The organism is Chlorogloeopsis sp. ULAP01 (genome assembly GCF_030381805.1).
In the GTDB taxonomy this organism is placed as follows: domain Bacteria; phylum Cyanobacteriota; class Cyanobacteriia; order Cyanobacteriales; family Nostocaceae; genus Chlorogloeopsis.
Genome location: NZ_JAUDRH010000016.1, coordinates 173,014 through 230,684, shown reverse-complemented (window position 1 = coordinate 230,684; position 57,671 = coordinate 173,014). Strand labels below are relative to the sequence as shown.

Sequence of the window (57,671 nt, the reverse complement as noted above, 5' to 3'; positions counted from 1 at the left end):
CCAGAAATAGCTCGTTTTCTGAAAAGCCACTGGCTTTTACTAGATCGTCTGAAATCACCAAACTCATGCTTCTCCCTCCAACTCTTAAATCTTCTGCTTAGATCGTAGCAGCCAAAGTAAAAACAGGTTAGGCTCTTGACAGTTCTGGCTCTTGTGGCGGCGCGGCATAACACTGCGTTGGTGCGGACGGAACAGAGGTTATCGGTGAGTGTTCAAGGTTATCTGCCGCCGCACAACTTCACCGTTAGGGCGCAATGTTGAGAGAAAGAAATTTTTGCTCTCAAACAGTTTTAAGGGAAATTGTAATGAGATTTTCCTATCAAAAACTTGAGAAGGAACATGCACTATCAATTCTTCGTTGGCGTTATGTTTCCCCCTATGACTACTACAACTTTGATGTCGATACTATCCAAGAAGACTTATGTTATCTAATTGACCCCCAAAATACCTTTTATGCAATCTTAAATGTGCACAAAGAACTTGAAGGCTATTGCTCTTTCGGAGCAGATGGCCAAGTACTAGGCGGAGACTACTGCACTGAAGCCCTTGACATCGGCATGGGAATGCGACCGGACTTAGTTGGTCAGGGATATGGCAAGCACTATGCTCAAGCCGTGGTGAGGTATGGGGTCAATCAATATAGAGCACAGAAGTGTCGGGTAACGATAGCGGAATTCAACAAGCGGGCGCAACGGGTTTGGGAGCAAGTAGGATTTGAGCAGATAGGGAGGTTTGTCAAAACCGGTACTGAAGAAGAATTTGTAATTATGATTTATAAAGTCTAGCTTTATCTGTTAGACGAACAGTACATCGGAGCTTGATGCTATGACTATCTCTTTAGATTTACCCTCAGAGCTAGAGAATGAGCTTTCTACTGAGGCCTCCCAGCTTAAGTTACCTCTTACAGAGTATATTCTGCGCGTTCTCTCCTCTCGCCCTTTTCTGCAAAACCCTCCCAAAACAGGTCTAGATCTTGTTGCCTACTGGGAAAGCGTTGGGGTGATCAACTCTCGACCCGATATCGCTGATAGTCAGGAGCACGCACGCAGGTTGCGCGACCAGACTGAACACCGTGAGCGAGCTTAGGTAGCGAATGTACATAGTCGATACTGATGTCATGATCGACATCCAGAGGGGTTATGAGCCAGCACTGGCTTGGTTTGCCTCTCTCCCAGAACTGCCAAGCATTCCTGGTTTTGTGGTGATGGAATTGATTCAGGCTGCTCAAAATAAGCAACAAGTGCGTAAAGTCCTACAGCTTGTAGCGCCATTGGCCATTGTTTGGCCTACTGAAACCGACTGCGCCCGTGCTCTATCTGATTTTACGGCCTATCATCTGTCTCACAAGGTTGGTCTGATTGATGCTTTGATTGCAGCCTGTGCCGTTGGGCATAACGCAACTCTGTGCACTTTCAAAGTGAAGCCTACCAAGTGATCTCAGGATTAAGCATGGAGCAACCCTATAGTCGCTAAGCCGCCTAACACTGCGTTGGTGCAGACGGTACAAACGTGATCGGTGGGTGTTCGAGGTTATCTGCCGCCCCACAACTTCACCGTTATGCGTTTAATTCTCGGTTGGGGTGCAGCCGTAAGTTTATCTGTTTGTGTTCAAGAGGTGTTCAGAGAAAGGCTGGATAGCCAAAATGCAGAGGCACCCTACCCTTTCCGGTGAAGCTATAATTTCCTTAAGGGCAAAGAGGTACAACTGGCTATGTCAAACCTTGACCAAATTGAAGCAGCAATTCTTTCATTGCCATCCAGTGAATTTGAGCAGTTAAGGCTGTGGTTCCTTGATTTAGACTACGAACGCTGGGATAAACAGATAGAGCAAGATATTGAAGACGGTAAGTTAGAGGCATTTGCTCAGGAAGCGATCGCTGAGTTTGAAGCGGGTCATTGCCGAGAAATTTGATGCACTATACAACCCGGAAGCTTTGGCAATACTACGACGCATTACCTAAAAGTGTTCAACGAACGGCAGATGAGTGTTACAAGTTGCTTAAAGTTGACCCCTCTCATCCATCCTTGCATTTCAAGAAGTTGGGCAAGAAGTATTGGTCAGTTCGGGCAGGGTTAAGTTATCGAGCTTTAGGTGTCGAAGTCGAGAATGGTATTTCCTGGTTCTGGATTGGAACACATGCAGAATATGACAAGTTGATTGGCAAGTTATAGTACGGCATAACCATTCAAATACAGCGGACAGCCCAAATGCCTTTTGCCTCGTTTTAGAGTTCTCTGCTACCGCGCATCTTTCCCGTTATGCGTCATATGAGAGGAGGCAGAAAATGATAAATTTTGAAATTAGTGATATTAGAGAAATGACAAAGATGCTTGTACCAGCAGCAGACATTGACAGTTATTTTACTTTTTATTACGACGAAACAAATAATATTAGAAAATTTTATGTAAGAAAAATCGACTTTAATTCCTCTTTTAATTCAAATTTTGTTTTAGGTGGTTTGGTTCATGAAGGAACACAACCCAATATCAAACCCTTATTTGACAGACTTAACTTACAAAATAATATTTTTTTGTTGGTTTGATAGGTAAACTTGCTAATTATATCAACACTAATTCAGGAGAAAAAATCATAGATGACCTAGATTTATTATCTGAGAAGCAACTGAATAATATTGATTCGCTTATAGACCTGTTAAACAAATCTCATGGCAAGAATATCGCTTTTTTGCATTCAATAGACAGTTATGAAGAATTAACAAAAATGAATTTAATACGTGAAATTAGAGATAAAAACCACGCATAACTACATAGAATTAAATCAGTCGATAGTCTAAAATCAAGGTGCTACAGCAGTTTAGGGTTGGCAGTGTGAGAATCGAAAAAATCATCTGGCTAGACACAATTATAGAAAAGCTTGCTGTAAAGCACCGTGTTGAGCCTGATGAAGTAGATGAGTAGAGGAGGTTCTTCGCAACAGACCCAAATTTCGATTTATGTAGAAAGGCGATCGAGAGGGGGAAGACGTGTATCTTGCTTTGGGACAAACGGATACTGGACGTTATCTCGCAGTGTTGTTTATTTATAAGCCTTTCGCTCAAGCTCTGATTTTAAGTGCAAGGGATATGGCAGATCAAGAGAGGAAACTGTATGGCAGAAAATAAGTCTAAGCAGTTACCTCAATTTAATACTAATCAGGAACTTGTAGAGTTCTTTGATGCTCACGATCTGGGTGAGTATGAGGGTGAACTGCCAGAGGCGCATTTTGATGTTGACATCAAACGGAGCCATTATTTAGTTTCGATTGACAGAGATTTGATGAGTAAGCTTTTGAAAGTTGCTAAAGAGCAGCAAATTTCGGTTGAAATGCTTGTAGATTCCTGGTTGAAAGAGAAGCTTATAAAAGCAAGTTGAAGCGGTGGCATAACAGCGCCTATGCTTAGGGATTTCCAAGAAATAAATTATCCAAAATAAACAAACCACAGAGGCACTGAGAAGACTGAAAAATAAGGAACAGAGAGGTTTATTGCGTTAGGTGGTTGAGTGTGTTTTATTTGGAAGTCCCTTAAGCCTCTTTAGTTACTCTGGGGAAATAAAAATAAGAGCCAATCTTTTAACTGTAGATAGAGCGAGCATTTGAGCGTTTATTTTCGTTCCAGAATGCCTGCAATTAAAATTTTTAGTAAAAGTCCTATGCTGTAAGGATTATAGATTATTCTCTCCCGAAAGTGATAAAAGAGGGTTAAAAAGCACCTCAGTATATTTGGAGTGTAATTGCCATCTTTCCCAGAAACTCAGGCTAACATATGTTTTGAGCTTGATGGCTACAGTTTATGGTTTACCTTAAGAACTTGGTCTTCAATATAATGTCTGTATTAGGCGTGTTGTGCGGAAAATGTCTGTATAAATACCCTATACAGGGTGGTTATATGGAAGTATTCCGTGTAACGTCTGTAATTAGGCGTGTTATACGGAAAGTGTCTGTATGAATACCTTATACAGGGTGGTTATATAGAAAGTTTCCGTATAATAAATAGTTAGCTGGCTCCGCACCAAGCTCTTACACTCGTGGATGAAGACGATCGACCATTCCGAGAAGACCATTAAGTGATCGGCTGAGGCACGTGGTTGAGGCGATCGGTTTGTCTGAGCAGTCCCAGGAGCGATCGGTGGTGGCGGTAGGTGGGGCGATCGCTGAGTGTGTGAGGTGGAGAGGTTGGGGGTGATCGCTGTTAGGATGTTAAGGTTGATTCGCCGCCGCTGACTTTTTCCGTTAACAATCAGGAGAAGCTGTGACACCAGAAGAAATCACTCAATATATATGCAATAAACTTTCGGGTGTAGTCCCGAAAGCCAGTTGGGGCGAAACGTCACTGTTTTACAATCCTGGTCGCGTGTTGCCCAATGGCGTTTATTTTTGCACAATCAAGCAAAATAATGGCGAAAACGACAAAGCATCAAATCTTGATCGAGAAGGTGTATTTAGAGTTGCTATAGGTCTTAATTCCAAAACCTACGTTCGTTTATTTGGTCAGAAACCAGCGCGCCCCGGCAAGGGCGGTATTGTTGCAACGGGTCACGACTTTACAAAGTTAAATGAGCTTATGCCGCATCCAATTTACGCTTGGATGTTCTGGGCACAAATACTTTCCCCTAGCCGAGACAAGTTTGAGAATGTTTTTCCTCTAATTGAGGAAGCGCATCACGAAGCAATCAAAAAGTTTGAGAAAAAGACAGCTAACAATTCGGTTGCAGCGGAACGACTCGGTTCTGTTAATTGAGCTGCCAAGCTTGTCTGCGTCCGCTGAACCGAGCCGTTCAATTACTGTAGAGAATACACTAACAGAAAGGACTATAATGATTGAATTGGATAGTGACAACCGAGAGTCCATACGAAAGCTGTTTGATCATTATCCATGCTTGCGTGGTTTTGTCGCAGCGGTCATCGAAGGTGACATGGGAAAGGTCTTTGTAGACTCACAAGAGAAGCCTCGCATGGCTCTCTCCGTGCTTGAGTTTCACTTCCTGGCGGGCGATCCACTCCACGCAAATCCCCAGCAACTTGAAAAGCTACTGCAACCTGGGGGTATGGTGATTGCTCCAACTCCAGCGTGGCAGCAGCTAGTCACTGCCATCTATCCGAATCCGTTGGACATAGATCATCGTGAAGCCTTCCAAGTTGACAAGTTCGATGTCGAGCGGTTGAGACAGTTCTGTCAAGCAGTGCCAAGCGGGTTTGAACTACGGCAAGTGCGCCTCGAAGAGGTGACGCAATTCGCCGCAGACCTTAATCCTTATCTGGGTTACAACTTTCGTTCTCACGAAGATCTCATGACGCGAGGAGTCGCTCTGGGTATCCTGCATCAGGGCAGGTTTGTCTCCGGCGCTTCCTCCGCAGCGGTTGGCGGGGGGAAAGTGGAGATCGATATCCACACCCATGAGCAGTTTCGTCGTCGGGGGTTGGCTAGGGCAGTCGCCGCAGCCTTGATACTGTATTGCCTTGATCGCGGGTTAGAGCCATGTTGGGATGCAGCGAATGAGCCGTCTTCAGCCTTGGCGAGACAACTGGGGTTTCGCTCGACGGGGAAATACGAGGCACTGAATTTGCCGGATGATGAGAGCGCCACAGGCTGAACTCTAGTGTTGCACTGCACACCTAACAATCGCGTTGCAGCGGACAATTGAGAGTCTTTGCATCTATCGTTTAGGTTCTTTCGCTGCCGCTGAACGCAACCGTTAACTCAAATTCTTGGTTGGGGCTGTGCATTCACCTTATCTGTTAGTGCCCACAATCAAGTTGACGCGAGATTATTTATGAGGCAGTATATTAGGTTTGCTGCTCAGATCCAGAGCCAAACTTGATTGCGATACCATAGAGTCAATCTATAGCGCGATTTGTTCCTATGACTACCTTGCCAGAAATTGAAGCAGCTATTAGACAATTGCCCGAAGATGATGTTCGTCAACTCTCAGTTTGGTTGCAAGAGTATTTGGATGAGATGTGGGATCGGCAAATTGGAGACGATTTAGCATCAGGTAAACTAGACAAGCTCATTGCCAAAGCAGAGGCAGATATTGCAGCTAACAGAGTGAGGGATCTCGATGAAGTCCTTCGCAACACCTGACTTTTCCTACTTCCCCAACCACCAACAGTGCTAGCCAGAACCTCCTCAATAGCTGTTAACAATGTTTTTGCTTTCGACGAGTTGCTAGAATACTGAGCAGAGGCTGATATCCAAGGAAAAAACCTATGCCAATTGTTGTCACCCTTAGCCTTGAGTTAGAAGCCTTGCTACGGGATAGAGCTGCTCGTCAAGGTCAAGACGTTAATCTCGTTGCATCTCAATTACTTGCTAGTATTTTACAGTCAGAAGAGCAAGACTCAGAAGAAGCGATTAAGGGTATTCAGCAAGGGTTAGATAATTTTGAGGAAGGAAGATTTCGAGCTTTTGAGAGTTTTGCTGAAGAAAAACGCCACAAGTACAAACTGTCAGCCGATTGATGGAGTACCGAATCGAAATTTCAAGTGTGGCAGAGGCTGATGCAGATAATGCTTTTCTTTGGATGTCTCAGGTTACCTCTACTACAACAGCAAGCCAATGGTATTCGGGTTTGTTACAAGCGATCGAGTCTCTGTCTCAAATGCCGAAACGCTGTCCGTTAAGAACACCATTAACGTCTGCTTGTCAAGGCAATTTTGTCAAGTATTTTTAAGAAATTAATATCCTTCAGAAAAGCCAAGACTTAATTCTGAAATAAACTTTGTAGTTTGCAGACACCTCCCAGGGTTAGGAGAAAATTATGGCATCAGGAATGATGGTCGATGGCAAATGGACAACCGACGCAAATAAATTAGCTCCCAGTGGTAATTTCAAAGAGATACCGACAACATTTCGCGATCGCATCAGCGCCGATGGCAAGAGCGGATTTAAGGCAGAAGCAAGACGCTATCACCTCTACGTTTCCTTGGCGTGTCCGTGGGCGCATCGCACCTTAATTATGCGAGAACTCAAAGGGTTGAATGATGCCATCTCAGTCTCTATTGTCGATCCGATTATGAGCGATAAGGGCTGGATGTTTAGTAAAGCACCGGGAGCCATTCCTGACCGGGTGAATCATGCTCAATATCTGCAAGAGATTTATGTGAAAGCCGATCCCAAATACACAGGGCGAGTCACAGTTCCGGTATTGTGGGATCAGCAAACTCAAACAATCGTCAATAACGAATCTCGCGAAATCATGCGAATGTTTGATGTAGAGTTTGCTCAATTGGCAACGCAGAAAATAGATTTATACCCACACGACTTACAACAGAAGATTGATGAAACAATCGATGCAATTTATCTGCCCATCAATGCTGGTGTATATCGCTCTGGTTTTGCGACTTCACAAGCAGCCTACGAAGAAGCAGTAACTGAACTCTTCGAGAGTTTAGATCAATGGGAAATCGTTCTGAGCAAGCAGCGCTATTTATGTGGGGATCAACTCACTGAAGCGGATATTTGTATGTTTACAACGCTGTATCGCTTTGACTCAGTCTATCACAGTCACTTTAAGTGCAATTTGCGGCGAATTATTGACTATCCGAACCTTTGGAATTATCTCAAGGATTTATATCAGATTTCTGAATTCAAAGCGACGTGCAATCTAGACTACACTAAGCGTGCCTATTACATAAGTATGACCGAGATTAATCCCAATCGAATTGTGCCAAAGGGGCCAATCATCGATTTTGACGAACGGCACGATCGCGATCGCTTCGGCAAAATTTAGAGGCGATCGCACACTCAGCTATCCCGTTTAGGATCGTGGCTACCTTGAGCTTAGACGCCAGCATTGGTGCACAATAGAGCGACTTTCGGCTTGAGAAGCATTTTTGTATCTTTAAGTTACGCTGAATAACAATTAATTTTGACATCTAAGCCTATCCGTTAAATTGGTAGCTGAAGATTGAGAAAAAGATTTATGCGCTCAACAGGGGTAAGTTTTAGTGTCGTGATGGCAGTCTTGTTAGGTGTAATCGCCTGTACTGGAAACAAATCTGCAAACGAGTCAATCAAAGCAAATCCCGCGATCGCTGAACCGCAATCCTCACCAAAACCGACTCAAGAATCTACGGAAGCCGTCTCGCTGGATTGGTTTACTTCTTCTCGACTAAAGTCTAAGGATAACGTATCTGCTTCACAAGCAAAGGCGTTCATCAACAATGTCTATCAAACACTCGACAGCAAAATCTTTGATCCTGCCTTCAAAAAAGATGAGCGAGACCAACAACTACAAGAACTTCTAAATACAATAGATGGGAAGCCGAATTGGACGAGAGCGGAAGTAATCGAACGCATCAGCAGCCAGCTGAAAAAGCTCTCAATATCCCATCTAAGAATTTTAGATCCAACTGAAGGTGAAAAATTATTCCGTGTGGTTGAGCAGAAACCATTACCAGATGCCACACCTGAACCAGCAATTTCAGCCGAAATACGAGGCGAGATAGGAATTCTTAGAGTCAAAAGCTTCCTGATTCCCCATGTCACCAAGGTTGCACTAGATAATGCAAAGTCTCATCTCTCTCAAGCCAAAGTGATTCTGATTGATCTGCGTGGGAATGGTGGCGGCGCGGGATCAAGCATTAGTTACTTAGTAGAAGACATTGTGGGTGCTGACAAAGTGCTTTGGAGAGACAGAACCCGTGAGGGGCTACAAGTGCAAAAGCCGTATATCTTTCGAGGATATTTTGATGATGCGGTGAATGCTGAAGCTAAAGCTGAGATTAAGCTATCCAAAGAGCAACCGTTTGTAGAGTGGCGTACTCGAACAGAAGCTAAGAGAGATCCAAGACCTCACTTCATTTTGGTTGATGATCAATGTGGTTCGTCTTGTGACTTGTTTGCAGGAATCATCAAGGATTATGGATCTGCCAAAATATTGGGAACTCGAACAATGGGCGCACTATTTGGGGGCGATGCAGTCAGGCTGAACTGGCAGGGATTCGCGCTCATAGTCCCGACACTTCAGGTGATCTCACCCAAAGGTAATACTATCGAAGGTGTGGGAGTGAAACCAGATATCCAAATCCCTGAATGTAAAAACAGTGGTAGCCAGTGTCTTGAGAAAGCAATCGAGATTGCAGGCGCGGCTGCATCACACGACCGTTAAGTATGAAAATGAGAGCAGCAACTCAATAATTGTTCTGCCGATGCAAAGCAGTATGACATTTAGCAGCATTGTTGCATTATTTAGTGCAATGGTTGTGCTGGCTTGTATTCCCAGTGTGAGTGTATTGGCTGTCTCGACAAGATCGGCGACATCTGGATTCATTTATGGTGTTTTCACAACCATAGGGATAGTGGTTGGTGACATTATTTTCATCATCATAGCCATTTGGGGTTTATCGCTTCTGGCTGAAACGATGGGGAGCCTATTTGTCCTCATAAAATATCTTGGTGGTGCTTATCTTATTTTGTTGGGAATAAAGCTATGCAGGTCAAAATCAAAGAATGTGGAGACACAGGAGGTTGTTAAATCCTCTTTAATATCCAGTTTTTTGACTGGACTATTGATTACATTGGGCGATCAAAAAGCGACTTTATTTTATCTTGGTTTTTTCCCAGCTTTTCTTGATATTTCTAAAATCTCTTATTTTGACACTGGCATCATCATAACAATTACTACAGTGGCTGTAGGCGGTGTAAAACTTGGTTATGCATTCATGGCAGATAGAGCGAGATTGCTGATTAGTTCCAAAATCACAAAAGGAATAAACATTGCTGCTGGCTGTGTAATGATTGCTGTGGGGGTATTTTTGGTAACAAAAGCTTAATTATATGCGTCCGACTGGTAGTCTGTCGCAAAAGTTTTGATAGGTTTTTAGTAAGCACAAAGAGTGCTCTCGCAGTTTAGGACTAAAGTCCTTGCTACGAACTTATATAACCATCTAAGTATAAGAGCCATGCCAAGTGCCAAACCTCAAATAATTAATTTTGGTAAATCAGACTCTTGGCAGCAAGTTTTACCACGAGCACCTGTTTTATCTAGTCACACGGCGGCATGGAAAGGAATTCATTTTGAGTATCATCGCCAGCCTGTTCATGAAACTCCTGAATACTGTTTTCCTGTTCATACCATCAGTATTGGTTTGAGATATGAGGCAAGGGAATTCAAGGCAAATCGACGAGTCTACAAAGATTTTTGTCCTGGAAATATTGCTATTTGTCCTGCCTATGAAAGTCTTAGTACTCAAGCATACGGCAATGCAGAATTTATGTTGCTGTCAATCGATCCTAACCTACTTGCTCTGGTAACTGATGGATCTCAAAGCGTCGATCAAATTGAAATTGTGTCGCAAGTCTTTGGTGCCGATCCGTTGATTTACCATATGGGATTGGAGCTGAAGCGAGAACTGGAATTTGCTGAATTAGATAGTCATCTTTATGCAGAATCGATGGCAACGGCTTTGGCGACTCACTTAGTCAGACGATATGCAACACGAAAGCAAGTTATTAAGAATTACTTTGGTGGATTACCTACTTACAAGCTCAAAACTGCGATCGCCTACATCCATGAACATTTGGATCAACCCTTAAGTTTGGCAGAAATTGCCGCACTAGTAAACATGAGTCCGCATTACTTTGCCAGCTTGTTCAAACAATCAACAGGAGCTGCTCCTTACCAATACATCACAAAATGCCGAATTGAACGAGCGAAACAATTACTGACACAATCTGAATTCACGATTATAGAAGTTTGTCATCAAGTGGGTTTTCAAAGCCAAAGTCATTTCACAAAGGTTTTTCGCAACTATACAAAGGTTACGCCCAAGGCTTATCGTAACTCACGCGCTTAATTTTCGGAAGATTGCGATACTTTTGGGAAGAATGCGAAAGACGAGCATCCATAATTTTGACTAAACTCGGTGCTGATTTAGCAAAGTGAATCATCCAACCTCAGCACTAATTCTATGAGTAGTCTTGTTTTTTGGACGGCAAATCAGATGGCTCAAGCCATTCGCGATCGCCAAGTTTCAGCCCAAGAAGTTTTAGAGGCACATCTGCAACAAATTGCAACTCATAATGCTAAAGTGAATGCGATCGTCACACTTGATGAGGAACGCGCCAAACAGCAAGCCAAAGCCGCCGATGCAGCGATCGCTAGAGGGGAAATCTGGGGAGCTTTACATGGTGTGCCGATGACAGTAAAGGATTGCTATGAAACGGCTGGAATGCGATCGACTTGTGGCTATAAAAAGTTCTTTGACTATATTCCAGCTCAAGATGCCACGATTGTCTCCCGAATCAAAGCCGCAGGTGCAATCATTTTGGGCAAAACAAACATGGCTATTCTCGCTTCTGATATGCAAACTGTGTCTGATTTTGGACAGACAAACAATCCTTGGAATCCATCGTTTACCGTCGGTGGCAGCAGTGGTGGGAGTGCAGCAGCCGTAGCCGCAGGATTTGTGCCAATGGATCTCTGTTCAGGCTTAGGCGGATCAGCGAGAATTCCGGCTCATTTTTGCGGTGTGTTTGGCATTAAACCCACAGAAAATCGAGTTTCAATGGCAGGAGCCTGGATTGCTCCCTTAGAAGGCAATGCAGGGCTTCAGTATATGTATGCTCCGGGTGTGATGACTCGCTCTGTAGAAGACTTGAAGCTTTGGCTTGAGATTGTTGAGGGCGAAGATGAACGATGGGTTTATACGCCTCCTATTTTCCCGGAAGTTATTGAGCATCGCCCACTTAAGTCTTACCAAATTGCATGGACAGACAATTTTGGTGAGATTTCTGCCAGCCAGGAAACACGAGACGTTTTAGAGAGAGTAGCTAAAAAGCTAATTGAGCAGGGTTGCCTAGTTGAAAAAGCCTCACCTTCCGACTTCGATTACACGGCGGCTTGGGAGAACTATGGAGAGTTAACAGGTGCGTGGCTGGCAACTCGACTGATGCCGACGCAGCCAATTCTCCTAAACAATCTTCGTAAACTGCTGGCAGGGGGGGCTGTAATTAAGGGAGCATTGAGAGGATCGAGATTAAAACTAAAGCAATATGGCGTAGCCCTAGCTCGTAGAGCCACCTTCACTCAACAGATGGATCGCTTTTTATCACAATGGGATGCCTGGATTTGTCCAGTTATTCCTTTCCCTGCCTTTAAGCACCACATACCAGGTAAACCAATTGATGTTGATGGACAGCAAATGCCTTATGTTTTAGGTGGTGTTGCTTACACCAGCATTTTTACACTAACTGGGCATCCGGTTGTTGTTATCCCTGTCGGACAAACCAAGAATGGGTTACCGATTGGGGTTCATTTGGTTGGAAAGCGATGGAAGGATTATCATCTCCTCGCTCTAGCAGAGAAAATCGTCGAGGTTACTGGTGCGATCGCTCACCCACCTGGATATTAATGGGTTACTAGCGGTATTTCACCCTTCATTTGGATTTGATTGATTTGCTGCTTGAAATTGATTAATCAACGCCTGAATAATCACTTGCGGATCGTTTGTCTCAATTCCCAATTGTTGGGCAATCATCTGGCGTAAGTTCTCATCTTGCTGCATCATCACTAATAACTCTTCTAGGGTAATTGTTTGAAATTCTCCTTCTGGAGGATTTTCTAACTCGTTTACTTCCCCAGAAAAATTACTTTGAGAATCTTCTAAACTAGTTGCTTCTCCTGAAACTGATTCCTGTTGTACAGGTAGGAAATCTAGAGGTTCATGATCAGGCCCTCCATACTCCCAGATCGGCTCTTCTTGATTGCGCATCAACAGTTGCATCCCAATATCATAAGCAGTATCTCCTACTTCTCCAACACCCAATTCACCCAATTGCACCATTCGAGAAGCTAATTCGTTATTCGGAGTAGGTGATGCTAATAATCTTTCGCCAAAGCCTTGCAACCACTCTACCCAACGTTCTGTAGGAACGCGATGTTCGATATTATGCAGCCACTTTTGCGCCCAATTTTGTCCCCGTGCCTGATGCACTCCTTCCAACAGTTCGGTGAAGAGAAATTCCAAATCTGTATCATTGAGGGGTGGAGGTGGGGCTTTTTGAGTATCACCCACATATGTTGATGGCACCTGTTTTTTACCAAACAAGCGTTGAAAGAACCTTTTTAGCCACTGAATGAGCCGCTTGAGCATCTGCCGCACCCTCAAGTGTTAGTTATCCTAAGATTGTAGCGATCGCCTGCCCTCTTGTACTCTTTCAATTCAATAAAAACTATTAAAATCCAACTCATGCCTTAGTCCCATATAGGTTATTAATAGCAGTTGACCAGTACAGATAGGTGAGTGGTAAAATAGTCGTACAGGTGTACTACTACAACCTAAACACTCTAGTACTCCACCACATTGATTTTGACAGGTCGCAGGTGTTCAGATCCCCGACTTTTTTAAAAAGTCGGGGATCTATAACCTTGCCTCATAATCGCAACCTAATGTCACAATGGTTTAGCCCCGAACTTGGCTAGTTGCTAAAAACCTGAAAAGGTATTGAAATTCATGTCTTACGAACCGCTGCACCACAAGTATCGCCCCAAAAGTTTTGCTGAATTGGTGGGACAAGAAGCGATCGCTACTACTCTCACTAATGCTATTCGTGCAGCGAAAATAGCACCTGCATATTTGTTTACCGGGCCAAGAGGTACAGGAAAAACCTCTAGCGCCCGTATTTTAGCTAAATCACTTAATTGTATTAAAAGTGACAAACCCACGCCCGATCCTTGTGGCGTATGTAATGTTTGTCAAGGAATTACTAAGGGTTATTCTTTAGACGTAATTGAAATTGATGCTGCCAGCAACACTGGTGTAGATAATATCCGCGAGATTATTGAAAGAGCACAATTTGCCCCTGTTCAGTGTCGCTACAAGGTTTATGTGGTCGATGAGTGCCATATGCTCAGTACCGCAGCATTTAATGCGCTACTAAAAACACTCGAAGAACCACCTAAGCACGTTGTCTTTGTCCTAGCGACAACCGATCCGCAGCGAGTTCTACCAACGATTATTTCACGCTGTCAGCGATTTGATTTCCGCAGGATTCCTTTAGAAGCGATGGTCAAGCATTTAAGTAACATCGCTGCCCAAGAAAATATTAATATTACTCCTGAAGCAGTTACCTTAATAGCTCAAATTGCTCAGGGAGGATTGCGGGATGCGGAAAGCTTACTTGATCAGTTAAGTTTATTGTCGGGGGAAGTGACACCTGAGCGAGTTTGGGATTTAGTGGGTTCGGTAAGCGAAAGTGACTTACTCATACTATTGAGTGCGATCGCTTTTGATAACCCCGAAGCAGTGCTTGATTGTACTCGTAAAATTCTAGATCGTGGTCGAGAACCCCTCATTATTCTTCAGAATTTAGCTTCTTTTTACCGAGATTTACTCATTGCCAACACCGCGCCTAGTCGCCATGATTTAGTGGCTTGTACTCCCCAGACTTGGAAAGCGTTGATTGATTTATCTCAACAGTTAGATAGAAGTACAATTTTGCTGGGACAACAGCACCTGCGATCGGCTGAAGTGCAATTAAAGAACACTACTCAACCACGTTTGTGGTTAGAAGTAACACTTTTGGGATTGTTGCCTTCAGCACATCATAACACCCAAGCATTTACTGCAAGCCGACCAACACCTGCGGCAACACCAAGCCCTCGCATCTCTACTGCGCCTACCTCTTTCGTCCCATCTCCAGGTAATAAAGAGCATACTTCTCACCATGAAAAAACATCCGAAGTTGTAAATGACAGACAAATTAAATCATCTACTGCGGATACAAAGCCTAGCTCTGAAAATGGGCGCATAGCAGAAAATCCCAGTATCCAAAAAGCCAACGGCAGTTTATCGCAATCACAGATGGCTTCTGTGGGAACGTCTGCGAGTAATCTGCCTTCTGCAAAAGCTTACCCCACCGAACGAGAACCCCCAGAGGAAACACACTCACCTGCAAAGACTACTGCACAGCAAAGCTCTTTGCAAAGTAATGGCTCTTCTCAAAGAGCACTGTCTGATGATTCCGCTTCTGGTGAGTTCTCTCCACCTGACAATACTGCCTCCTCTACAAATCACGAACAAGTTTCTACAACTGCAAATTTTGACTTGACTCAAATTTGGCAACAGGTACTTGCCAACTTCCAGCCTGTTTCCCGACGGGAGCTATTGCGTCAAATGTGCCATCTAATCGAGTTTGACGGTGCTATGGCTTGTATTGCTATCAAACAAGCTTGGTATAAAAAGGTGCAATCAGAACAATCAAAGATTGCAACAGCATTTCAGGAAACTTTCCAACGTCAGATTCAAGTAAACTTGGCATTGGCAACTGCATCAAACTCTACGCCCCTCAAGAGTGCTTCTTCACCCCAACCACAGCCTACTTTTAACCAACAAAAGTATAATCCAAATCCGCCAGTTGATATTGCCAAACCAGTACAAACACCGCCTCAAAAAACAGAATTAGTTAAGAATTCAAATGTAGTAAAATCTTCGTCTCCACCACAACAACAAACTGCACCAATTGTAGATTGGGAAACTGACGAAGTGGCGATCGCAGCTCAACGTCTAGCACAATTTTTTGATGGGCAAATTATTAGTTTTACCGAGGATGTAGCAGAAGTAGCCAACTCTACCAACGCTGCTCAATGGGAAGATGAGGCAGAAATAGATGAGGAATTTTAGTCATTGGTAGAGACGGGTTAATTTAGATATTTCGTTATTCTAGAGAGATTGTTGTTAAAACCCGCCCGTACAGTAGTTAGTAGGGGCGGGTTTATTATAGATATTTTATTGTCATAGAGAGATTGTTGTTAAAACCCGCCCGTACAGTAGTTGGTTGTTTACCACACTATCCATTATCTACTAACTAATTTTCACTTCCCGTATGTACAGTTTTTACCCATTTCAAACGCTTGGGACGAACCGACATTCGGGCAGTGGTACTGCTCATCACCACTAACCAGTGGAGCATATACAAGGTACCGCGCAAGGTTTGGAGTAGCAGCAAGAAATAAGTAGAAATCTTGAAACCTTTTTGTTTCCTCACCCTTGCCAAGCCAGCAAACATACCTGCCACTGACATTGTTACAGTTAAACCTGTTACCGGACTCAGGATTGGCGGACGATGCTTGGCGATTGCCATCAACAAATCAGGCACTGCTGCGGTGGGCAAGATGTACTGGATCAACATGAATGCCAGCATATCCCAGGTTTTACGGGTGCCCATGCGGTTTTTGAGAATCAGATCCCAGTAATCTAAATATCGCTGATATCCTCCTTCAGCCCAACGATTGCGCTGATGCCAAAGAGCGATCGCGCTCGTCACACCTTCTTCTTCAACTGCTGGGTAGAATACGCAATCAATATCCCAGTTGGTTAAATGTAAGCGGAGTGTCAAATCCAAATCATCGGTGATGGTTTCTTCATTCCAGCCACCGCAACCCGTAAGGGCTTCGCGCCGGACAAATTGACCATTTCCCCGCAACTCACCAATGCCACCTACAGCTGTTCGCTGTTGCTGAATATAGGCATCAACAGCCATTTCTGCCATCTGACCCTTTGTCCAAAAATTTTCTTCGGCGTTGGCGATCGCTTTTCGCACTTGCACCGCCCCCAGATTTTCACGTTGGAACAAGGGTATGACTTGCAGGAGCATATCTTTTGGCACTTGAGCATCGGCGTCAAATACTGCCAAAATATCCCCTTTTGTTAATGGCAGCACTTGATTTAATGCCCCAGATTTACCGCCACCTGCTCCCACTGGACGCTGCAACACTCTTAAATTGTGGTATTCCTGCGCCAGTTCTGCTAACAGCTGCGGTGTTCGATCGCTGCTTTTATCGTCAACGATCCAGACTTCGTACTTGTCTTCTGGGTATTCTAAGCTGCAAAGGTTTCTAACTAATTTATCAATCACAGTCTCTTCATTTTTGGCAGCTACCAAAACCGAGACATACGGAAAATCACCCTGGATTTGCTCGTGAGGACGGCGGGGTTTAGCAAACACCAGCACCAGGGCGTGCAGTCCAAGGATTGTGGTTAGTCCTAGTACAAACAAAGAACCCCAAGAAACTAAATGCAGGGCGATCGTGCCACTCCAAACTATCGTCAGAGCCAAAGCAGCTTTGCGTCTGCGACCTTGAAAGCGGGATGGAACAGACACAGGAGTTGATGTCTCTTCCTCCAGCACATCTTCTTCTTGCACCGATAGGTCGGCAAGCAAGGATTCGAGCGGATCAAGCTCGTTGTAAGAATCGTTTTCGGGCCAGAAATTCGCTGGCATAGGTAACTTGATTCAACCACCAGTATTTGTCAACACCCATAAAGAAGCTGGGTATCAGATAACACCAAACTGTACAACCTTCACACACCTTGAGTTTACCTTGGGAGCGGCGGTAATTTTCCACCTCTTCCGACTCTCGATAAAGTTCGTAGAGCCGTCCCTGAATGGGAATTCCGGTTTGAGCAAAGTGGTAACAAGGCAGTAGCAGTTCGTCGTTAGGAGAAATAGCAATGACCGCATCTACCGCTTTACAACGGGGATTTTGGGTATCATTGCCGCCAGCTTCAATAAAAGCCAGTGCAGCCCTATTGTACCCGACATTCTTGTATTTCTTCGCGGTAGCTTCTATTGCCGCCACCATTTCCGGGGTGGGATTTTTACCAGAGTTGTAGTTTTCATGGGCAGTGAAGGCAGGATTGAGCCAAACGCGCACACCTAAATTTTTACCCAGTTCTGCTACTTCCTCAATGCGATCGTAGTTCTGGGCAGTGACGGTATGGTTGAGTACAGGATATTCTCCCAAAGACTTGGCGATTTTTACGGATTCGACCAAAGTGTCAAAAATTTTCACTCCCCGCGAGCGATCGTGAGTGTCAGCATCCGCTCCATCCAGAGAGAAATTCAAAAAGTCAACCAAGCCCTGAATTTCTTTAGCTTTCTGCGGATACAAAATTGTATTTGTCGTCATGCTGGTATAAAAACCCTGCTGCTTGGCTTCAGTATAAATTTGTCCTACATCATGCCGCAGCAGCGGTTCGCCACCTGTAAAGTCTACATATTTAACTCCCAAGCGACGTAAATCTTGCAAGTTATGCTTGATTGTCTCAAAATCAGCTTCTGTTCCTGGTTCTAATGCCCAAATGTTACAAAAGTGACAGCGAGCATTACAACGATATGTCAAGTAGTAGTTTGCAACCAGTGGAGCCATAGTGTTAAACCACTAAAGTTTTCCTTAACACATCTTTAAACGGAGTTACAAAAGAGTCAACAATTATTTAGTTATTTGTAATCTGGTTAGTCATTATCAAAAGGGAACGGGGCTGGGGGAAATTTTTATTACTCCTTTGTTGCTCCTACGTGCTTTCTTGTCCCCCTGTCCCCTTGTCTCCCTCATCTCCCTATCTCCCTATCTCCCCCATCCTCCCAACCTCTTCTATAGGCAGATGTGTATCAAGGCACTTTTTTGGGAATACTATCAAAGGTCACTTATATACCTAATTTTTACAAAGGGTGTAGGTAAATTCTTGCTACCCTACATCTTTACACCCCATGTGCCGAATGGGATTTAGATCAACCCAGTTGAAGAGTATTTAAGTTATGTCTATCGAGCAACTCCAGCCTGTCACTCAGCAGCAAGCCAATGTCTATATGCCATACACTCAAGCCAGTAAGAGGAATTTCTTGCCCTATGCGATTAGTCTCTATCAAAAAAGTGTCTTGGAAGGGCAGCGCAAGATAGAAGGCAGTGAAAATATCCCTTTTGTTGCGACTTGGAATGTTGCTGCACTGCCATCAGACTTAACTCGTTGCCGCGTTCAGTTTGATGGCAATGCGGAGCTAAATTATGAGGTGATGATGGCAAGTTTCGAGTTTATAAATTATTTAATTGAGTTAATGGAAAATTACAAGCGTTATCGTGTCACTGATTTTTCTCAGACTTTTTACCGTAAGTTACTGAAAATCGACGAATAATTTTGGAACTATTGGTAAAATACCTCAAAAATACTGGACTTTGGCACACCCTAATTGAGAAGCTAGTTGATTTTTAGTCAAAAATTCTTCTTGCAAATAAGGTAATAACTTCCTTTTGCGTCTTTAGCTGCAACCCAATCGCCTTCGTTCGCCCTAAAATTAATAAACACTAAGCAAAGGTTGTACCAACTTTTGAAATTAGGAGTGTATGTGTGCCAAAATCCCCTAAATATTTATTAATTGGCTCGACGGAGGCTTATAGTGGTAAATCTGCGACGGTTCTAGGCTTGTCTCATTTACTACAGCAAAAAGGACTGGATATTACTTACGGCAAGCCACTAGGTACGTGCTTGAGTGAATCTTCTGGAAGTGCTGTTGAGGAAGATGTCCAGTTTATTGCAGCTAGTCTCAATCTGCCAGAAAACCGTATTGCGCCCACTCTGCTGGCGTTAAACGAAGTTACAATGCAAAAACGCTTGTGCGGAGAAGATACAACCGATTATCGCCAGGCTCTAGCACAAAAATATCTACAAATGTCAGTCGGTAATCTGGTTTTGCTGGAAGGGCCAGGTAACTTAGAAGAAGGCAGTTTGTATAACTTGTCTTTGCCACAAGTAGCAGAAGTCATCGATGCAGCCGTATTGTTAGTAACGCGCTATCAATCGCTGCTTTCAATCGAGGCTGTATTATCAGCCAAGCAGCGTTTGGGAAAACGCTTAATCGGTTTTGTACTCAATGATGTTCCGACTGAACAAACACAAATCTTTGATACAACTATCCGCCCCTTTTTAGAACAGCAAGGAATTCCTGTGTTGGGAATCTTACCTAGAAATGACTTGCTACGCAGCGTTAGTGTACGTGAACTGGTATATCAACTCAATGCAGAAGTTCTTTGCCGCAGCGATCGCCTGGATTTGATGGTAGAAAGTCTAGCCATTGGGGCAATGAATGTCAACGCCGCCGTCAAATATTTCCGTAAGCGCCGAAATATGGCAGTAGTGACGGGAGGCGATCGCGTGGAAATTCAGCAAGCAGCTTTAGAAACTTCGACTCAATGTCTGATTTTAACTGGACAACTACCACCACCCTCTTTTATTCTCAATCGGGCTGAAGAGTTAGAAATACCTATTCTATCAGTAGATTTGGATACACTAACTACTGTGGAAATTGTTGATAAGACTTTTGGGCAAGTGCGTGTTCACGAACCAATTAAAGTCCACTGCATTCGCAGTTTAATGGCTGAACATTTTGATATCGAGCGTTTGCTCAATCTCTTGGATTTAAGTCCAGCAGCAGCTTTACCATAACTAGGACTTCTACTAACTTAAATTCTGTCATGAAGATGGAAGCTAGAGGCACAGCTTGGCTGTGCCTTGATTAATTATTATCAGTCACCTTTTTTGTCATAATCAAGTCCGGCTAATCAATTACGATTAAAATTTCTCCGCGTCTTTGTGTCTCCGTGTCCCCGCGTCAGCCTTAATGATAAGTCTTCAAGCGGACACAGTTTTCAGAGGATGCAGCGCGATCGCTTTTGCTGATATTGGATGTGGAATTTCTCGACTCACATGAGCAACTGATGGATGAAGCACCTTTGTAAAATGACCTTCCAATACCATATGATGGCTAGCCTTACTCACATCAGGTAAGTTGCTATCTTCTTGTTGCCAGTGAACAACTGCGGCTTCATCACACCAATGTGGCAAGTGTCGCATAGCTTGGCGGTGCGAACCAGAGTTGCGGTAATTGCGCATAGCCAACTCATCTTTCCAAGCAGTTAGCGTCCAAAATGCTCCGTATTCGTCTCTCCACAGCTTGCCGCTCAAAAATCCAGGTGTATTGAGAATTTGCCAAATAGTTAAGAGATTGTGCCACAAAAAGGCTGGTAGATAACGAGGCGCTCTCAAGTGCAAGCGCGTAACTGAAATTAATACCATGAGATTATTCTCCTTAGTTGAATAGATGATTTATTTCTCAACAAGGTGTGTCGTGACGTACAATCCTTGCTATTGTCGTCAACAAGCCCTTATACTGTATTCAAAACTTTGAATATGCAACTAGTTGTATATAATTCAGTATATTCAAAAAATTGCATATTGTATATAAAAGATTTTTATGGCACTAGCACACGCTATCTTGGCTTCTCTGCTTGATCGCTCTTGTAGTGGGTATGACTTAGCCAAGCAATTTGACGGTTCAGTCGGCTTTTTTTGGCAAGCAACTCACCAGCAAATTTATCGTGAATTATCCAAACTTGAGGCTCAAAGTTGGGTGACTTCCGAGTTAGTGTCACAATCAGGACGTCCCGATAAAAAGCTTTATCAAGTCACAGAATTAGGAAAACAGCAGCTAAAAGAGTGGATTGCAAAACCATGTGAACCCACACCCATCAAAGACGATTTGTTGGTGAAAATATTTGGTGGTTACGCTGTCTCTAGGGAGGTAATTTTGGCAGAGTTAGAGCGTCACCAGCAAGCGCACCTGGAAAGATTATCTACATATAAAGCTTTAGAGCAGCAGTATTTTCAGAACCCTCAGGAACTGTCAGAACCAGCCAAGTTTCGGTTCTTGACTCTCCTCAATGGCATTAGTTATGAAACACATTGGCTTGCTTGGTGCCAACAAGCAATCAAACTGCTTAGGTGACATCCTCTTGATGCTCACCTGATTAGCTAGAGCGTGGGACTTATAGCCCCCCCGAACCCCTGATTAGTTAAGAAGTCTGAAATTATAGTGATATATCACTCAAAGCAGCTTTGCGTTTGCTCTGGTTCTGTTAAAATAACTAGGTTGTTTAATCTGATTCCGTCCGTCTTTGAGTCAGTCAATAGACCTTATCAACGTCGATACATTAGTGCAGGAACTGGCGACAATCCAACAAACAGGTTCTAAAAGGATCGCCTTGTTGGGTTCTCGTCACGTACCAATTACACATCAAAATCTTATTGAGATGATGTCCTATGCCCTTGTTTTATCTGGCAATCGCATCATCACATCTGGCGCTACGGGTACTAATTCAGCTGCCATTAAGGGAGCAATGCGGGCTGATGCCAATTTATTAACGGTGATTCTGCCCCAAAGCTTGGAAAGGCAGCCCAACGAATCCCGCCAGCAACTCGAACAAGTTATGCATCTGGTGGAAAATCCTGCTAACGATCATCTGTCTTTAGCCGAAGCGAGTTACTTGTGTAATAAGGAGATTATCTCCCGTTGCCAGCAACTGATCTGCTTTGCGTTTCATGACAGTCGTACTCTTTTGCAAACTTGTAAGGATGCAGAAGAACAAAGAAAAGTGGTGACGCTATTCTACTTTGATTAATCATTAGCCAGACGTCAGTGATACATATAGCAGAATATCCTACGGGAAGACGCCCTCTGGACGTCTACAGGAGTTAAAAGTCAGAAGTAAAACACAGGCTTCATTTACGACTTTAAGTCTTGGATTTTGTACCTCACTCTCGTTACAAGTTGTCACATCTTCTTTCATGATGGAGGTAGATGTAGTCAATATGGAGACTAATGATTTTTTAGCAATAACTTATGGATAAATAACTACGGACACATTGTAAGAAAGGAAAACTGCCTTGCAAGTGTCCTTGAGTTTTTGCGATCACAAGCGTTAGTATTAAGCTGCTTTGCGGCTACGTCAAAACATCAAAAGCCTAAGATTTTTAATCTTTTTCATGTTAATGTACCTATTACAAATTCCCATTTCAGCGATTTTTTTGTACTCAATTGCCGCAGCAGCTGTATTAATCTATTTGCCATTTCTGGTCGTGGTTTATGCTCGTGTCATGATTGGGTATGACATAGCCGCTCCCCGTACCATGTTTGATAAGCTACCACCCTATGCCCAACGGGCAACTTGGGCGCACCAAAACTCCTTTGAAGCGTTTATGCTATTTGCCGCAGCAGCATTATCAGCATATGCAACCGGAGTCAATTCTCTACTAGCTGTAGGAGCAGCTTTAGCGTTTGTCTTAGCACGTTTACTATACTCAATTTTTTATATATTAAATCAACCTATTTTGCGCTCTGCTATGTTCGGCGTTGGTTCTTTTGGAATTGCTACTCTTTTTGTCTTAAGTATTATCAAGGCTACTAATTAGTTGATGGTTACTACCAACTACTATACGAACGGGTTTAGCTAAAATATCTTTGGTTAAAAATGCTGAAGATTGAGTTAAATCACCCATACCAACAACCAATTACTAACTCTTTACTATGGCTTCTACCTATTCCTTTGACATTGTTAGCGACTTTGACAGACAAGAATTGGTTAATGCTGTTGATCAAACTGCACGAGACATTAAAAGCCGTTATGATCTCAAAGATACTCAAACAACAATAGAGTTAGGTGAAGAAAATATTATAGTCAACACCGATAGCGAGTTCACATTAGAGTCTGTACACAACATTTTGAGGGAAAAAGCTGCTAAACGTAACCTTTCTCAAAAAATCTTTGATTTTGGCAAAGTGGAATCAGCCAGTGGTAACCGCGTTCGCCAAGAAATTAACCTTAAAAAAGGTATCAGTCAAGAGATTGCTAAACAAATTTCCAAGTTAATTCGTGACGAATTCAAAAAAGTACAAGCTTCAATTCAAGGCGATGCAGTGCGTGTGAGCGCTAAAAATAAAGATGATTTGCAATCTGTCATCCAACGCTTAAAGCAAGAAGATTATCCAGTTGCCTTGCAATTTACAAATTATCGTTAAATTTGGGTTAGTGGTTAGTAGGAGAGGCAGCGCGTTGCGGAGCCAGTGCGCCCTTGCGGGTTAAGCGCGTTGTAGCACCTGGCGTCGGGTTAAGCGCGTCGAGTGCGACTGCCGTGCAGGTTTCATTGATGATTTATCGGTTTTAACCGATAATTTCTCTTCTAAACCGCCCGTACAGTATTTAGTGGTTAATGGCTAATGGCTAAATTTCGCGTCAGTACATTGGCTATTAGTCTGGAGGCATCAGTCCACAAACTCTCGTTACCAGGTTGAACCTGGTAACAAGAACTAGAGCCTCTGGCTCTCTATACTATCTACTATCTTTAATTACGAGCACCAATGCTTTTTTGAAACGCTGGACGCTCAGATAATCGCTTACAGTAGGTAAATAAAGCTGGATAGGTACTCAGATTTAGTTTAAGCAGCATCGTAATATAAGCTAAGACAGATCCTACTGCCACATCAGCGACAGTGAATGTACCACCCAATAAAAATTGTTGGCGTTGGAGAATTTCATTTAGGGGAGTCATCAAGCGGGGTAATTCCTGCTCGCGGGTGGCTTCCATAAACACGCCTGTGCTTAGGGTAGAATTGGCAAACAACACCCACTGAGCTATTTTGGCGCGTTCTTCTAAAGAATGCTTATCTTTGCCATATTTCTCATCGAGATAAAGTAAAATTGCCCCAGATTCCCAAATCTGAAAATCACCATCAACAATTGCCGGGACTTTTCCCATCGGGTTGACTACTAGATACTCTGGTTTACGGTGTTCTCCAGCCTGCATATCTAGCATGACAAATTCGTAGGGAATTCCCAATTCTTCTAGATACCATTGAACAACTGATGCCCGACTGCGAGCGCCGCCGTAAAGTTTCAACATAAGATTTTTTGTTGAGTTTTGATAGTTTAATTGTCAGTTAGTAGTTGTATACAAGTCTACCAGTAAATGCCTCTTTACCCAAAAGTTAAACATTACCTACTAACCAATAACAACTAACTACTATCACCAATTTATAAAACTTTATGGGTGTGAGAGTGCTGTTTGACGTTATCTTCTTTAGATACTACACGTGTAGCGTTTAGAACCCGTTTTCGTTCTGTAGAATAATTCAAATTAGTATAGGTGCTGTCTAGAGGGATCAGAGATTTTGCAGTAGCACTACGTTTGTAAGTTCGTGCCGCAGCGATCGCCCGTAGGGCAAATTCATCACAGAATTGGGCTTGTTGTGGGAAGTTAGCAGGTGTTTTGAGTGTCTCGCCATCAAGTACGCTTCCTAAAGTTGTTCCACAAGCAAACCGATAGGAAGTGGGAATACCTTTAATAATTGCTTCCAACGCCGCCGAGGGAATTGGTTCTATAACTTCAACTTGATGAACTTCTCCGTCTTCTTTGATGAAGCAGGTTGCTAGACCGATGACAATATAATCATCGGTTGTTAAATCAGGTGCATTCGGATAAGTAATTGCTGTTGCCATAAGAAAATTTTTCAAAATTATAATTTCAACTAAAAAATCTCTGAGCCGCTTGTTGGCATTTTACCAAGTTGTTGCTCCTACGAATTGACTATTCTGTTCGATTGATATTTGTCGTTTCTGGAATTCAACTTAGGGATGAAGTATTCATTCTTAAGTTTAAGGATCTATTGGATATGACGAATACTCATATCTGTTGCATACATCTGTTGCACATAATGAGATTCAGATAGAATGCTTCCAAGTACTCATAAACACCTTAACGAGTAACACAGGAGCAGCAATAAAAGCACGAAAAATTTATAGATTGAGTTTAAAAAGTAAATATCTCAGGCAGGACGATATGAATAGTCAATCATTTTTAAAATCTAGTAAACAGCGAAATTACCCCTATATAAATGTTATTAATAATACCAGTAAGTATGAAACAGAGGCTAATAGCAACGATAATTCTGCTTTTGATGACAGTTACTTACGCTTTTGTGCTTTAACTTCGGCTCAACAAGGAGACTACACTGAAGCGATCGCACTGTTGAGTCAACTGATTAATCGTCATCCGCACAATGCCATTGATTACAACAATCGGGGATTAATTTACTTTCAATGCGGACAAAGGCAAAAAGCTTTCTGTGATTATAATAAGGCTCTACAACTGAATCCTAAATTAGTTAGTGCTTATAACAATAGAGCAAACTACTATGCGGCGCGTGGAGAATTAATTGCAGCGATCGCCGACTATGAGCGAGCGTTAGATTTGAACCCTAGTTATGTTAGAGCTTGGCTGAATCAGGGTATTACCTGGCGCGATTTGGGTAAATTTGAGAAAGCTGTTGATAATTTTGAGATGGCATTGCTTTTTGAGCAATTAGAAGGACATATTTTTGCCGAGCGTGGTAGAACTTATCATTTGTGGGGTGACTGGAATTGTGCGATCACTGATTATCGTCGTGCTCTGAATTTACTACCTTTATCTTGCACCACAAGGAACGATCCTGGTTGGCGCTTGCGTTTGCAAGTAGAAAGTTGGTTAAAAGAACTTACTTCTATTTCACATTTTAAATAGGTAGATTTGACACACCTGTATTTTGTGACGATGGGATGATTAACATCTACTGAATTCTTTGTCGCCACCATTTTTTATACTTTGTTAGCTATTTAAGCAACTATATTTTGAGTTAGAGAATCAAAAATAAGCTTGCTGCCAATGCTTGAGTCTAGAATCAAGTTTAGCTTTTCCAGAAATTTCTAGAAGTTTTTGATTTGGCTATGGATAATTGCGTTAGTTTGGATGAAATTTTAGCAAACAAATAGCTATAAACAAATCATCTATCACAATTTACTATTAGCTGCCAGCTTTTTTGATAACTAAGTAATTTATAAATAGCTCTCAGCCAGTAAATCTAAATTAACTCCAATCCCAAATCTAAAATACTAGCTTACTTAATTTGATGACTCTGCTTGTTTAATTTCAGCAGTTTCCTGTTTCATAAGGACAATTGGACGTTGATTGGGAGCTAATCGATGTGATTGCTCTTGCATAATAGTTTTAGCTTGGCTTGGATCGAAATTACGGCTAAATTCTACTTGCAATTTACTTACTCGCTCTTCCATGAGCTTGACTTCAGTGCGGATTTCTCGCAACTTTTCTTGCTGTGATTGATGAAATGGTAAAAGTTTGACTAGAGCAGATATTGCTACTGCTGAGACTAAAACGTTAACTCCAATTTTGGCTGTTGTTTCCAGTGCCAAAACTTGGTAGGAACGTTGTCGTAATTGCCGTTTTGGACGAGGAGCCGCTCGGCGTTTTGGTATTGGCTGTAGCGGAGTTCCAGATGGTTGAAGTGCATTCATAGGTACTAATATATTCTCCCTGATGTAATTGATGCTCAGTAAACAATACTTCTGTGCTGTTTACGATTTTGTTTAGCTGTAATATTACTTTATTTTTCCCAATTTGCTCCAGGTGTATAGCAATTTAAAAATAAACCTGGCACACAAAAGCGATATTTGCAAGTGCTTGACGGTATTTAACCAAAAGTACTAAGCAATTATACTCCTGAGTGCCAGCTTCAAGAGGGCTAGGGGCTAGGAAGAGGACAAGGGGACGCGGGGAGGAAACTTCCGTGCGGAGGTTCCCCGGAGCTTTCGGAGTCTCCGGCTCCGCTCCGTTGAGGAAAGTGTCCGTCGACAAGGAGACACGGGAAATGTAAATAAAATCTCTCCCAATCACCAATCCCTAATCCCCAATCATCAGTACCCAGTACCTATTTATAAAGTTCTGTTGCTAGCCGCCAAGCCAAAAAGCCTGGAATTATTGCCACGACCAAAGCAATGTAGACTTGAGTATCAGAGATAGACATAGTTTAAAGCCTCCTAATTAATCGGTTTATTTACTACTTTTCCCTGTTTTGTCTGGATAGGGGAATATGTTGTTACAAGTTGAAACAAATTGGTCAATAGTCAACGAAAAGGGGTGCAAAGGGGGTAAGGGGGTGAGGGTGTAGAGGAACCCCATAACTTAAGTTCGGGACTTGATACGAGGACGCTTTGTTTTTTCGGGTTATGCTTCTCAAAACAAATATTTCTCTCCACGACTCAAGTCGGGGGCTTGTACCGTGTGGGGTGTGGAAATACAACATCTTCCCCTACACCCCGTTCTTAGTCATTAGTGATTAGAAAAATTTATAAAAATATGGGATTGTACTTAGGTATAGACTTTGGTACTTCTGGTGCGCGGGCTGTAGTGATTGATCAACAAGGGAGTATCCAACACCAGGCGCGATATCCCTTTGCAATGTCTTCTGACTCAAACTTAGCAAGAGACTGGCAAGTAGCTTTGTTTAGTCTACTGGAACACATTCCCAGGAATGTGCGGCAAGAAATTCAGGCGATCGCTATTGACGGTACCTCTTCTACTGTCTTACTTTGCGATCCTGTTGGTAATCCTGTCAGTACACCTTTACTATACAACGATGGGCGAGGTGCAATTGTGCTGGATAAATTGAAGAGTGTAGCGCCTCCAAACCATACTGTTTTAAGTGCGACATCAAGTCTGGCAAAATTGCTATGGATGGCACAACAACCTGATTTTACCCAAGCTAGATATTTTTTGCATCAAGCAGATTGGTTGGCATTTTTACTGCATGGGCAGTTAGGTATTAGCGATTACCATAACGCTTTAAAGTTGGGCTACGACGTGGAAGTGTTGGAATACCCAGAATGGCTGGAAAAACTACAAATTCCAATTCATTTACCTAAAATCATTGCTCCTGGAACTCCTGTAGCGGAAATAAGTCCCGAAATTGCTGTGAAGTTCTGTTTTCCAAAAAATTGTCTGATTTGTGCTGGCACTACAGATAGCATTGCCGCATTTATTGCTAGTGGCGCGAAATTGCCTGGTGAAGGGGTAACATCTCTTGGTTCTACATTGGCTCTAAAACTTTTGAGTCGCACCCGTGTTGAAGATGCCAGGTATGGAATTTACAGCCATAGATTAGGGGATTTGTGGCTAACTGGGGGTGCTTCTAATACGGGTGGTGCAGTGCTGCGGCAATTTTTTACGGATGCTGAATTAGAAAGGTTTAGCCGGGAAATTGACGGCACCAAAGCAAGCGACTTGGATTATTATCCCTTATTAAAAGCAGGCGATCGCTTTCCCATCAATGATCCAAACTTACCACCGCGACTGGAACCACGTCCAGATCATCCCGTAGAGTTTTTGCATGGCTTATTGGAAAGTATTGCCCGGATTGAAGCACGGGGTTATGAATTATTACAGCAGTTAGGAACAGATAAATTAAGCTGTGTATATACAGCAGGTGGTGGTGCGGCAAATGATACTTGGACAGAAATTAGGAAACGGTATTTGCAGGTGCCTGTGGTACGTCCGTTGCATGCGGAAGCAGCTTATGGAAGCGCTATTTTAGCCATGCGTGGGATAAGAGAATAGCTGCAACCATAACCCATCTGCCTCAGACTTTCTTATAATTATCTTCTGTCCCGTAATTGAAAATTATTCCGTGACTACAACTCCCATTCCCCCGAATTCTTCTACTACCCATCGCCCCGATCCCCAAGGACGCTTTGGCCGTTTTGGTGGAAAATACGTTCCAGAAACACTCATGCCAGCGTTGGCAGAACTAGAAACGGCTTACCAGCAATACCGCAATGAACCAGGCTTTGTTGCAGAACTACAACAGTTACTACACGATTATGTGGGACGTCCTACTCCCTTGTATTTTGCCGAACGCCTCACCGCCCACTATGCTCGTCCAGATGGTAGAGGGCCGCAAATTTACTTAAAACGTGAAGATTTAAATCATACAGGCGCTCATAAAATCAATAATGCACTCGGCCAGGTATTATTGGCAAAACGGATGGGCAAGCAGCGGATTATTGCCGAAACTGGCGCTGGTCAACATGGAGTAGCCACAGCTACTGTTTGCGCTCGTTTTGGACTGGAATGTGTAATTTATATGGGCGTTCACGATATGGAACGCCAAGCTTTGAATGTATTTAGAATGCGATTAATGGGAGCAGAAGTGCGTCCGGTGGCAGCAGGAACGGGTACGCTCAAAGATGCCACTTCTGAAGCAATTCGGGATTGGGTAACAAATGTAGAAACGACTCACTACATCTTAGGTTCGGTAGCAGGGCCTCATCCTTACCCAATGATGGTGCGGGATTTTCATGTGGTGATTGGAAAAGAAACTCGCGCCCAAGCAATCGAAAAATGGGGCGGTTTGCCTGATATTCTCATCGCTTGTGTGGGTGGTGGTTCCAATGCAATGGGATTATTCCACGAGTTTGTCGATGAACCATCGGTACGGTTAGTAGGTGTGGAAGCTGCTGGAGAAGGAGTTAGTACAGATAAACACGCTGCTACCTTGACAAAAGGACGGATAGGTGTATTGCATGGAGCAATGAGTTATCTGTTGCAAGATGAGGATGGGCAGGTAATTGAGGCACATTCGATTAGTGCCGGCTTAGATTATCCTGGTGTGGGGCCAGAACACAGCTTTTTGAAAGAAATTGGCCGCGCTGAGTATTACAGCGTCACAGATGAAGAAGCTTTAGCCGCATTCCAGAGACTTTCACGGTTAGAGGGGATAATACCAGCATTGGAAACTGCTCATGCGATCGCCTACCTAGAAAACCTATGTCCACAACTTAACGGTAGCCCCCGCATTGTCATTAACTGTTCTGGGCGTGGTGATAAAGATGTGCAAACAGTAGCTGCAAGGGGACTAGAGGCTAGGGATTAGGATGAGAGGGGAAATGGGGAAGATGGATGAGAAACCGCTTCCCACGCTCCCCGATCACCAATCCCCGATACCCAATCCCCAATGAAGGGGAACAACTAAGCATGAAGCAACGACAAACAACAAAAACCTCGTTGCCAATGTAGAACGGTTAATCTCATCTGGATCTACTGGGGATAACAGGTTGTCTCCAGCAAACTACTGTGTAAAAAATATCATATAACACAACTCTAACTAGATGTTCAGCTGCATGAAATTCCAACTGTTCTTAGCCTCTTTGCTTTCCCAAATAAAAGGACGCCACTGGTGGTTTGGTATTATTTTATGGATTGCATTAATAGCACCAGCGCAAGCATCTGTAATCTTGCGCGTCGCCATTGAGCGGGATGTGAATCAGGTAAAAGTTGGCAGTTCCACAACTGCGATCGTCAAGGATGGTAGCGGTAAGACTCTAGGACAATTGCCGGCAATGAATTCATATTATGCCCAAGCTGTTCCTGGCGGAGTTGCTTTGGATAGGTGGAAATCTCCTTTATTTTGGATTGAACCAGAAGGAAAAGGATTTGTTTATATAGGCGATCGCTGGTATCGGGGCAGAACTTTAGTTGTTCCCACAGAAAAAGGTTTAACCGCCGTTAACTGGGTGGATTTAGAAGAATATCTCTACAGTGTTATCGGTGGCGAAGTGGACGCCAGATGGCCACAAGAAGCCCTCAAAGCCCAAGCGATCGCCGCTCGTACCTATGCCCTTTACAAGCGAGAAAAAGAACGCAATAATGCCATTTATGACTTGGGAAAAACTCCTGATCGCTGGCAGATTTACAAAGGCGTAATTAGCGAATCTCCCACTACCTATGCTGCTGTAGATAGTACAGCCGGGCAAGTCCTCACCTACCAAAATCGAATTATTCTCTCAGCTTTCCATGCTTGCTCTGGTGGGCATACCGAAAACGTGGAAGATGTTTGGGGAAATCCTCTGCCATACCTGCGTGCAGTGCCAGACTTTGATCAGAATATTCAACAGTGCAACTGGGTAAGAAGCTTTTCTCCAGCAGAAATTAGCGCCAAATTTCCAGAGGTGGGCAACGTCAAGCAGATGATTCCAGAGAAGCGATCGCGTTATGGTAGTGTCAAAAGCTTGAAAATCGTCGGCGATAAGGGCGAAAAAATGCTCAAAGGTGAAGAAGTTCGCACTGCCTTAAAGCTAAGAAGCACGCGCTTTAATGTCTCCAATGGAAATGGTGCTTTTATACTTCAAGGACTTGGCTTCGGTCATGGTATAGGCTTGAGTCAATGGGGAGCCTATAATTTGGCAAGACAAGGAGCCAACCACTTGCAAATTTTGGGACATTACTACAAGGGTGTAGCTCTATCGCCAATTAAGGTGAAGTAGAAATACGTTAGATACTACTAACTACTGTAAGGGCGGGTTTAAAAGATAAATTCTCGGTTTGATCTCAAAAATCATCAATAAAACCCGCACGGCAGTCGCTACAACCGGGGGAACCCCGACGCCAGGTGCACTCGACGCGCTTAATCCGCAAGGGCGCACTGGCTTCGCAACGCACTGGCTCCCCTACTAACTACTAACAATCCTATTCCTTAGTTCCTTCCTCAAGCCGCCTTTGCCATTCAGCATCAATTTGTGCAGTATTCTCAACTTCCTGTTCTAGTAAATCAGTTTCAGTTAAGTACACTAAATCTTCTTTGCCGATAACTTTTTCGGCTGCAAATTGTTGTGCGTAGGCAAGTTTTTCTTGCAACTGGGTATCTGGATTTGCCAATACCATCGCTCGTGCTTGCCGTTGGCGATTGCGTTCAGTAATTTTGCGATTGCGCCACTGAATCCAGAAATAGCGCACTAACGGTATCACTAAAAAACCTGTACCGTACCCTAAAAGTAGCCAATAAAACCCTTGTACAAAAGCGACTAGCCCACCTAAAGCAACGGCGGCTGTACCATCTCTGAGCAAACTTCCCAGAACTAAAGCACCAACAAAATTGACTGCACCCAATCCAGCACTCAAAAGAATTTGCCCAGAAGAAGCGGCGCTAAAACGCCAACGGAATTCTTGCAAGAAGGATTGTAATGAGCGATGACGCTTTTTGGTGACACTAACTTGTAATTCTGGAAAATGATAGACAATCTGCCCATGAGGACTTACTTCCGGACGTCCGTTAAAGCGAGTGAGTACGGGCAGCATATAATCTTCATATTCTTGTTGATAAGTCTCACCGATATCATCCAGGTAAGGTGCGATTTGTTCGGCTATTACTGCACCTTGATTGTTGCGAATCACCCCAGCAATTTCTTGCCAGCGCCGCTCTTCTAGGTTAGCGTTGGGATTGCCATCACCAAACAAGAACGAAAACACAGCTTCCAAAAAATTCAACTTGTTTTCTCTTTGTCCCCGTTGTCGCTGGTAGGAGTAGGTATCATAATTGGGGCTAAGATACCAGAAGAAATTTGGGAAATAGAAAAAACCTCCCCCAAAATCACTGCCGCGATCGCCACTATCACGGTCTGAATTAGCAGACATAATGATAATGAGAATGGCGATATAAATTAAGGCAATAGAAACTATTAGGAAAATGCCAAAGGAGATGCGAATTACGTAAAATAGCACACTCCAGATTTTTTTCCACCATTCCTGCAACTGCAACCGCAAATATTTATTGCGTAAAACATCTCGAAAATTTCGCGGAAAGAGGTAAATAATATCACCTGATTCTGCAACCTGCATATGTCCGCCAGCCTCAGAGGCAAGGGCTAATAACCCTTGATTGGCTATTTCAACATTCAATCCGGCTTGGGTTGCCACATCTCCCACAGTGACGCGGTAACCCAATCTTTCTACAGCTTGCATAATGGTGGGATTTAGAGCCATTGCTCTTCCCTCCTAATGAAAATAACTCTCCTTTTCCTAGTGTGACACTCTACTCCCATATCTGGTGGTGGGTGCTTGGGTAGTTAACTCGCCATTTGGGGCTAGGTGTAAGAAATGATTTTACTCGTCTACGTCTCTCCTTCTGCAAAGCGACGAGGGGATCTTGAACAGAGGTAATTGCTTCTTGACGGTATTGTAGTGAGGGGGTTTGCAGTACTTTTAGAGCTTTTTCTAAACTTGAGACAGCCCGATCCAATTCTGAGGTGGATAATTGACTGACATCTTCTTGTAAACTCAAGCCGATGATACTTACAGCATAAGCAGCTGTGTTGCGAACTGTTTCATCCTTGTCTTGCAAACGGGCAACTAAAGCAGGTAAAGCAGGTGCAGAAGGTGTACCAATATAGCCTAAAGCAGAGGCAGCATTTACCCGCATCCACATATCTTTATCTTCTAAAGTTTTGATTAAGGCTGGTACAGCAGTTGCCGCATCTTTGCCCATCGCCCGTAAAGCATGGGTTGCACTGTAACGTTCCCATTTCTTATCGCTATTTAAAGCGGTAATAAAGTAAGGAATGTAGGCTTTTCTGCCAATTTTTTCAATCGCTTGAACTACATAAGAACGAACAGTAGGATCTTTATCACCAATTGTTCGCATGAGAACAATTGCAGCTTCGGATGCAGCTGGGCCAATTTTACCAAGAGTCATTGCTGCACCAGCACGCATTTGAGGATTGGTATCCTGTAAAGCTTTAATTAAGGCGGGAACGGCAGGCTTACCTACAGATGCTAAATAATCTACTGCTGTGGAACGTTGTTGGGGATTCTTTAAGCGTTGAATATAAGAGTTAATTTGTGTTTGTGTTGCTGATTGCGCCCAAGTAGGATTGTCTGCTAGCAAAGGTGATGATAAACACACAAAAGCGATCGCAATATAGAAGCGCAATTTATAGGTATATCTATTCATAAGTATCATTTTAGGTTTGGAAACAAGTTTTAAGTTGGTTGCGATCGCGTTTGGGTAGAAAAAAGATTAATCCATGTTAATGGACGTTTGCTCTAAAGAGAAGTTTCTTGTGTTGGTTGTATTGCGAGTCGTCTAAATAGAACAGACAAAGCTCTATCATCCTCACGTGCAAATGTTGTCTGGTTATGATTCCAATCTGTATACTTAAACACAACACGGTTTATCCCTTTTAAGGCTTGAAATTGAAGCCTGCGTTCTATATTTGCACCTTTATTTAAATTGTTAAAGCTATCTACAGTTACACCGTTAATTTCAATCAAAACATTTTGAGCTTCAATTGGATTCTCAAATTTGAAAGATAAATTTAGTGACTGGGAATCTTTGAGCTTAAATACAATCTTAGTTTCTGCTCCTAAAGCCCAACGAAAAGTTTTTGGTGGAATTTCCTCAAAACCACTTAGCCCAGTTACAGATATAAAAGTGCTTCGTGAACGTATATCTAGTAAATTAGATTCCAAAAAGTTTAGAAAAGGTTCAAATTTAATTTCAGAACCGAGAGCTAAATTAACTTGATTTGACAATGCATCCGATTTAGGAATAAATGATAATTTGCCTGCTTCCGGAACCTTTGTTGCTACGGTAGGCTTCCCAAAACGTGAATAAAATTCTTGCACACAGCTTTCTGATAAAAAATCTGTATAAAGATTGATACCAGTAAAGTCATTTAACTTGTAGAACTCAGTGAAAAAAGACCATTCATCCTCACGCAAACACCGAACTTTTGGGCTTGTTTTTTCGAGATAAAATAAGCTATCGGGAACAAGTAAGTGATGCCATCCTGCCTGAAGATAAGGCTCGATTTGTGAAGGATGTAAACGACCAAAATACTTACCCATAACTTTCTTGTTATGGAATCTTCTGAGGGCAAAAATGGAACCATTTTGGTAAAAATATGGGCAAAGTCCATCAAGCGAGCCTACTGCATTGCCCCCTGCTGCACAAAATGGCCAATCTAGAACAGCTTCTCCCGGTTGCTGTTTAACATAATTTATGTAGGTAAAGAAATTCTGATCTAATAAGTAGGGTTGATAATTAAACTTGAAGGAGTAAGCAGTATAGATTTCTATACAACCTAGAAATATTAAGAGTGCTGAAAATAATATTTTTTTGCGTTCATGAAATATGTTCAAATTTATATGGATGGCAAATAAACAAAGTATTACTGAGTAGATAACAGTTGAACGACCTCCAACACGATTGAAACTAAACCAGGGAAATATCTTAAGTGTTTGTATATATTCTGGATGATAAAAAAGACAAAGAAAAAAAATAATCAGTAGTGGTATAAATATAAGAAACTTTTGGCGTGCTTGCCAAATTCCTATAATTGCTATTATTAGTAAAAACCAACCAGGGCTACCAGCACCTAAACTTTCTGGAGAATCACTAAATATTTTGTCAAAAACAGTTTGGCTTGGGTTAATAAAAGGTAAATATGGAATTAGTAATCTTGCAGGATGAGCAAAGAAAATGCCATTATCGATACCAGTAAAGTCAAAACTTTTAGCTTCTCTGAAAATTTGAATAACTAAAGGAACATAGATATAGCTAAAAGTACAAATAAGTGATATTAAAAGTAAGCATATACGACGATAGGCAACAAATTCTCTGAGGTACTGTTGGAACTGAGCATGGAAAGCTTCTTTAAGTTTGACTTTATGCTGTAAAAATCTATAAATTAGTAATATTAAAGAAAAACAGATAGAAACGGTAAAGGACATTAAAGCAAAACCAGCTATATATCCTATATCTTGACCTATTGCGAGTACTAAAAATAAAATTCTCACTAAAATGAATCTTAAGGATATATGATGTTTCAATACTAATCTCTTTACTAAAAGAAAGTCACAGATAAAATTAAGAACAGTCCAATGCAGTACAGCATAATTTAAATGATGGGGATATTTATTATTTGCATAAAAATTCATAAAAGCAATAATTATAGCTGCACCACTTGCACGGACAAATCCGTAATCCCTAACAAGTAAAGTAAATGAACCAATAATTGTAATTAATATACTGATAAGATAATAGAATTGTAACCAAGCACCAATACCAAATAAAGAGTATAAAATTGCATAGAAAATTTCTCTTTCAAATGACCAAGGTTGAAATACATTGTTGGTTCCATAAGGATAAAAAGCTTGATTATTGACTAAATTCAGATGGGGAAATGGTAAAAAACTTAAATTTTTAAATAAATAAAAACCTTGATATTCCCAAAGGTCGATATCACCAGGGCCAATTAGTGAATTTGCAAAATCTTTAATTACTAAAATACTAAAACAAAAAGTCAAAGTTAGCCAAAGAACAATATTCAGAATTAAGCATTTAGATTTGTTATAAGGCATACTAAATATCCTAAAATTTCACAAAATAGTTGTTGTAAATTAATGTAATAATGATATTAATTACACATTTGACTAATTTGCAAATTTATCATATTTATACCATTTCACGTTAATTACGATACACATGAATTTTGTAAAGACGCGATATATCGTATCTTTATACGGTTTGTATTTGTATCAGATTTTTGTGGAATAGTATGAGATAGAAAAATTTTTCCATGATGCTATCTAGTGTTGAGCATTAATATTTTTGAAGAATTCTTAATTATTCAAAACAGCATCAACTTCAAAAGCTACTTTAATGCTATTGTTCACACTTCTCTCATCAGGATAGACATGAGCCATATTAGCTACATAAAGATTAGGAACTGGTGTTTGATAAGCAGGTACTTTTTGAGAGAAATTTAAGTCACAAACTGTTGCGGCTGTTCTAGTTCGGAAAATTTTAATTTCTTGGATACCTCGATTATCTAAATCAGGAAAGATACTTTGTAGCTGGGCTTTAAATAAAGTGGCTATTTCTGAATTACTTTTATAGAAAATGGGATTTTGCAGCGTAGTATATCTTGATAAATAAGTTAGATGAAATCCTTGATATTCTTCTGGTGGGATAAAGTTAGTCTGTTCAATTACTCCACCAAACTCAAAACCTGGATCGGCTACATTCATCCAATAAGTTGCACTTAAAGGTTTTTGAGTAATAATTACAGCACAAATTGCCCCAAAATATTCTATTCTTTCCAAGTCTTGACGATATTCTACATATTCATTCGGTAATAGCTTTGCTAAATAAACTGTAGGAATTGTGATTAGTGTTTTGTCTGCTTTCATCTCTCTTTGAGGAGTTTTAACCCCAACAAGTTTTCCCTCGTCTGCAAAAATCAAAGACTCAACAGGAGCATTTTTAATAATTTTGACTCCTAGTTGCTCTAAAGCTAACTCTAGGGCATCTACAAGTCTCTGAAGACTGCCTCGCAGATATCCTAATTTTTCTTTACCTTGGGAACGAGATTTTAGCCGTTGCTGCATCCTGCCGATCATCCATGAAACTGGAATGCGATCGCTATATTCTCCAAACTTGATTTCTAGCATTGGGCGCCAGATCGTATCTGTAGTCTGCTTGCCTGCCCAACGATAAAACCAATCTAAAGCAGGAGTATTTTCATACTTTTGCCAATTTTGCTGTCGAGAAAGAAATATACTAGTTAATCCAAAGCGGATTTTATCTATGAAATTTAAGTGAGGAAAGAAAAGTAAATCTTTTGTTGTAGTAAATGGGTATAACTTTCTCCGGCGGTATATTCCCATTTTTGTTTCTACAAATCGGATATCTTGAGCCAGCCCCAATTCTTCTAGTAACCAGCGAATTTCTTGATCGTGGGTAAAGAAGTGATGGTAAAAGCACTCCAATTTAGTACCACCAACTTCAAAAGTAGATAGTAAACCCCCAAGGCGATCAGAAGCTTCAATTAAAGTTACTTTTTCACCTCGCTTTGCCGCTATATAGGCTGAGGCTAAACCAGTAGCACCACCACCAACAATCAGTAAACTCATGATGTTTTGATTTACAAAAGTCAATTACAAAAATTAAGTAGTTTGTTTAGCTTCGTGCTTCAGCTTACTTAGAGAAGAAAATCCAAAGTAAGGTATCAGGCTGACTCCCCAAAGCGTAATCGGAATGTATTGACAAGCGTGAATCAAAACTGAACAGGCAAGGGATTCGGCTTGAGGAACTTGCCAAGCACTCAAAGCTAATACTCCAAAGTATTGGAATGCTCCTAAATAACCAGGAGAAGAAGGAATTAAAACACCTAAGTTAACCAATGCCATCATAAATAGAGCAGCCGCGATAGGCACCTTTAAATTAAAAGCTTGAATTCCCAAATAGAACACTCCTGTTTCTATCAGCCAAATCCCCAAGGAAAGTACAAAAATGCTTAGAGGAAGAAAAGGAGTACGCCAAACAAGAGTTAATCCTTCACCAAATTTGATTAGCGCATCTCGCCATTTTGAAGCAGGAATTTGGGACAGTTTAGAATTCCAAAAGGGGCGTGTTAAAGCTAGGATGGCAATTACGCTGAAAGTTCCACCGAAAATAAAGATTCCTAACTTTCCTGTAGAATATGCCCAATTGGGTAAAGAGCTACCAATAATACTTATATAAAGGAAAATAGTGATAATTAAGCCATCAAAAATACGTTCCACAAAAATACTGGCAAGAGCAAGAGAGCGACTGATTTGGCACTTTTTCCCAATTGCTTGCGCTCTCACTAATTCTCCCAAACGACTAGGAAGTATGTTATTGGCAGCATAACCCAAAATTACAGCATAAAGAGAATTATCTAGCGATACACCAGTAGGCAACAGAATTTTCCACCGCACAGATCGCAGGAGAAAACCCAGGAGATAAACGCCAATCATCAATAAGGGGGCGATGGGTGAAACCGAGGTGAATGCTACTATTACCCTAGACCAATCTAGATTGCGAATTGTTAAGGTTAAGAGGAAAATACTAATTGCCCAGCCTAGCCAAAAGATGATTTTTTGCTTCAAAGTCGTGTATTCCCTGGTAATAAAGTGCTTGAGTTATCAAAGCCTCTTTGGTCTTTAATTATATAAAGGGGACGTTGTTTTACTTCATCGAAGATCCGCCCAATATATTCTCCAAAAAGCCCCATTGTAAATAGCTGCACGCCTCCAATAAATAGGAGGGATAAAATTAGAGAGGTAAAACCTGGCACATTTTGGGGGGAATAACCAAAGATTTTGAAGTTGAGAATGCGATGTAGGAAAAAGAAAATAATTCCTAAAAAAGAAATGATCGCGACAAAAAAACCAAAGGTGCCAGCAATTTGCAATGGACGATAGGAGAAGTTAATGATGCCATCTAAAGCAAGACGCATGAGTTTGCGAAAGGTGTATTTCACTTCTCCAGCAAAGCGAGCTTGGCGCTCATAGGGAATACCAATTTGCCTATAACCAATCCAAGAACGCAATCCTCTAATAAAACGGTTCCGCTCTGGCATGGCATTCAGCCAACTAACAACAGTTCTATCCATGATGCAGAAGTCTCCAGAATCGAGGGGGATTTCTATGGATGAACACCAAGCTAAAATTCTATAGAATAGATAGTAAGCTGATTTTTTGAAAAAATTTTCTTTTCTGTGAGTTCTGATGCCGTAAATAACTTGATATCCTTGACGCCACTTTTCTAAAAAGCGGTGGATCTCTTCTGGAGGATCTTGCAAATCGGCATCAAGAATAGCTACTACATCACCTTGAGCATAAACTAAGCCTGCACTAACGGCAGTTTGATGTCCAAAATTACGGGAAAAGCTGATATATTTAAATCTTGAGTCTTTTGCATGGAGTTTTTGTAAAAGCTCAAGGGTTTTGTCTTTACTACCGTCATCAACCATAATGACTTCAAAAGGCATCTGCCAATTTTGAGCGGCTGAAATGATTCGCCTATATAAATTAGGTATATTCTCCGCCTCATTGAAAGCTGGTATAACAACTGAAATCATGACATAGTAGATTTAAAAAAGATAAATAACCAAAAATTTTATCTTATTCGTTAATCAAAATTCTGCTTTAATACCAAATTAGTACGGCTGAGTCTGGTTTCAAAATTCTGGGATAGCCTATTAACCAATGGTTTTAATTTAAAATCCAAAACTTGTACTGAACTCGTTGAAGTATCCAAAATTTGCATAACATTACCTGCCCAATCCTCCTAAAGTAATTGATAAATTAGTCGTACTTTTTTGGGAAGTACTTTTAGCATTGCGACCAAGAGCAGCTAAAATTGACGGTCTATCAATGAGATACTGGAGGCAAACCTCTGCTTCAATCTCATCAGCATAAAATAAGCCACATTGCCCATTGCGACACATTTCGACAAGTTTGTAATTTTGTTCAGGAACCAATAACGGTAGCCCGCGCTTCATACTCTCCAGCAAATCTCGCTGTTTGCCATTTTCATCAACAACCCAAACCAGATCTACAATTTCCCAATCTTCAGGTTCGATCCAGTCGCTCATGATAAACCGAAAGTGTTTGCCATTGTCTTGTTGACGAAATTGCTCGATCGCAAATGCACACTCCATAGAAAGGCGATCGCCACTGCACAAGATAATGCGATCGCCTGCTAATGTCATCGTCTCTTGCTTCTGATAAACCTTCGTAATCTGCCGCACGTAGTTATTTAGCGTATCTTGTACTACCTGCTTATGGGCGTTACGACCCATCATTTCTACGTGTTTGCGGTTCTGAGCCATCTCCACCATTTTTTCAGCCAGCATTTGGGCGTTACCAGACTCAAACAAACAGCCTGTAACACCTTTTACCACTAGTTCCAGATTGCCACCAAGGGCAGAAGCCAAAACTGGGATACCCGCAGCCATTGCTTCTAGAATAGTTACTGGCTCATTTTCCGGCCAAATTGATGGTGTAATTAAAACATCTGTAGATTGGTAAACTTTCTCGATTTGAGTGTGATTAACTTTACCCCATAGCTTGACGACATCATCAAGGCGCATTTCTTTGACGAACTTTGCTACATCGTCTGCCATGGCACCGACACCGACGATGTTAAGCATACACAAACTGCCCAGGTAACCTTGTTTTTGCAGTAGCTCTATAGCACTGAGCAAAACATGAACGCCTTTATGTAAACCGAGATGCCCAATAAAGGTGAAGCGCATAGGGCCGTTTGTCGCAGTTTTTACCACTCGTGAAAAACGTTCGACATTTACACCGTAGGAAATAACACTAATTTTATCAGTAGGTATACCTGCTTTGGCATAGGCAGATGCTAAATAAGCACTCGGTGAGACAAAGCGATCAACTTTGGCAAGTTGCAGGGCAATGTAATCTTGTCGGATCCGGATGTGTAATCGCCGCCCTCGACTGTCCGTCAACTCTGGCAGACATTCTGCGCATTTTGAGAAGTCATGACAAACTTTTTCTGGTTCCTTAAGCAGAGTGTTTTTATAACAAAATCCCCAATGATCGTGCAGAGTCAGTACAGTTTTAATGCCACGCTTACGGGCGCGAGCTACAATACCTAAAGATAAACTGACAATATTGTGAAAGTGGATGACATCTGGGCGAACTTCTTCAACTACCGCCTCGAACAGATCATCAACCGCATGATTGTAAAAATTTTCACCGATATGATAGTCTTGCGCGTGCAAGATCACACGAAAAATCTTTAGCCCATCATAAGTATCCTGTGTAATTGAATAACGATGACAGCTATCATCATGCTTTCCACAGAATACAAATACCTCATATCCATTCTTTTTCAAGTAACACGCTTGCTCGTGGGCAATGATTTCTGCACCGCCAACGAAGAAAGGAGGGTAGAAATTGCTGCAAATTAGTATTCTTTTCAGCATAATGAACTAAAGAAAACGACTAAGTAGAAGGCAGAAGGCAGACGGCAGAAGGGAAAAAGCTTATTCTATCTGGTTTCTAGAGGCAAGCATCTTGACGTTTAATTATGTCCACCTACTTATATTTCAGTAGCGTGAATTTTGAAGGGCTAATTCATAGAAACCATTTGCTGAAGCAGCAATGGCTAGGTTGCCTTGACGGGGTGTGGGAGAAATTAAAGCTAGTGCTAGACCTCCCCACATTTCGCCTTTAAACTTGTTATTGTCGCCCTCAATGATGCGTCCTGGCACAAAATCTATATCCACCCAAACCACATAGGGTGAATCTTGCCATCTTGCACTCATCATGCCGCGCCGACACTCTGGGTTGAAAGAGTCATGCATCATTACGAACATCGGTCGCTTTGGCACATACTTCAAAATAATTTCTATATCTCTGCGAACACCATCAGCAGAATGATCGCCATCAATTAGTACAAAGTCTATGGGGATATCAGCTTCATCGAGGGCTTGAAATAGCAACGGTAGCAGAGTCGTTGATGATCCGGTCAAAAAGCTAACGTTTTCCATTGCTGGAACCCGTGAAGTTACTTCTGGATCGATATCAATCGAAAACACCATTTCCGAGTATTGTGCGATTAGTGACAGACTACCTCCGTAATAAGTACCAATCTCAATACTACATTTCGGCTGGTGTTGTGCTAGCAAGCCAATCAAGGCTACACGCTCCGAATCATTCATCTGCCAACGCTGAAGCAGACAGTTTGGGTAAAGTAGATCCTCGTAACGGAGGGTATCTAGGTTCTGGGTCTTTGTAGCATTCACAACCATAGTGTATGTTTCCTCCAGACCTAAGGCAGTCAGTACTTCCTGGGTGTAATCTTCCCAAGTTTTGAGCGTGCGGTCAATTGCTGCTTGAGATAATTCAGCAAGTAAGGTGCGATCGCTATCGCCTGACAAGTTATAAATTGCTTTAGCTAATGCTTGAGGATTAGTCATATCTACTACAACACAACCACCTCCTGCTGCTAACTCAGCCATCACACCTTGGCAATGACACAGACAAACTCTTCCATGCCAAATGCTTTCCAAAATCGGCATACCGTATCCTTCCACCAAGGAACTATAAACGGTGAAGGTGGATTCCTCGTATAGTCGATGCAATGTCGCATCATCTACTACTCCCAACCACTGAATGCGGGGTTCTTTTGCTGATGCCTCTTCGACAGCTTGATAGACTTCTGGCGCACCATCATAGCGGTTGCCAACGAGTGTCAGATGCCAATCCAGTTGGGGATATTTCTCGGCTAATATTTCACAGGCTTTGAGCAGGTTGCGGTGGTTTTTGCGCGGTTCTAGGGTAGAAACGCACAGCATATTTACAGAACTGGATTTAAGGTTAGGCATCTTCATATTACGAGGATGCTGACCAAATTCTCCAGGTAGTAAGACAGTGCTCACCTTGCCATGTGTCAAGTTCTGGAGATACCAATAATCTTGAACGCACTTGGCAGAATATTCAGAAATTGGGATAATGACATCGACACTCGCCAACATCTCCAAATATGGAGGAAACAGTGCGTTTATAGATGGGCTGCAAAACTCCGGATGCATTACCGGAATTAGATCGTAGAGGATGGCAGCTGTTTGCCACTGCTGCTGCTTGACGTAAGTAATAGCCTTTGTACAGCGTGGATCGATGATAGTTTCGGCAAAGAAAAACAAAACTGCCCGCCCTTGCGCTCCCGAATCGAGTGCCAGAAATTCGTCGAGGGGGATGCTGCCAAAACGTTCCAGAACTGTCTGGGCGTAGTTGGGCATTTCTGGGCCGTTAAACTGGCTTAATTGCTGATAACCTGCTTGGGAAGGAAGCACGTAGCGATCGCTTGTAAAATCCCAAACTACAAAGACAGGTGCGCAATGTTTTTGCAGGGCGCGGCAAATTTGCCGTGTCACTCTAATTACACCAGAATTAGCAGGATCGCGGCAGCTATTGGTGACATCTATAATTAGTAAGGGAAGATTAACATCACGGTTTAATGTGGTTTGCACTGCACTCTCAAGACAGTCACAATAGTTTTGCACAACGCTTTCCCAACGGAATTGAGATTGGAACCTCTTGTAATTGTCAGGCGATATAACTTGATTGGGAATTTTGCCTGCCAAAACGCAATCCGCTTTTTCTGCCATCTCTACTGCATCGGCGCACAAAAACCAAGGATGTACAACGACTTCCGGATGAGCGCCAAGGTTGAATACAAGGGCTGGCTGCTGTAGCCATTGCATCTCGGCTAGTGGCAAGTTAAAACCTTCCCAAAGCGATACAGAAATTCCCAGCGTCACGCGTTTCATAATTTCTTGTAGTTCTGCGTCGTCTGGGAATCCTAGCGGTTGAATATGTGCTTGTAAGTCTTGGGGAATGTCGATATCTAAAGGATGAGCTAAAATCAGCAAAACTGCCTGAGGATGTCGTTGAACTAGCCTACGCATAATCTCGAAGCAAGCTTCCGAATTTTTGTAGCAATTCGGCTCCCAACGTCCGAGGTTCAGGATGCACTTTTGCCCTTGTTGGAGAAGATTTTCAACTCGGAATAAAGCTTGTTGGAGACTATTGCCTGCTGTTAAAAATTGTGCTTGCCAAACCGATAATTCTAGGTGGTTGGCTCCATTGAGTATAGTGATAACTCCATCTTTTTGCCCGCGATCGGGGATACTTTGCGAGTGAGCAATAAAATCGCTAACGGCAATTATGCTTGTTGTTTTGGGCAGAAAAGTGCGTCGCATTTGCCGCACCTTGTTTTGAATGTATAAAGCGTGTCCAGAAAAACCATCAATCGGTACTGCCCCGTGATCCTGAAAAATCACTGTTTTGCAGACTTTGCGGAAAAATTCAACGGCTTGGAAAAAAGGCCATCCGGCAAACAAAATTACATCCGGTTGGCAAGTGCTCCCAAAAACGCTGTACCAATTTTGCTCTAGCCACTGAGCAGTGAACTCGTTAGAATTGGCATAATCATCGGGGGCTGGTGGAACAGTGATAAAGTCTTTGGCTATCTGCCTGACAATGTCTTCATCACAGCGATTGCCCATCATGTAAATTTCATGGCCTTTTTCTGCCAACCCTTTAGCGATCGTCAGCAGCACCCGATCTAGTCCGAATCGAAATAAAAATCTTTCGTTACAAATTAATATTCTCATTGCATCACCCGATTTATGCTTTCCATCCGATGACTGCATAATCCTGGCTACAAAGCAGGACATCTTTTAAAAATTGATTGTCCAAGTTATGATCGACACCCATTGGATGCAGGCGATGAATTTCAACTTGGCGAAATCCCCGATTTTCTAATAGAAACTGGGCTGTTGCTGGCGGGATTGGGTTACGGTGTGTGGGATCGAAATAAAAATTACAAGCTCCTACAATCAGGTTTTCTGGGTTTGGAGTTTCAAAGATGACGATGCCGCCAGGGCGCAGAACACGCAGCGCTTCGTCAGTCAAGTCGATTAACGTTTGTAATGGCAGATGCTCTATGACATGAAATGCTGATATGATCGCCAAAGAATTGTCTGGAATATTGCGTAAATGAAGCAGCCCGTCTGTTTGGACAACATCTAAATTAAGTTCTTGACAAGACTGCACCATTGTGATATTGATATCCACGCCGGATGACTTAATGCCACACTCGGATAGCAACTCAAGCCACTCTCCACGCCCACAACCAATGTCAATAGTTGGAGCATAATCACAAGACGCAAGAGCCTTTTCTACAAAGGGTATGTAAGTTTTCAGGCGATTTTTGATTTCTTCACGGCTACCGCGAAAACGGTCTTCAAAAGCTGTGTAAAATGCATCTGAAATATGCTTTTCTTCATCAACAAAGGTTTGGAGTTGCTCTTGATTGAAAGGTTCTGGCAATCGCTTTCTGGCTTCTTCTAAAAAAACAGAGAGCAAACGTTTTTGCTGGTTGAGATCATTTTTGAGGTAACTATCATTTCTAAAATGACGTTCATCTACCCTTTGCACATGAGAATCCACTTGGTGTAAATGCGAATCTGTTGTGTGCAAGCGATCGCCTACAACTTGCAAACGAGTGTCTACTGTATTTAAGCGATCGTCCATGTCATTCAAGCGACGATTTTTAGCTATTAAATGCTCATCTATTGCTCCTAGATGTTTATCTATTTCTGGGATGCGACTATCCACGGCACTCAAGCGCTTTTCAATACTGTTAAAGCGAGTATCCGTAGTATTTAAGCGCGTATCGATGCTGCTCAGACGAGTTTCTATCGCAGCAGAGGGATGATCCATTTGCGCTCTTAAGGCTGTTACTTGTTCTATTAGCTGCCGATTCAGCGCTACCGATTCTTTCAATGCCCGGATTAAATTATAGTTAACTTCCCTCTGGTCTTTAAATAGAAAATTCAATATTTTAAGAGCTACTTTTTGTATATCTTTGCTGACATTAAAAGGAAATTTATTTAAGTTATCCGGCCATTTACTGCGAACTTCAGATCTATACTCTGCATTTTTGAGCAAGCCTTCCATCAGTTCTAAATTGGCATTATATCTTGCCAATAGGTTACTATTTTCTGGTTTATTAATTAAACGTTTTTGTGGAGAGTAACTGCGACGTTTAGCTACTTCTGCACGAATTTTTTGCATTAATTCATCGACATTAATCTCTGGATTATCTGCTTCCATAATTATTCTTTATCCAACTTCTTCAAGCATAATTTTGTTGAAATTTGATTATACTCAATTAAGGCTTTGAGACAATGGCGATCGGAATATCCTCCATCAGTTGAGTGGGGGCTTCGTCAAGCCAACGCACAAATTCTTGCAGCATCGTTACTCTCAGGATATACTCACCCTCTTGCGGTGGTGACTGCACTCTGGCTGTATAAATGGCTTTTACTACACTTGTTGCCCAAGGGTTCCAGACTGTGCGTTTACAGCTATCTAATGGAGGAAATAGCTTTGTTCGCGCTCCTTCAAAAACTACACAGTCATGAGTTTGTGCATTTAACCAGTGATAAGAAATATGAACTGGATTAGAACCATAACTATGCAGAATAAATTCACTATAATTTTCAATTTTTAATTGAATTGTAAACTCACTATTAACTTCTACTGTCTTGGGATAATCTATTACTGATAATTGAATTTGTCCGTGAGCCAGAGGAGGCAAGGGTGGCATTTGTAAAAGATTTTTTAGCTGTTCTTGAGCAATCGGTTGATGAGATGCGATCGCAAACAGACTAGGAGCAGCACAGATTTCTCTTAAAGAATATTTTTTAACTAAACTTCCACCAGGATTGAAAGTATCACCAAACCATAAATATACATACTTAAAATATGTGCTTAACTGTCTTTTTAAAACTCTTGGTGATTGTTCATTGATATGCATGAGTAGTTCATATCTTGAACGAGGTTCTGGAGATAAATAAGCCCCTACAGAAGCAGCTATTTTTCTTTTGCGTGAATAATCGTATTTGTAATACCAAAGATTAGGAAAAGTGTGGACAACAAATAATCCTTCTGTCTTAAGACTATTTGCAATATTTTGATAAAGCTTTTCTACTTCTTGTGAAGATAAATGCTCAATCAAATCAGATGCCACTGCCAGGTCATACTTCCCTGACAATTTTAAATTGCAAACATCATCACAAATAAATTCTACTTTTGCTTGTAGCTGTTCTTCTCCATCAAAACACTTTTTTGCTAAGTCAATCGCACTTTGTGCATAATCAACAGCTGTAACGCCAAAGCCTTGATGGGCAAAATAATAACTTAGTTCACCCCTACCGCAGCCAAGATCTAATACGTGTCCTGATTTTTTCAAGCTCGCAATAGTAGCGACTGCTTGTAGTCTGACATCTTCTAATTTTTTGCCTTGATGTCTGTTGAAAGCCTCATAGCCTCCACAATCTTGCGTGTAATAGTTAGTTGTATAAGTATGACGAATAGCTAGACTAGATGGAACTGTGCTGTATTTACTTTCAAAAACTTGTCTGTGATATTCAGGAGCAACTTTGATTAATAAATCTCCGGCATAACCCGGTATCACTCCGAACCAATCTAGTAAATCAGCGTAGCGAAATAAAAAATCGCTCACTGCCATAAAATTTTGTCTTGTCCACAAATATCCATCTACAAGTACGTAGCGCCCTTGCCTAATTGCCACCTCTAAATCGTGAAAAGAACCATCCCCATCTTGTTGCCCATCAACATGAATTAGATCGTAGATATCACCAGGAAAGCTATTCATTGCTTGTGTATCAGCAACAATAAACTCAGCATCAAATGGTTGAGTAATTTTTTTTGCCCAATTTATTGCACCTTTAACACCGCCATAGCTATCTGTATCCAAATCAATACCAATATATTTGGCGGCAGAATAGCCATGCAAAAAAGCAGCCGCAGAATAACCAAAGCGTACTCCTATTTCTAGGATAGTAGCTGGTTGGAGAACGTGAGCGATCGCCCACTTGAGCTTGTAATAATCAACCCACTCATTGAAAAGATGTAATAAAGGATCTTCTAGATTAGCAGTCAATCTAAAATCATATTCTGTTTTTTTTGCTGCTTGAATGATGGACTCAAACATAAGCCTGTCGGTGAATCGAAACTGTAGGATAAAGATTGACTACGCCTGTCCAATGTATAGATTCTTTATTTTTGAACACTTTTAAATCGCTGATATTATGGGCATAAACTAGTGTTCGTTTAAACTGCCCATCTCCATATGCGCTATCAGCAACCCCCAAAGATATAGTGTATTCACCTTCATATAAAGGAACTTTAAAATTAAACTTGACTTCTAAGAAACTACCACTACTGACAGAACCGATTGTGGTTCCCATACAAAAAGTATTAGTTTCAAAAACAACCTCTCCGGTTCTATTTCTGATTTTAAAGCCTACATGAGGATCAGCGAATGATTCTTTAAATAACAATCCAACAGATATTTGTAATAATTCCTCGCTGATTAAAGATTTAATATCACGTCCATCTTCATTTAAGATTTTGACAAAATTGACACTAACTTCTGGAGAATTAATAATAACTTCATCAATGCTACCATTAAATATCTCTGAAGCTGTATTGTCAGAAATCATCGAAGTAGATTCTTCAGACAATAACTGAATTTCAAATGAATCAGGTTGATTGTCTCTTTTTCTTAAAAGCTTGGCTTCGTATAAATCGAGAACTTGCTTAGGCTTAGAATCAAGCATTATCTTGCCTGATTCCATTAACACAGCGCGATTGCAGAGTTTATAAACTGCATTGCGATCATGAGAAACAAATAAAAGTGTAGTGCCAGAATTTCTCAGTTCTCTAATTCTTTCAAAACATTTTTGTTGAAAATAAATATCCCCAACAGCTAAAGCTTCATCAACAATCAAAATGTCAGGATTAACACTTACTGCTACAGCAAACGCTAATCGAACAAACATCCCACTTGAGTAAGTTTTAACTGGTTGTTCAATAAAATCTCCAATATCAGCAAAAGCGGCTATTTCATCAAACTTAGATTCTAGTTCTTCTTGACTTAACCCCAAAATTCGCCCATTAAAAAAGACATTTTGCCGCCCTGTAAACTCTGGATTAAAACCGCTACCCAATTCTAATAAAGCCGAAATCCGGCCATTAACATGAACTTCACCTGTTGTCGGCGTCAGCGTTCCGGCAATAATTTGCAGCAGCGTACTTTTACCAGAGCCATTTTGACCGATAATCCCAAAAGTTTCTCCTTTAGGAATTTCCAGGTTGATATTATCTAATGCCCGAAACTCCTGAGCATGGCTTCTTCCGGGCAATAAAATTTCCTTAAGTCTATCTACCGGATGTTCATAGCGCTTGTAGCACTTAGATACATTTTTAAGCGAAATTGCGATTTCCTCACCCATACCACCATATGCTCAACTGCTAACATATTTATTGTTTACAACACATCGGCAAAGGCTGGACGTAACCGCTTATATACCCAGAAACCGCAACAAAATACGATCGCACATATCAAAGCAGCAACTCCCCACTCGCCCCAATGTTTCACTTCTCCTACTAAAACTAAGTCACGATAAACTTCAGAAATAGCTGTCATCGGATTTAACCAAAACACCCAATTCCGCCATTCTGGGGGAATTGCTGACGCTGGATAAACAATAGGTGTCAAATACAACCAAATATTTAAAATAACATTTAATGTTTGCGGGATATCACGCAAAAACACTGTCAATCCTGCTGTCAGATAACCTAATCCTGCTGTGAGCATTAACTGCGTTATCCAAATCAAAGGCAGTAGCGCTAAGGTAGAGTGCAATGTATGAGAAGTTAGCGCTGTAAAAAAAATCAACACCATTAGTCCAAAAGAACTCTCTATGAATGATGATAAAACTGGCACCAACGGCAATAAAGCTAGGGGAAATACCACCTTCTTGACTAAATTCGGCTGTCCAATCACTGAATTTGCAGATTGAATTAACCCATTACTAAAGGCAATCCAAGGCAGTAACCCTGCAAATAACCATAAACCAAAAGTAAAATTATTTTCTGGTAGCCCTTTTAGGTTCAGCTTGACTTTTAAAACAATTGAAAATACGTAAGTATAAATTAGTAACAGTGATAACTGATTCACCAAAGGCCATAAATTGCCCAAAACAGAACCTTTATACCGTGCTTCTAGATCGCGTCGCACCAAAGCTCTGAGCAAATCTAACTTTGCCCACCAAACCTCATTGATTGGCAACCAGCGTCGCAGCTTTCCTGCCCTACGGACAACTCCTCGCATTGTTTGCAACAATTCCTGCTTCCTCGCCCACTACCTACACACAATTTTTATTTTTGAAGTTGATCAGCTATGAAAGTTCCCCTTATTTTTTGATGGAAATAATTGCTACTCCAAACTCTGATTAAAAATATCTGGGCAATTTTACCATGAATTGTTTACTGTTATCTAAATATATTGTTCAGAAATTAAGCTTTATCAGTTTAAGTTAAACTATTTGGATCAATTCCTAGTCATCTTAACCGCTCTGCCATGTCATTTGTCATTAGTTGTTTTCCCCATATCCCCCTAGACACCGGATTCCGCTACACTGAGTTGTGGATTATTGCATTGTAATTTGGCATGGACATCGGACAAAAAGTTAAGGTTTATCGTTTGCGCGATCGCGTATCTAATCCCATTGCTCAAAGGCTAGGAAAAGTCGGTATCATCGAAGGCTTTAAAGTGACTGATGGTAGCGGCGTTGGTGTGGTGGTAAAGTTTGATGATAATTTTACCACCTGGTTTTTTGAAGACGAACTCAAAGTAGTACAGTAAGGAAAAACCCAGTTATCGGCGGCTGCGTCCGCTGATTGCTAAACTTCGGAGAGAAGTTACGAAAAAAAGCCGAGTGCTAAGTTGGAGTTGAAAAACCGGCGGTAAAAATTTAGGAATCAAGTAATGGCCCTGATACTGACATTTTTGGGCAAAGGCGGCTCTGCTCGCACTCAGGTAGCGATCGCCGCTGCCAAACTATTAGCAAGCCAAGGAAAGCGTGTACTTCTAGCTGGAAGTGCAGAACCAGCATTACAAATCCTGTTGGGGCTTCCTGTTGGCACCGATCCTCAAGAAATTGCTGCTAATTTGCAAGTCGTACAGTTACAAGCATCAACACTGCTAGAACGTAGCTGGGAAGATGTGAAAAAACTGGAAGCACAATATCTCAGAACTCCTATCCTTAAAGATGTTTATGGACAGGAACTCTCTGTCTTGCCAGGGATGGACACTGCCCTTGTCCTCAATGCAATACGCGAGTATTACGAAAGCGGCAACTACGATGCGATCATCTACGATGGCAGCGGCGATACTTCTACTTTGCGAATGTTTGGAATGCCAGAGTATCTCAGCTGGTATGTAAGACGATTTAGGCAACTATTTGTCAACTCCGATTTGGGAAAGACAATTTCCGAATCCCCCTTGATTCAACCGCTTGTTAGCACTTTTTTCAACATCAACTGGACGGCAGATAATTTTGCTCAACCCACAAATCAAGTCAACAATTTTCTAGACAAGGGTAAAGCTGCCCTCGCCGATCCCAAACATGTTGCTGCTTTTTTGGTGACAACTACCGATCTGGTTGAAGTTGCCTCTGCTCGTTACCTTTGGGGAAGCGCTCAACAAGTGGGTTTAACTGTAGGTGGTGTTATTCTTGTATCTTCGGACATAAACATCAATATATCTGGGGAATTTACTCCCTTGCCTGTAAGCGTAGTTCCCCATGTCAAAGCTGGTGAGTGGCAACCGCTAATGGATTCCCTACCTAACTTTGTCGCACAAGCACTACAAGCTCCCAAACCTATTGAAATTGACATTCATGAACGAAAAGTAAGCTTGTTTTTGCCAGGATTTGACAAAAAACAAGTCAAACTTACCCAATATGGGCCAGAAGTCACTGTAGAGGCAGGAGATCAAAGGCGAAATATTTTTCTCCCTCCAGCTTTGAGTGGTAGGCCTGTTGCTGGTGCTAAGTTTCAAAATAATTATTTGATTATCTCGTTTTAGAAAATGGTTAATGGGGATCGGGGACAGAAGAGGACACGGGGACAATGGGACGCGGGGGCGCGGAGAAAGATTTCCTAGCCCCTAGCCCCTAGTCCCCAGTCCCTACTACCCAGTCCCTAGCCCCTAGTCCCTATTTATTCAGTACGGCCTATGTCTGAATCAACTCCCATTACCACAAATTCCAATACATCTGAAGCCCTAGACTCAGTAGCAACAACTGAGGAAGCGCAAACCATTGCCAATCGTGGTGCTAAAACCAGGCAACTGTTGGGCATGAAAGGTGCAGCACCAGGAGAAACATCAATTTGGAAAATTCGCTTGCAATTGATGAAGCCCATCACTTGGATTCCTCTCATGTGGGGTGTAATCTGTGGTGCGGCTTCTTCTGGAGAGTATACTTGGACACTGGAAAATGTGTTTAAGGCAGCAGTTTGTATGTTGCTATCAGGACCATTGATGGCAGGTTATGTACAAATTCTGAACGATTACTACGATCGCGAAATTGATGCCATCAACGAACCATATCGCCCAATCCCCTCTGGAGCCATTTCTGTACCCCAGGTAATTACGCAGATTTGGGTATTACTTATTGCTGGTATTGCCCTGGCATTTACCTTAGATAAATGGGCAGGGAATGAATTTCCCACAATTACAACGATCGCCATCATCGGTTCCTTTGTTGGCTATATATATTCAGCCCCACCTTTAAAGCTCAAGCAAAACGGCTGGTTAGGAAGTTATGCCTTAGGTGCAAGCTATATTACCTTCCCTTGGTGTACCGGTCATGCTTTGTTTGGTGAACTCAATTGGAAAATCGTTGTTCTGACTCTAATTTACAGTTTGGCTGGATTGGGAATCGCCATTGTCAATGACTTTAAGAGCGTAGAAGGCGATCGCAAATTAGGATTGCAGTCATTACCTGTAATGTTTGGCGTTACCACTGCCGCTTGGATTTGTGTGGTGATGATTGATGTCTTTCAAACCGCGATCGCTGCCTATCTTATTTATATTCACGAAAATTTGTACGCGGCAATTCTTATATTGCTCATCATCCCACAAATTACCTTCCAGGATATGTATTTCCTGCGCGATCCCCTCAAAAATGACGTCAAATACCAAGCTAGCGCTCAACCGTTCCTAGTCTTAGGAATGCTTGTTGCTGGTTTAGCAATTGGTCATGCCGGCATCTAAATCAATACTTCTAGAGTAAGAAGTCAAGAGTGAGGAATGAGAGGTTAAGATCGCATATAACTTCTCGATCCTCACTCAAATTTTTTTACAGATTTGCACAAGAATTGCCGTGTCTCAGATAATATATTTTCTAATTCATATAATTCAACAATTTTTAGTGCCTCTTTGCTTAATTAGTGCTTGGGCATTAATAATTCTCGTTGGATGGAGTTTATGGTCAGCAACACGCGATAGTGTCAAGACAGCAAAGCAAATGCATCAAATTCCCTGCTCTAGCTGCCAATATTTTACCGACGACTATCGCCTTAAATGCACTGTCCACCCTTGTATTGCTAATACAGAAGAAGCCATAAATTGTTTGGATTACCAAGCAAAAACAAATGCGATGTTTTATTAGGGATCGGGGACTGGGTACTGGTGATTGGGAATTGGGAGAGATTTCATTTACATTCCCCGTGTCCCCTTGTCCTCTTCCTAGCCCCTAGCCTCTATTTCCTAGTGCATTTCTAGCAAAACCTTTAAAACACCTTTTGTTTGCGCATGGGCAAATGCTGCCAACCCTTCAGTTAGGGGATAGCGAGCGTGAATTAGGGGTTGTACGTCCACTTTGCCTTGTGCTAGCACCTCCAATGCTAGTGGAAACGGGCCGCAGCGTGAACCTATCAAAGTAATTTCATCTACTACCAATGAGGAAGCATCTAAGCTGAGATTGCCGGCATAGGTGCTTTTAAGAACTAGCGTGCCACGGGGACGTAAAGCACGAAGCGCGATCGCAAATCCTTCGGCATTGCCTGTACACTCTACTGAAACATCAAAAGTTTTGTCTGTGACAGCATCAGCAAAGCCTGTTTTTATACCCCGTGTTTCTAAATTAGCCAATTTCTCAGGATGACGCCCGATTACTGATAAGTCACAGCCACTTAATGCCAGCGTTTGTGCTACTAATTGCCCCAGTTTGCCATCACCAACTACAAGTACTCGCTCATCTGGATGTAATTTTACCTGCTGCTGAATTTCCAATGCTGCGGCTACAGGTTCGGTAAATGTTGCTACTTCTGTGGGTATATGATCCGGTACGATATGTAAATTCTCTATTGGTAAACACAGATAGTCACTAAAGGCTCCGTTACGATTAACAATGCCAAGAACTGTGCGGTTTTCACAGTGAGTTGAGTTACCGCTACGACAAAAGCGACACTGCCCGCAAACAGCATTAATTTCCCCAACAACACGTTGGTTGATTAAATGTTCTGGCCCTTGTTCCACAACGCCGACAAATTCATGTCCTAAAATGCCAGTGAAGGGATAATAGCCTCTGGTAAGTTCTAAGTCAGTATTGCAAATACCAGCGCACAAAACCCGTACCAAAGCTTCTCCTGGTGGTGGTTCAGGAACAGGAATGTCGCTCAGTAATTGCAGTTGTTTGTTTTCCAGCCAGAGTCCTTTCATATTTAAAGCTGTACTGAGACACCTTATATGCAATCCAAGTTACAGTCATCCGCCAAAATATTAGCAAACAAGCAGCAAAGCTTCCAAACGAAAAAACTATTTTTTTACTTTTTATCTTTTACTTTTTACTTACTATTTTCCACCTTACCTGCTTGCGCCCAAACAGTAAAAAATTCTTGCCCTCCCAAATTAGTAATCGCTACACCGCCCAGAAATTTAGATACCATTTTTCCAAACTTGGAGCAAAGTTGTGGTGAAGCTGAAAAATTTATTTCCAGCCCGCAACAGATGCTATCAGAATTAGCGCAGGTGGATGTAATATATTTGGGGGAAACTCATAGCAGAAGCCTCGATCACCAAAACCAACTCAAAATTATTCAAGAACTTTACCAGCGTAACCCGAAAATAGCGATCGCAATGGAAATGTTCCAGCGCCCCTATCAAGGTGTTGTCAATGATTATTTGGCAGGTAAACTAACAGAAGCACAACTGATTGAGAAAAGCGAGTACGAAAAACGCTGGGGTTTCCCTTGGGAAAATTACGCGCCCATCCTCCGCTTTGCCAAACAAAAACAACTGCCCGTCTTAGCCTTAAACACCCCTACAGAAATTACTCGCAAAGTTGCCCGTCAAGGATTAGAAAGCCTCACCCCCTCGGAACGGCAATTTATTCCTCCATTTGCAGAAATTCGCACCGATAACCAAGAATATCGCGAATTAGCACTCCAAGCCTTCCAACACCATCAAGATGCAGGGCATGGTAACAGCCCTAGTGCAGAACGCTTTTTCTTAGCACAAGTGCTATGGGATGAAACAATGGCAGAGGCGATCGCCAAGTTCGTTAAAGCAAATCCTAATCGCCAAGTGGTAGTGTTAGCTGGCGCTGGACATATTATCTACGGTTACGGTATTCCTAGTCGCGTGGAACGTCGGCTTGAAAATCAAAAGTTTACTCAGCGATCAGTTTTACTCAGCCCTTCTGAAGATGCGACAACGGGTAAAACTCCAAAAGTGGCAGATTTTATTTTGGATAAGACAAACCCTTTAGCTTTCTAATCATAGAAGATTCTTTGGGTGCTCAATCTCTGAATCAGTTGATGAACTGCACTAATAACTAACTCAGGCTGATCTAGCGGAACAAGATGCCCGCTATTTTCTGCAATTATATGTTGGTTATTTGACGATAATTTAGTCAAGTCTAATTGAAGCGATGACCACTTTTGGAATCTTTCGTCACTAATCTGTGGATCTTTAGCGCCTTGAATCAATACGATTAAAGGCAGTTCGCCTAGTGATATTACTGTTTGTAATTGCTCAAAGCTTTTTCCTATACTGGCACGTTCACTATATACGGTTGCCCAATAGTGGGGGCGATAACAGTAGGATTTGTAGGTGTCAAACAAAGCTTGTACTGCCGACGGATATTTTTGAGTTTCTTGCTTGATGTCCTTAAGCATTGGCAACAGGTTCAGTTCCCCGATTAATCGCAGCACACCAACTTGATTGGCAATTCTCATAACCTGATAAAGCCACAACTGCCTTTGAATGCGTCTCCACGCATCAGATGTCATCTGATTTTCATGAACAGAATCTACTAACACTAATCCGACTACATCTTTTGGATATTGACTGGCATACAGCCGCATATTGGCTCCACCCAACGAGTGTCCTACCAAAATATAAGGAGGCTCGATCCCAGCTTTATTCAGAAGTTTATGTAATTCATCAACGCTCTGCTGGCTGGTGCGCGGTGTTCTGAAATTGGGATCGCTCCAACCCAAACCCGCACGATCGTAGGTGCAGACACGAGTAAACTTGGCGATTTCAGATGGAACCAAGCCCCATGTAATTGAGGGAGCACCACCGCCAGCATCCATGACAACCGTTGGCGTACCCTGCCCGACACAGTTGAGATGTAAACGAAATCCTCCAATATCAACAAGTTCACCGTGTGGAGGATATCTACGTCGATCAATGGCTTCACTCACTGCTTGATAGACAATCCCCGCAAATAATCCGATTGTGGTAATGCCTAACCCAGTCACGATCAAATTTTCCGCGATCGTCATAGCAAAGTTTATGTGGCTGATACTGCTGCACTCAAGTTTATCTTTACTACCAATTAATTTTTGGAAAATTGTACGTTAAAGCAACAGAAGCGATCGCATCTTACTGAAAGCTTTGCCAGCCTAGCTTGAGAGCAACTAAGAAAATATTGAGGAGTGAGGACAATGGGAATTGGTTTTTACCGATGTCCGATACCCATTGCCCACTTAACCACTTCTACGGCGTTCCTACTGCCCCAGAATAAATCACACCTCGCTGCGTATCCATTGTCAAAATTGCTCCATCGCGAATCACCTGAGTTGCCTTTTTCACACCCACAATCACCGGCACGCCAAGACGCAAACCAATTACTGCTGCGTGACAAGTGAGACTTTCTTCTTC

At 42.0% G+C, this 57,671-nt stretch carries 57 protein-coding genes (2 of these 57 only partly in view); 32 read left to right on the top strand and 25 right to left on the bottom strand.

Features of this window, described 5'->3' with window-relative positions; genetic code table 11:
* A protein-coding gene (locus QUB80_RS28125) for a UPF0175 family protein (protein WP_289792762.1) crosses the window boundary here: on the bottom strand, window positions 1-67 show its 5' end (the start). Its footprint begins 128 nt before the window's first position; the window shows 67 of its 195 coding nt (coding positions 1-67); its start codon is at window positions 65-67; the stop codon falls past the left edge of the window.
* Window positions 68-305: 238 nt separating this feature from the next.
* Here QUB80_RS28125 and QUB80_RS28120 point away from each other — a divergent pair, with 238 nt between their 5' ends.
* From QUB80_RS28120 to QUB80_RS28090, 6 genes are all read left to right on the top strand, one after another.
* Window positions 306-785, top strand: coding sequence for a GNAT family N-acetyltransferase (locus QUB80_RS28120; protein ID WP_289792761.1), 480 nt, complete (start codon window positions 306-308; stop codon window positions 783-785).
* Between the two features lie 332 nt (window positions 786-1,117).
* Window positions 1,118-1,435: a PIN domain-containing protein gene (locus QUB80_RS28110; RefSeq protein WP_289792759.1), complete on the top strand. Its 318-nt coding sequence runs from the start codon at window positions 1,118-1,120 to the stop codon at window positions 1,433-1,435.
* A gap of 276 nt (window positions 1,436-1,711) precedes the next feature.
* Window positions 1,712-1,912, top strand: coding sequence for a hypothetical protein (locus tag QUB80_RS28105; protein ID WP_289792758.1), 201 nt, complete (start codon window positions 1,712-1,714; stop codon window positions 1,910-1,912).
* Window positions 1,912-2,172 carry a ParE family toxin-like protein gene (locus QUB80_RS28100; RefSeq protein WP_289792757.1) on the top strand — a complete coding sequence of 87 codons (261 nt, stop codon included), beginning with the start codon at window positions 1,912-1,914 and terminating at the stop codon, window positions 2,170-2,172. Before QUB80_RS28105 ends, QUB80_RS28100 begins: the two co-directional genes overlap by 1 nt.
* Before the next feature lie 113 nt (window positions 2,173-2,285).
* Window positions 2,286-2,543 (top strand): hypothetical protein, encoded by a 258-nt coding sequence (locus QUB80_RS28095; protein ID WP_289792756.1) that lies wholly within the window; start codon window positions 2,286-2,288, stop codon window positions 2,541-2,543.
* Window positions 2,544-3,108: 565 nt separating this feature from the next.
* Window positions 3,109-3,372 carry a CopG family antitoxin gene (locus QUB80_RS28090; RefSeq protein WP_289792755.1) on the top strand — a complete coding sequence of 88 codons (264 nt, stop codon included), beginning with the start codon at window positions 3,109-3,111 and terminating at the stop codon, window positions 3,370-3,372.
* 552 nt (window positions 3,373-3,924) lie between these two features.
* Here the strand turns inward: QUB80_RS28090 and QUB80_RS28085 are convergent.
* Window positions 3,925-4,257, bottom strand: coding sequence for a hypothetical protein (locus QUB80_RS28085; protein ID WP_289792754.1), 333 nt, complete (start codon window positions 4,255-4,257; stop codon window positions 3,925-3,927).
* Between QUB80_RS28085 and QUB80_RS28080 the strand changes: the two genes are divergently transcribed.
* The 10 genes from QUB80_RS28080 to QUB80_RS28035 all read left to right on the top strand — a co-directional run bounded on the left by QUB80_RS28080 (window position 4,251) and on the right by QUB80_RS28035 (window position 12,355).
* Entirely contained in the window at window positions 4,251-4,739 is a 489-nt protein-coding gene (locus QUB80_RS28080) for a DUF6194 family protein (RefSeq protein ID WP_289792753.1), read from the top strand. The genes QUB80_RS28085 and QUB80_RS28080 overlap by 7 nt on opposite strands.
* A gap of 76 nt (window positions 4,740-4,815) precedes the next feature.
* Window positions 4,816-5,592, top strand: a complete 777-nt coding sequence (locus QUB80_RS28075) for a GNAT family N-acetyltransferase (RefSeq protein WP_289792752.1) — start codon at window positions 4,816-4,818, stop codon at window positions 5,590-5,592.
* 269 nt (window positions 5,593-5,861) lie between these two features.
* Entirely contained in the window at window positions 5,862-6,083 is a 222-nt protein-coding gene (locus QUB80_RS28070) for a hypothetical protein (RefSeq protein WP_016874783.1), read from the top strand.
* 125 nt (window positions 6,084-6,208) lie between these two features.
* A complete protein-coding gene (locus tag QUB80_RS28065) occupies window positions 6,209-6,460 on the top strand; it encodes a hypothetical protein (protein ID WP_289792751.1) in 252 nt (83 codons plus the stop codon).
* Window positions 6,460-6,672 carry a type II toxin-antitoxin system RelE/ParE family toxin gene (locus QUB80_RS28060; protein ID WP_289792750.1) on the top strand — a complete coding sequence of 71 codons (213 nt, stop codon included), beginning with the start codon at window positions 6,460-6,462 and terminating at the stop codon, window positions 6,670-6,672. The genes QUB80_RS28065 and QUB80_RS28060 overlap by 1 nt, the downstream gene beginning before the upstream one ends.
* Before the next feature lie 87 nt (window positions 6,673-6,759).
* Window positions 6,760-7,731: a glutathione S-transferase family protein gene (locus tag QUB80_RS28055; protein ID WP_289792749.1), complete on the top strand. Its 972-nt coding sequence runs from the start codon at window positions 6,760-6,762 to the stop codon at window positions 7,729-7,731.
* 192 nt (window positions 7,732-7,923) lie between these two features.
* Window positions 7,924-9,111: a S41 family peptidase gene (locus QUB80_RS28050; RefSeq protein ID WP_289792748.1), complete on the top strand. Its 1,188-nt coding sequence runs from the start codon at window positions 7,924-7,926 to the stop codon at window positions 9,109-9,111.
* 88 nt (window positions 9,112-9,199) lie between these two features.
* On the top strand, window positions 9,200-9,775 hold the full coding sequence (locus tag QUB80_RS28045; protein WP_289792747.1) for a LysE family translocator: 576 nt from the start codon (window positions 9,200-9,202) through the stop codon (window positions 9,773-9,775).
* Between the two features lie 129 nt (window positions 9,776-9,904).
* Entirely contained in the window at window positions 9,905-10,798 is an 894-nt protein-coding gene (locus tag QUB80_RS28040; RefSeq protein WP_289792746.1) for an AraC family transcriptional regulator, read from the top strand.
* Window positions 10,799-10,912: 114 nt separating this feature from the next.
* Window positions 10,913-12,355 carry an amidase gene (locus QUB80_RS28035; RefSeq protein WP_289792745.1) on the top strand — a complete coding sequence of 481 codons (1,443 nt, stop codon included), beginning with the start codon at window positions 10,913-10,915 and terminating at the stop codon, window positions 12,353-12,355.
* A gap of 18 nt (window positions 12,356-12,373) precedes the next feature.
* On the opposite strand, the gene QUB80_RS28030 is transcribed toward QUB80_RS28035, so the two are convergent.
* Entirely contained in the window at window positions 12,374-13,096 is a 723-nt protein-coding gene (locus tag QUB80_RS28030) for a hypothetical protein (RefSeq protein ID WP_289792744.1), read from the bottom strand.
* Between the two features lie 360 nt (window positions 13,097-13,456).
* Between QUB80_RS28030 and QUB80_RS28025 the strand changes: the two genes are divergently transcribed.
* On the top strand, window positions 13,457-15,625 hold the full coding sequence (locus tag QUB80_RS28025) for a DNA polymerase III subunit gamma/tau (protein ID WP_289792743.1): 2,169 nt from the start codon (window positions 13,457-13,459) through the stop codon (window positions 15,623-15,625).
* A 184-nt stretch (window positions 15,626-15,809) separates the two neighbouring features.
* Here the strand turns inward: QUB80_RS28025 and QUB80_RS28020 are convergent, their stop codons facing one another.
* Entirely contained in the window at window positions 15,810-17,225 is a 1,416-nt protein-coding gene (locus QUB80_RS28020; protein ID WP_289792742.1) for a glycosyltransferase family 2 protein, read from the bottom strand.
* Window positions 17,179-18,153, bottom strand: coding sequence for a radical SAM protein (locus QUB80_RS28015; RefSeq protein ID WP_289792741.1), 975 nt, complete (start codon window positions 18,151-18,153; stop codon window positions 17,179-17,181). Before QUB80_RS28015 ends, QUB80_RS28020 begins: the two co-directional genes overlap by 47 nt.
* A 389-nt stretch (window positions 18,154-18,542) precedes the next feature.
* On the opposite strand from QUB80_RS28015, the gene ebsA reads away from it, so the two are divergent.
* Both ebsA and QUB80_RS28005 read left to right on the top strand, forming a co-directional pair.
* Entirely contained in the window at window positions 18,543-18,917 is a 375-nt protein-coding gene (gene ebsA / locus QUB80_RS28010) for a type IV pilus biogenesis protein EbsA (protein WP_289792740.1), read from the top strand.
* 212 nt (window positions 18,918-19,129) lie between these two features.
* The gene (locus QUB80_RS28005; protein WP_289792739.1) at window positions 19,130-20,224 is read left to right on the top strand and encodes a phosphotransacetylase family protein; all 1,095 of its coding nucleotides are present in this window, start codon (window positions 19,130-19,132) and stop codon (window positions 20,222-20,224) included.
* 186 nt (window positions 20,225-20,410) lie between these two features.
* Here QUB80_RS28005 and QUB80_RS28000 read toward each other — a convergent pair whose 3' ends face one another.
* Complete coding sequence (locus QUB80_RS28000; protein WP_289792738.1) at window positions 20,411-20,854, bottom strand: antibiotic biosynthesis monooxygenase family protein; 444 nt, start codon at window positions 20,852-20,854, stop codon at window positions 20,411-20,413.
* 178 nt (window positions 20,855-21,032) lie between these two features.
* On the opposite strand from QUB80_RS28000, the gene QUB80_RS27995 reads away from it, so the two are divergent.
* From QUB80_RS27995 to QUB80_RS27980, 4 genes are all read left to right on the top strand, one after another.
* Window positions 21,033-21,563 carry a PadR family transcriptional regulator gene (locus QUB80_RS27995; RefSeq protein ID WP_289792737.1) on the top strand — a complete coding sequence of 177 codons (531 nt, stop codon included), beginning with the start codon at window positions 21,033-21,035 and terminating at the stop codon, window positions 21,561-21,563.
* A 169-nt stretch (window positions 21,564-21,732) separates the two neighbouring features.
* Window positions 21,733-22,236: a DNA-processing protein DprA gene (locus tag QUB80_RS27990; protein WP_026087467.1), complete on the top strand. Its 504-nt coding sequence runs from the start codon at window positions 21,733-21,735 to the stop codon at window positions 22,234-22,236.
* A gap of 364 nt (window positions 22,237-22,600) precedes the next feature.
* Entirely contained in the window at window positions 22,601-23,026 is a 426-nt protein-coding gene (locus QUB80_RS27985) for an MAPEG family protein (protein WP_289792736.1), read from the top strand.
* Between the two features lie 115 nt (window positions 23,027-23,141).
* Window positions 23,142-23,633: a YajQ family cyclic di-GMP-binding protein gene (locus QUB80_RS27980; RefSeq protein ID WP_289792735.1), complete on the top strand. Its 492-nt coding sequence runs from the start codon at window positions 23,142-23,144 to the stop codon at window positions 23,631-23,633.
* 323 nt (window positions 23,634-23,956) lie between these two features.
* Here the strand turns inward: QUB80_RS27980 and QUB80_RS27975 are convergent, their stop codons facing one another.
* Together QUB80_RS27975 and QUB80_RS27970 are read right to left on the bottom strand one after the other, a co-directional pair.
* The gene (locus QUB80_RS27975; RefSeq protein WP_289792734.1) at window positions 23,957-24,514 is read right to left on the bottom strand and encodes a glutathione S-transferase family protein; all 558 of its coding nucleotides are present in this window, start codon (window positions 24,512-24,514) and stop codon (window positions 23,957-23,959) included.
* A gap of 131 nt (window positions 24,515-24,645) precedes the next feature.
* Window positions 24,646-25,110, bottom strand: coding sequence for a hypothetical protein (locus tag QUB80_RS27970; RefSeq protein ID WP_289792733.1), 465 nt, complete (start codon window positions 25,108-25,110; stop codon window positions 24,646-24,648).
* 340 nt (window positions 25,111-25,450) lie between these two features.
* On the opposite strand from QUB80_RS27970, the gene QUB80_RS27965 reads away from it, so the two are divergent.
* A complete protein-coding gene (locus QUB80_RS27965; RefSeq protein ID WP_289792732.1) occupies window positions 25,451-26,170 on the top strand; it encodes a tetratricopeptide repeat protein in 720 nt (239 codons plus the stop codon).
* 377 nt (window positions 26,171-26,547) lie between these two features.
* On the opposite strand, the gene QUB80_RS27960 is transcribed toward QUB80_RS27965, so the two are convergent.
* Both QUB80_RS27960 and psaM read right to left on the bottom strand, forming a co-directional pair.
* Complete coding sequence (locus QUB80_RS27960) at window positions 26,548-26,958, bottom strand: slr1601 family putative cell division protein (RefSeq protein WP_289792731.1); 411 nt, start codon at window positions 26,956-26,958, stop codon at window positions 26,548-26,550.
* 413 nt (window positions 26,959-27,371) lie between these two features.
* Window positions 27,372-27,467 carry a photosystem I reaction center subunit XII gene (psaM, locus tag QUB80_RS27955; RefSeq protein ID WP_289792730.1) on the bottom strand — a complete coding sequence of 32 codons (96 nt, stop codon included), beginning with the start codon at window positions 27,465-27,467 and terminating at the stop codon, window positions 27,372-27,374.
* A gap of 332 nt (window positions 27,468-27,799) precedes the next feature.
* Here psaM and QUB80_RS27950 point away from each other — a divergent pair, with 332 nt between their 5' ends.
* The 3 genes from QUB80_RS27950 (at window position 27,800) to QUB80_RS27940 (ending at window position 31,761) form a co-directional block, all read left to right on the top strand.
* On the top strand, window positions 27,800-29,056 hold the full coding sequence (locus QUB80_RS27950; RefSeq protein ID WP_289792729.1) for an FGGY-family carbohydrate kinase: 1,257 nt from the start codon (window positions 27,800-27,802) through the stop codon (window positions 29,054-29,056).
* A 70-nt stretch (window positions 29,057-29,126) separates the two neighbouring features.
* Window positions 29,127-30,371, top strand: coding sequence for a tryptophan synthase subunit beta (gene trpB / locus QUB80_RS27945; RefSeq protein ID WP_289792728.1), 1,245 nt, complete (start codon window positions 29,127-29,129; stop codon window positions 30,369-30,371).
* A 235-nt stretch (window positions 30,372-30,606) separates the two neighbouring features.
* On the top strand, window positions 30,607-31,761 hold the full coding sequence (locus QUB80_RS27940; RefSeq protein WP_289792727.1) for a SpoIID/LytB domain-containing protein: 1,155 nt from the start codon (window positions 30,607-30,609) through the stop codon (window positions 31,759-31,761).
* Window positions 31,762-31,963: 202 nt separating this feature from the next.
* On the opposite strand, the gene QUB80_RS27935 is transcribed toward QUB80_RS27940, so the two are convergent.
* The 12 genes from QUB80_RS27935 to QUB80_RS27880 all read right to left on the bottom strand — a co-directional run bounded on the left by QUB80_RS27935 (window position 31,964) and on the right by QUB80_RS27880 (window position 50,825).
* Window positions 31,964-33,256, bottom strand: coding sequence for a hypothetical protein (locus tag QUB80_RS27935; RefSeq protein ID WP_289792726.1), 1,293 nt, complete (start codon window positions 33,254-33,256; stop codon window positions 31,964-31,966).
* 49 nt (window positions 33,257-33,305) lie between these two features.
* On the bottom strand, window positions 33,306-34,229 hold the full coding sequence (locus QUB80_RS27930) for a HEAT repeat domain-containing protein (RefSeq protein WP_289792784.1): 924 nt from the start codon (window positions 34,227-34,229) through the stop codon (window positions 33,306-33,308).
* A gap of 86 nt (window positions 34,230-34,315) precedes the next feature.
* Window positions 34,316-36,634 (bottom strand): hypothetical protein, encoded by a 2,319-nt coding sequence (locus QUB80_RS27925; protein ID WP_289792725.1) that lies wholly within the window; start codon window positions 36,632-36,634, stop codon window positions 34,316-34,318.
* A 261-nt stretch (window positions 36,635-36,895) separates the two neighbouring features.
* Window positions 36,896-38,188 carry an NAD(P)/FAD-dependent oxidoreductase gene (locus tag QUB80_RS27920; protein ID WP_289792724.1) on the bottom strand — a complete coding sequence of 431 codons (1,293 nt, stop codon included), beginning with the start codon at window positions 38,186-38,188 and terminating at the stop codon, window positions 36,896-36,898.
* Between the two features lie 33 nt (window positions 38,189-38,221).
* Window positions 38,222-39,187 carry a lysylphosphatidylglycerol synthase transmembrane domain-containing protein gene (locus QUB80_RS27915; RefSeq protein WP_289792723.1) on the bottom strand — a complete coding sequence of 322 codons (966 nt, stop codon included), beginning with the start codon at window positions 39,185-39,187 and terminating at the stop codon, window positions 38,222-38,224.
* Window positions 39,184-40,161 (bottom strand): glycosyltransferase family 2 protein, encoded by a 978-nt coding sequence (locus QUB80_RS27910; RefSeq protein ID WP_289792722.1) that lies wholly within the window; start codon window positions 40,159-40,161, stop codon window positions 39,184-39,186. The genes QUB80_RS27915 and QUB80_RS27910 overlap by 4 nt, the downstream gene beginning before the upstream one ends.
* 192 nt (window positions 40,162-40,353) lie before the next feature.
* Window positions 40,354-42,036 carry a glycosyltransferase family 4 protein gene (locus tag QUB80_RS27905; RefSeq protein ID WP_289792721.1) on the bottom strand — a complete coding sequence of 561 codons (1,683 nt, stop codon included), beginning with the start codon at window positions 42,034-42,036 and terminating at the stop codon, window positions 40,354-40,356.
* 123 nt (window positions 42,037-42,159) lie between these two features.
* Window positions 42,160-45,270: a glycosyltransferase gene (locus QUB80_RS27900; protein ID WP_289792720.1), complete on the bottom strand. Its 3,111-nt coding sequence runs from the start codon at window positions 45,268-45,270 to the stop codon at window positions 42,160-42,162.
* Window positions 45,245-46,735: a class I SAM-dependent methyltransferase gene (locus QUB80_RS27895; RefSeq protein ID WP_289792719.1), complete on the bottom strand. Its 1,491-nt coding sequence runs from the start codon at window positions 46,733-46,735 to the stop codon at window positions 45,245-45,247. Before QUB80_RS27895 ends, QUB80_RS27900 begins: the two co-directional genes overlap by 26 nt.
* 58 nt (window positions 46,736-46,793) lie before the next feature.
* The gene (locus QUB80_RS27890; RefSeq protein ID WP_289792718.1) at window positions 46,794-48,641 is read right to left on the bottom strand and encodes a class I SAM-dependent methyltransferase; all 1,848 of its coding nucleotides are present in this window, start codon (window positions 48,639-48,641) and stop codon (window positions 46,794-46,796) included.
* Window positions 48,634-49,944 (bottom strand): ABC transporter ATP-binding protein, encoded by a 1,311-nt coding sequence (locus tag QUB80_RS27885; protein WP_289792717.1) that lies wholly within the window; start codon window positions 49,942-49,944, stop codon window positions 48,634-48,636. The genes QUB80_RS27890 and QUB80_RS27885 overlap by 8 nt, the downstream gene beginning before the upstream one ends.
* Before the next feature lie 35 nt (window positions 49,945-49,979).
* Window positions 49,980-50,825 carry an ABC transporter permease gene (locus tag QUB80_RS27880; RefSeq protein ID WP_289792716.1) on the bottom strand — a complete coding sequence of 282 codons (846 nt, stop codon included), beginning with the start codon at window positions 50,823-50,825 and terminating at the stop codon, window positions 49,980-49,982.
* Window positions 50,826-51,164: 339 nt separating this feature from the next.
* On the opposite strand from QUB80_RS27880, the gene petP reads away from it, so the two are divergent.
* From petP to QUB80_RS27860, 4 genes are all read left to right on the top strand, one after another.
* A complete protein-coding gene (gene petP / locus QUB80_RS27875; RefSeq protein WP_289792715.1) occupies window positions 51,165-51,359 on the top strand; it encodes a cytochrome b6f subunit PetP in 195 nt (64 codons plus the stop codon).
* Between the two features lie 123 nt (window positions 51,360-51,482).
* On the top strand, window positions 51,483-52,583 hold the full coding sequence (locus tag QUB80_RS27870; RefSeq protein ID WP_289792714.1) for a Get3/ArsA fold putative tail anchor-mediating ATPase NosAFP: 1,101 nt from the start codon (window positions 51,483-51,485) through the stop codon (window positions 52,581-52,583).
* 150 nt (window positions 52,584-52,733) lie between these two features.
* Window positions 52,734-53,774 (top strand): chlorophyll synthase ChlG, encoded by a 1,041-nt coding sequence (gene chlG / locus QUB80_RS27865; protein WP_289792713.1) that lies wholly within the window; start codon window positions 52,734-52,736, stop codon window positions 53,772-53,774.
* Window positions 53,775-53,883: 109 nt separating this feature from the next.
* On the top strand, window positions 53,884-54,171 hold the full coding sequence (locus QUB80_RS27860) for a hypothetical protein (RefSeq protein ID WP_289792712.1): 288 nt from the start codon (window positions 53,884-53,886) through the stop codon (window positions 54,169-54,171).
* A gap of 98 nt (window positions 54,172-54,269) precedes the next feature.
* On the opposite strand, the gene QUB80_RS27855 is transcribed toward QUB80_RS27860, so the two are convergent.
* A complete protein-coding gene (locus QUB80_RS27855) occupies window positions 54,270-55,223 on the bottom strand; it encodes an MDR/zinc-dependent alcohol dehydrogenase-like family protein (protein ID WP_289792711.1) in 954 nt (317 codons plus the stop codon).
* 27 nt (window positions 55,224-55,250) lie between these two features.
* On the opposite strand from QUB80_RS27855, the gene QUB80_RS27850 reads away from it, so the two are divergent.
* Window positions 55,251-56,279 carry a ChaN family lipoprotein gene (locus tag QUB80_RS27850; protein ID WP_289792710.1) on the top strand — a complete coding sequence of 343 codons (1,029 nt, stop codon included), beginning with the start codon at window positions 55,251-55,253 and terminating at the stop codon, window positions 56,277-56,279.
* On the opposite strand, the gene QUB80_RS27845 is transcribed toward QUB80_RS27850, so the two are convergent.
* Both QUB80_RS27845 and pyk read right to left on the bottom strand, forming a co-directional pair.
* A complete protein-coding gene (locus QUB80_RS27845) occupies window positions 56,276-57,292 on the bottom strand; it encodes an alpha/beta fold hydrolase (protein ID WP_289792709.1) in 1,017 nt (338 codons plus the stop codon). The genes QUB80_RS27850 and QUB80_RS27845 overlap by 4 nt on opposite strands.
* A 214-nt stretch (window positions 57,293-57,506) precedes the next feature.
* Window positions 57,507-57,671 carry the 3' end of a pyruvate kinase gene (gene pyk / locus QUB80_RS27840; RefSeq protein WP_289792708.1) on the bottom strand. The gene runs 1,605 nt beyond the window's last position, so only the last 165 of its 1,770 coding nucleotides appear in the window; the start codon falls outside the window, past its right edge — the gene reads right to left on this strand; the stop codon is at window positions 57,507-57,509.

Excerpts from the sequence above, each read along its gene's own strand:
- QUB80_RS28120 (WP_289792761.1), top strand. The coding sequence starts at position 306 with ATGAGATTTTCCTATCAAAAACTTGAGAAGGAACATGCACTATCAATT.
- QUB80_RS28110 (WP_289792759.1), top strand. The coding sequence starts at position 1,118 with ATGATCGACATCCAGAGGGGTTATGAGCCAGCACTGGCTTGGTTTGCC.
- QUB80_RS28105 (WP_289792758.1), top strand. The coding sequence starts at position 1,712 with ATGTCAAACCTTGACCAAATTGAAGCAGCAATTCTTTCATTGCCATCC.
- QUB80_RS28100 (WP_289792757.1), top strand. The coding sequence starts at position 1,912 with ATGCACTATACAACCCGGAAGCTTTGGCAATACTACGACGCATTACCT.
- QUB80_RS28095 (WP_289792756.1), top strand. The coding sequence starts at position 2,286 with ATGATAAATTTTGAAATTAGTGATATTAGAGAAATGACAAAGATGCTT.
- QUB80_RS28090 (WP_289792755.1), top strand. The coding sequence starts at position 3,109 with ATGGCAGAAAATAAGTCTAAGCAGTTACCTCAATTTAATACTAATCAG.
- QUB80_RS28075 (WP_289792752.1), top strand. The coding sequence starts at position 4,816 with ATGATTGAATTGGATAGTGACAACCGAGAGTCCATACGAAAGCTGTTT.
- QUB80_RS28070 (WP_016874783.1), top strand. The coding sequence starts at position 5,862 with ATGACTACCTTGCCAGAAATTGAAGCAGCTATTAGACAATTGCCCGAA.
- QUB80_RS28065 (WP_289792751.1), top strand. The coding sequence starts at position 6,209 with ATGCCAATTGTTGTCACCCTTAGCCTTGAGTTAGAAGCCTTGCTACGG.
- QUB80_RS28060 (WP_289792750.1), top strand. The coding sequence starts at position 6,460 with ATGGAGTACCGAATCGAAATTTCAAGTGTGGCAGAGGCTGATGCAGAT.
- QUB80_RS28055 (WP_289792749.1), top strand. The coding sequence starts at position 6,760 with ATGGCATCAGGAATGATGGTCGATGGCAAATGGACAACCGACGCAAAT.
- QUB80_RS28050 (WP_289792748.1), top strand. The coding sequence starts at position 7,924 with ATGCGCTCAACAGGGGTAAGTTTTAGTGTCGTGATGGCAGTCTTGTTA.
- QUB80_RS28045 (WP_289792747.1), top strand. The coding sequence starts at position 9,200 with ATGGTTGTGCTGGCTTGTATTCCCAGTGTGAGTGTATTGGCTGTCTCG.
- QUB80_RS28040 (WP_289792746.1), top strand. The coding sequence starts at position 9,905 with ATGCCAAGTGCCAAACCTCAAATAATTAATTTTGGTAAATCAGACTCT.
- QUB80_RS28035 (WP_289792745.1), top strand. The coding sequence starts at position 10,913 with ATGAGTAGTCTTGTTTTTTGGACGGCAAATCAGATGGCTCAAGCCATT.
- QUB80_RS28030 (WP_289792744.1), bottom strand. The coding sequence starts at position 13,096 with ATGCTCAAGCGGCTCATTCAGTGGCTAAAAAGGTTCTTTCAACGCTTG.
- QUB80_RS28025 (WP_289792743.1), top strand. The coding sequence starts at position 13,457 with ATGTCTTACGAACCGCTGCACCACAAGTATCGCCCCAAAAGTTTTGCT.
- QUB80_RS28020 (WP_289792742.1), bottom strand. The coding sequence starts at position 17,225 with ATGCCAGCGAATTTCTGGCCCGAAAACGATTCTTACAACGAGCTTGAT.
- QUB80_RS28015 (WP_289792741.1), bottom strand. The coding sequence starts at position 18,153 with ATGGCTCCACTGGTTGCAAACTACTACTTGACATATCGTTGTAATGCT.
- ebsA (WP_289792740.1), top strand. The coding sequence starts at position 18,543 with ATGTCTATCGAGCAACTCCAGCCTGTCACTCAGCAGCAAGCCAATGTC.
- QUB80_RS28000 (WP_289792738.1), bottom strand. The coding sequence starts at position 20,854 with ATGGTATTAATTTCAGTTACGCGCTTGCACTTGAGAGCGCCTCGTTAT.
- QUB80_RS27995 (WP_289792737.1), top strand. The coding sequence starts at position 21,033 with ATGGCACTAGCACACGCTATCTTGGCTTCTCTGCTTGATCGCTCTTGT.
- QUB80_RS27985 (WP_289792736.1), top strand. The coding sequence starts at position 22,601 with ATGTTAATGTACCTATTACAAATTCCCATTTCAGCGATTTTTTTGTAC.
- QUB80_RS27980 (WP_289792735.1), top strand. The coding sequence starts at position 23,142 with ATGGCTTCTACCTATTCCTTTGACATTGTTAGCGACTTTGACAGACAA.
- QUB80_RS27975 (WP_289792734.1), bottom strand. The coding sequence starts at position 24,514 with ATGTTGAAACTTTACGGCGGCGCTCGCAGTCGGGCATCAGTTGTTCAA.
- QUB80_RS27970 (WP_289792733.1), bottom strand. The coding sequence starts at position 25,110 with ATGGCAACAGCAATTACTTATCCGAATGCACCTGATTTAACAACCGAT.
- QUB80_RS27965 (WP_289792732.1), top strand. The coding sequence starts at position 25,451 with ATGAATAGTCAATCATTTTTAAAATCTAGTAAACAGCGAAATTACCCC.
- QUB80_RS27960 (WP_289792731.1), bottom strand. The coding sequence starts at position 26,958 with ATGAATGCACTTCAACCATCTGGAACTCCGCTACAGCCAATACCAAAA.
- psaM (WP_289792730.1), bottom strand. The coding sequence starts at position 27,467 with ATGTCTATCTCTGATACTCAAGTCTACATTGCTTTGGTCGTGGCAATA.
- QUB80_RS27950 (WP_289792729.1), top strand. The coding sequence starts at position 27,800 with ATGGGATTGTACTTAGGTATAGACTTTGGTACTTCTGGTGCGCGGGCT.
- QUB80_RS27940 (WP_289792727.1), top strand. The coding sequence starts at position 30,607 with ATGTTCAGCTGCATGAAATTCCAACTGTTCTTAGCCTCTTTGCTTTCC.
- QUB80_RS27935 (WP_289792726.1), bottom strand. The coding sequence starts at position 33,256 with ATGGCTCTAAATCCCACCATTATGCAAGCTGTAGAAAGATTGGGTTAC.
- QUB80_RS27925 (WP_289792725.1), bottom strand. The coding sequence starts at position 36,634 with ATGCCTTATAACAAATCTAAATGCTTAATTCTGAATATTGTTCTTTGG.
- QUB80_RS27920 (WP_289792724.1), bottom strand. The coding sequence starts at position 38,188 with ATGAGTTTACTGATTGTTGGTGGTGGTGCTACTGGTTTAGCCTCAGCC.
- QUB80_RS27910 (WP_289792722.1), bottom strand. The coding sequence starts at position 40,161 with ATGATTTCAGTTGTTATACCAGCTTTCAATGAGGCGGAGAATATACCT.
- QUB80_RS27905 (WP_289792721.1), bottom strand. The coding sequence starts at position 42,036 with ATGCTGAAAAGAATACTAATTTGCAGCAATTTCTACCCTCCTTTCTTC.
- QUB80_RS27900 (WP_289792720.1), bottom strand. The coding sequence starts at position 45,270 with ATGCAGTCATCGGATGGAAAGCATAAATCGGGTGATGCAATGAGAATA.
- QUB80_RS27895 (WP_289792719.1), bottom strand. The coding sequence starts at position 46,735 with ATGGAAGCAGATAATCCAGAGATTAATGTCGATGAATTAATGCAAAAA.
- QUB80_RS27890 (WP_289792718.1), bottom strand. The coding sequence starts at position 48,641 with ATGTTTGAGTCCATCATTCAAGCAGCAAAAAAAACAGAATATGATTTT.
- QUB80_RS27885 (WP_289792717.1), bottom strand. The coding sequence starts at position 49,944 with ATGGGTGAGGAAATCGCAATTTCGCTTAAAAATGTATCTAAGTGCTAC.
- QUB80_RS27880 (WP_289792716.1), bottom strand. The coding sequence starts at position 50,825 with ATGCGAGGAGTTGTCCGTAGGGCAGGAAAGCTGCGACGCTGGTTGCCA.
- petP (WP_289792715.1), top strand. The coding sequence starts at position 51,165 with ATGGACATCGGACAAAAAGTTAAGGTTTATCGTTTGCGCGATCGCGTA.
- QUB80_RS27870 (WP_289792714.1), top strand. The coding sequence starts at position 51,483 with ATGGCCCTGATACTGACATTTTTGGGCAAAGGCGGCTCTGCTCGCACT.
- chlG (WP_289792713.1), top strand. The coding sequence starts at position 52,734 with ATGTCTGAATCAACTCCCATTACCACAAATTCCAATACATCTGAAGCC.
- QUB80_RS27855 (WP_289792711.1), bottom strand. The coding sequence starts at position 55,223 with ATGAAAGGACTCTGGCTGGAAAACAAACAACTGCAATTACTGAGCGAC.
- QUB80_RS27850 (WP_289792710.1), top strand. The coding sequence starts at position 55,251 with ATGCAATCCAAGTTACAGTCATCCGCCAAAATATTAGCAAACAAGCAG.
- QUB80_RS27845 (WP_289792709.1), bottom strand. The coding sequence starts at position 57,292 with ATGACGATCGCGGAAAATTTGATCGTGACTGGGTTAGGCATTACCACA.